The 57,671-nt window shown below is 59.1% G+C and carries 53 protein-coding genes (2 of these 53 running past the window's edge); 32 read left to right on the top strand and 21 right to left on the bottom strand.

All coding sequences use genetic code 11. The features are described 5' to 3' along the window. From KW849_RS01325 to KW849_RS01315, 3 genes are all read left to right on the top strand, one after another. Nucleotides 1–386, top strand: partial view of an ACT domain-containing protein gene (locus tag KW849_RS01325; protein ID WP_108215032.1) — the 3' portion only. 16 nt of this gene lie to the left of the window's left edge; the window shows 386 of its 402 coding nt (coding positions 17–402); its start codon lies off the left edge, out of view; the stop codon is at nt 384–386. A 6-nt stretch (nt 387–392) separates the two neighbouring features. Then, complete coding sequence (locus KW849_RS01320; protein WP_218426970.1) at nt 393–995, top strand: LysE/ArgO family amino acid transporter; 603 nt, start codon at nt 393–395, stop codon at nt 993–995. Between the two features lie 164 nt (nt 996–1,159). Then, the gene (locus tag KW849_RS01315) at nt 1,160–1,756 is read left to right on the top strand and encodes a superoxide dismutase (RefSeq protein WP_007986065.1); all 597 of its coding nucleotides are present in this window, start codon (nt 1,160–1,162) and stop codon (nt 1,754–1,756) included. A 113-nt stretch (nt 1,757–1,869) separates the two neighbouring features. On the opposite strand, the gene KW849_RS01310 is transcribed toward KW849_RS01315, so the two are convergent. Beyond that, a complete protein-coding gene (locus KW849_RS01310; RefSeq protein WP_218426968.1) occupies nt 1,870–2,136 on the bottom strand; it encodes a DUF6124 family protein in 267 nt (88 codons plus the stop codon). A 951-nt stretch (nt 2,137–3,087) separates the two neighbouring features. Here KW849_RS01310 and KW849_RS01305 point away from each other — a divergent pair. The 7 genes from KW849_RS01305 (at nt 3,088) to KW849_RS01275 (ending at nt 15,037) form a co-directional block, all read left to right on the top strand. Beyond that, complete coding sequence (locus KW849_RS01305; protein WP_218426966.1) at nt 3,088–5,139, top strand: bifunctional diguanylate cyclase/phosphodiesterase; 2,052 nt, start codon at nt 3,088–3,090, stop codon at nt 5,137–5,139. Between the two features lie 237 nt (nt 5,140–5,376). Further along, nucleotides 5,377–6,732 carry an imelysin family protein gene (locus KW849_RS01300; protein WP_218426964.1) on the top strand — a complete coding sequence of 452 codons (1,356 nt, stop codon included), beginning with the start codon at nt 5,377–5,379 and terminating at the stop codon, nt 6,730–6,732. 281 nt (nt 6,733–7,013) lie between these two features. Continuing rightward, nucleotides 7,014–8,441: a di-heme oxidoredictase family protein gene (locus KW849_RS01295; protein ID WP_218426962.1), complete on the top strand. Its 1,428-nt coding sequence runs from the start codon at nt 7,014–7,016 to the stop codon at nt 8,439–8,441. A gap of 27 nt (nt 8,442–8,468) precedes the next feature. Then, nucleotides 8,469–9,533 (top strand): imelysin family protein, encoded by a 1,065-nt coding sequence (locus tag KW849_RS01290; protein WP_218426960.1) that lies wholly within the window; start codon nt 8,469–8,471, stop codon nt 9,531–9,533. Between the two features lie 14 nt (nt 9,534–9,547). Next, nucleotides 9,548–10,648, top strand: coding sequence for a DUF1513 domain-containing protein (locus KW849_RS01285; protein ID WP_218426958.1), 1,101 nt, complete (start codon nt 9,548–9,550; stop codon nt 10,646–10,648). A gap of 200 nt (nt 10,649–10,848) precedes the next feature. Then, complete coding sequence (locus tag KW849_RS01280; protein WP_218426956.1) at nt 10,849–11,997, top strand: efflux RND transporter periplasmic adaptor subunit; 1,149 nt, start codon at nt 10,849–10,851, stop codon at nt 11,995–11,997. 13 nt (nt 11,998–12,010) lie between these two features. Beyond that, a complete protein-coding gene (locus tag KW849_RS01275) occupies nt 12,011–15,037 on the top strand; it encodes a multidrug efflux RND transporter permease subunit (protein ID WP_218426955.1) in 3,027 nt (1,008 codons plus the stop codon). A 93-nt stretch (nt 15,038–15,130) separates the two neighbouring features. Here KW849_RS01275 and KW849_RS31205 read toward each other — a convergent pair whose 3' ends face one another. The 5 genes from KW849_RS31205 to colR form a co-directional block, all read right to left on the bottom strand. Then, nucleotides 15,131–15,358, bottom strand: coding sequence for a hypothetical protein (locus tag KW849_RS31205; RefSeq protein ID WP_108215021.1), 228 nt, complete (start codon nt 15,356–15,358; stop codon nt 15,131–15,133). A gap of 2 nt (nt 15,359–15,360) precedes the next feature. Further along, nucleotides 15,361–16,074 carry a lipopolysaccharide kinase InaA family protein gene (locus KW849_RS01270; RefSeq protein WP_218426953.1) on the bottom strand — a complete coding sequence of 238 codons (714 nt, stop codon included), beginning with the start codon at nt 16,072–16,074 and terminating at the stop codon, nt 15,361–15,363. 4 nt (nt 16,075–16,078) lie between these two features. Next, nucleotides 16,079–16,747: a class I SAM-dependent methyltransferase gene (locus KW849_RS01265; protein ID WP_108215467.1), complete on the bottom strand. Its 669-nt coding sequence runs from the start codon at nt 16,745–16,747 to the stop codon at nt 16,079–16,081. Nucleotides 16,748–16,907: 160 nt separating this feature from the next. Beyond that, on the bottom strand, nt 16,908–18,176 hold the full coding sequence (locus tag KW849_RS01260) for a HAMP domain-containing sensor histidine kinase (protein ID WP_218426951.1): 1,269 nt from the start codon (nt 18,174–18,176) through the stop codon (nt 16,908–16,910). Further along, nucleotides 18,166–18,849, bottom strand: coding sequence for a two-component system response regulator ColR (gene colR / locus KW849_RS01255; protein ID WP_218426949.1), 684 nt, complete (start codon nt 18,847–18,849; stop codon nt 18,166–18,168). Before colR ends, KW849_RS01260 begins: the two co-directional genes overlap by 11 nt. 202 nt (nt 18,850–19,051) lie before the next feature. Between colR and KW849_RS01250 the strand changes: the two genes are divergently transcribed. Continuing rightward, on the top strand, nt 19,052–21,001 hold the full coding sequence (locus KW849_RS01250) for an LTA synthase family protein (protein ID WP_218426947.1): 1,950 nt from the start codon (nt 19,052–19,054) through the stop codon (nt 20,999–21,001). 54 nt (nt 21,002–21,055) lie between these two features. After that, nucleotides 21,056–21,799: a phosphatase PAP2 family protein gene (locus KW849_RS01245; RefSeq protein ID WP_218426945.1), complete on the top strand. Its 744-nt coding sequence runs from the start codon at nt 21,056–21,058 to the stop codon at nt 21,797–21,799. 194 nt (nt 21,800–21,993) lie between these two features. Here the strand turns inward: KW849_RS01245 and groL are convergent, their stop codons facing one another. The 4 genes from groL to KW849_RS01225 form a co-directional block, all read right to left on the bottom strand. Continuing rightward, entirely contained in the window at nt 21,994–23,640 is a 1,647-nt protein-coding gene (groL, locus tag KW849_RS01240) for a chaperonin GroEL (RefSeq protein WP_218426943.1), read from the bottom strand. A 49-nt stretch (nt 23,641–23,689) separates the two neighbouring features. Continuing rightward, nucleotides 23,690–23,983, bottom strand: a complete 294-nt coding sequence (locus KW849_RS01235; RefSeq protein WP_007985847.1) for a co-chaperone GroES — start codon at nt 23,981–23,983, stop codon at nt 23,690–23,692. 248 nt (nt 23,984–24,231) lie between these two features. Further along, nucleotides 24,232–24,708: an FxsA family protein gene (locus tag KW849_RS01230; protein WP_218426941.1), complete on the bottom strand. Its 477-nt coding sequence runs from the start codon at nt 24,706–24,708 to the stop codon at nt 24,232–24,234. A 66-nt stretch (nt 24,709–24,774) separates the two neighbouring features. Further along, on the bottom strand, nt 24,775–25,506 hold the full coding sequence (locus KW849_RS01225) for a HugZ family protein (protein WP_218426939.1): 732 nt from the start codon (nt 25,504–25,506) through the stop codon (nt 24,775–24,777). A 164-nt stretch (nt 25,507–25,670) separates the two neighbouring features. On the opposite strand from KW849_RS01225, the gene KW849_RS01220 reads away from it, so the two are divergent. Continuing rightward, complete coding sequence (locus tag KW849_RS01220; protein ID WP_218426937.1) at nt 25,671–26,429, top strand: SDR family oxidoreductase; 759 nt, start codon at nt 25,671–25,673, stop codon at nt 26,427–26,429. A 102-nt stretch (nt 26,430–26,531) separates the two neighbouring features. Here the strand turns inward: KW849_RS01220 and apbC are convergent, their stop codons facing one another. Further along, entirely contained in the window at nt 26,532–27,626 is a 1,095-nt protein-coding gene (gene apbC / locus KW849_RS01215; protein WP_218426935.1) for an iron-sulfur cluster carrier protein ApbC, read from the bottom strand. Nucleotides 27,627–27,871: 245 nt separating this feature from the next. On the opposite strand from apbC, the gene metG reads away from it, so the two are divergent. The 8 genes from metG to KW849_RS01175 all read left to right on the top strand — a co-directional run bounded on the left by metG (nt 27,872) and on the right by KW849_RS01175 (nt 34,847). Beyond that, nucleotides 27,872–29,923, top strand: coding sequence for a methionine--tRNA ligase (gene metG, locus KW849_RS01210; protein WP_218426933.1), 2,052 nt, complete (start codon nt 27,872–27,874; stop codon nt 29,921–29,923). 236 nt (nt 29,924–30,159) lie between these two features. Further along, entirely contained in the window at nt 30,160–30,729 is a 570-nt protein-coding gene (locus tag KW849_RS01205; protein WP_218426931.1) for an electron transport complex protein RnfA, read from the top strand. Continuing rightward, on the top strand, nt 30,726–31,739 hold the full coding sequence (rsxB, locus tag KW849_RS01200) for an electron transport complex subunit RsxB (protein WP_218426928.1): 1,014 nt from the start codon (nt 30,726–30,728) through the stop codon (nt 31,737–31,739). Before KW849_RS01205 ends, rsxB begins: the two co-directional genes overlap by 4 nt. After that, nucleotides 31,726–32,712, top strand: a complete 987-nt coding sequence (locus KW849_RS01195; protein ID WP_218426926.1) for an RnfABCDGE type electron transport complex subunit D — start codon at nt 31,726–31,728, stop codon at nt 32,710–32,712. Before rsxB ends, KW849_RS01195 begins: the two co-directional genes overlap by 14 nt. Next, nucleotides 32,709–33,320: an RnfABCDGE type electron transport complex subunit G gene (locus KW849_RS01190; protein WP_218426924.1), complete on the top strand. Its 612-nt coding sequence runs from the start codon at nt 32,709–32,711 to the stop codon at nt 33,318–33,320. The genes KW849_RS01195 and KW849_RS01190 overlap by 4 nt, the downstream gene beginning before the upstream one ends. Beyond that, nucleotides 33,313–33,897 (top strand): Rnf-Nqr domain containing protein, encoded by a 585-nt coding sequence (locus KW849_RS01185; protein WP_218426922.1) that lies wholly within the window; start codon nt 33,313–33,315, stop codon nt 33,895–33,897. The genes KW849_RS01190 and KW849_RS01185 overlap by 8 nt, the downstream gene beginning before the upstream one ends. A 25-nt stretch (nt 33,898–33,922) precedes the next feature. Then, complete coding sequence (gene nth, locus KW849_RS01180; RefSeq protein WP_108215006.1) at nt 33,923–34,561, top strand: endonuclease III; 639 nt, start codon at nt 33,923–33,925, stop codon at nt 34,559–34,561. A 106-nt stretch (nt 34,562–34,667) separates the two neighbouring features. Next, complete coding sequence (locus KW849_RS01175; protein ID WP_007972325.1) at nt 34,668–34,847, top strand: PA3496 family putative envelope integrity protein; 180 nt, start codon at nt 34,668–34,670, stop codon at nt 34,845–34,847. Between the two features lie 80 nt (nt 34,848–34,927). On the opposite strand, the gene KW849_RS01170 is transcribed toward KW849_RS01175, so the two are convergent. Further along, nucleotides 34,928–35,554 (bottom strand): response regulator transcription factor, encoded by a 627-nt coding sequence (locus KW849_RS01170; protein ID WP_008053528.1) that lies wholly within the window; start codon nt 35,552–35,554, stop codon nt 34,928–34,930. A gap of 479 nt (nt 35,555–36,033) precedes the next feature. Here KW849_RS01170 and KW849_RS01165 point away from each other — a divergent pair, with 479 nt between their 5' ends. Continuing rightward, nucleotides 36,034–36,744, top strand: coding sequence for a hypothetical protein (locus KW849_RS01165; RefSeq protein WP_218426920.1), 711 nt, complete (start codon nt 36,034–36,036; stop codon nt 36,742–36,744). Nucleotides 36,745–36,818: 74 nt separating this feature from the next. On the opposite strand, the gene KW849_RS01160 is transcribed toward KW849_RS01165, so the two are convergent. Together KW849_RS01160 and KW849_RS01155 are read right to left on the bottom strand one after the other, a co-directional pair. Next, nucleotides 36,819–38,036: an argininosuccinate synthase gene (locus KW849_RS01160; protein ID WP_218426918.1), complete on the bottom strand. Its 1,218-nt coding sequence runs from the start codon at nt 38,034–38,036 to the stop codon at nt 36,819–36,821. A gap of 129 nt (nt 38,037–38,165) precedes the next feature. After that, the gene (locus KW849_RS01155) at nt 38,166–39,071 is read right to left on the bottom strand and encodes an OmpA family protein (protein WP_218426916.1); all 906 of its coding nucleotides are present in this window, start codon (nt 39,069–39,071) and stop codon (nt 38,166–38,168) included. A gap of 159 nt (nt 39,072–39,230) precedes the next feature. On the opposite strand from KW849_RS01155, the gene pyrC reads away from it, so the two are divergent. Both pyrC and rnt read left to right on the top strand, forming a co-directional pair. Beyond that, complete coding sequence (gene pyrC / locus KW849_RS01150; RefSeq protein ID WP_218426914.1) at nt 39,231–40,277, top strand: dihydroorotase; 1,047 nt, start codon at nt 39,231–39,233, stop codon at nt 40,275–40,277. Then, nucleotides 40,274–40,951 (top strand): ribonuclease T, encoded by a 678-nt coding sequence (gene rnt, locus KW849_RS01145; RefSeq protein ID WP_218426912.1) that lies wholly within the window; start codon nt 40,274–40,276, stop codon nt 40,949–40,951. Before pyrC ends, rnt begins: the two co-directional genes overlap by 4 nt. A gap of 197 nt (nt 40,952–41,148) precedes the next feature. Here rnt and KW849_RS01140 read toward each other — a convergent pair whose 3' ends face one another. Then, nucleotides 41,149–41,751: a peroxiredoxin gene (locus KW849_RS01140; RefSeq protein ID WP_218426910.1), complete on the bottom strand. Its 603-nt coding sequence runs from the start codon at nt 41,749–41,751 to the stop codon at nt 41,149–41,151. A 311-nt stretch (nt 41,752–42,062) separates the two neighbouring features. Between KW849_RS01140 and KW849_RS01135 the strand changes: the two genes are divergently transcribed. After that, nucleotides 42,063–42,281 (top strand): bacterioferritin-associated ferredoxin, encoded by a 219-nt coding sequence (locus KW849_RS01135; protein WP_218426908.1) that lies wholly within the window; start codon nt 42,063–42,065, stop codon nt 42,279–42,281. A 198-nt stretch (nt 42,282–42,479) separates the two neighbouring features. Next, nucleotides 42,480–42,953 (top strand): bacterioferritin, encoded by a 474-nt coding sequence (bfr, locus tag KW849_RS01130; RefSeq protein WP_108215001.1) that lies wholly within the window; start codon nt 42,480–42,482, stop codon nt 42,951–42,953. Between the two features lie 209 nt (nt 42,954–43,162). Here bfr and grxD read toward each other — a convergent pair whose 3' ends face one another. Then, on the bottom strand, nt 43,163–43,504 hold the full coding sequence (grxD, locus tag KW849_RS01125) for a Grx4 family monothiol glutaredoxin (protein ID WP_064679482.1): 342 nt from the start codon (nt 43,502–43,504) through the stop codon (nt 43,163–43,165). 97 nt (nt 43,505–43,601) lie between these two features. Continuing rightward, the gene (locus tag KW849_RS01120) at nt 43,602–45,710 is read right to left on the bottom strand and encodes a molybdopterin oxidoreductase family protein (protein ID WP_218426906.1); all 2,109 of its coding nucleotides are present in this window, start codon (nt 45,708–45,710) and stop codon (nt 43,602–43,604) included. Between the two features lie 574 nt (nt 45,711–46,284). Here KW849_RS01120 and argF point away from each other — a divergent pair. Together argF and KW849_RS01110 are read left to right on the top strand one after the other, a co-directional pair. Continuing rightward, nucleotides 46,285–47,205: an ornithine carbamoyltransferase gene (argF, locus tag KW849_RS01115; RefSeq protein ID WP_218426903.1), complete on the top strand. Its 921-nt coding sequence runs from the start codon at nt 46,285–46,287 to the stop codon at nt 47,203–47,205. Then, nucleotides 47,202–48,311 (top strand): ABC transporter ATP-binding protein, encoded by a 1,110-nt coding sequence (locus KW849_RS01110; protein WP_218426901.1) that lies wholly within the window; start codon nt 47,202–47,204, stop codon nt 48,309–48,311. Before argF ends, KW849_RS01110 begins: the two co-directional genes overlap by 4 nt. Before the next feature lie 116 nt (nt 48,312–48,427). Here KW849_RS01110 and KW849_RS01105 read toward each other — a convergent pair whose 3' ends face one another. Then, complete coding sequence (locus tag KW849_RS01105; RefSeq protein WP_218426899.1) at nt 48,428–49,210, bottom strand: PhzF family phenazine biosynthesis protein; 783 nt, start codon at nt 49,208–49,210, stop codon at nt 48,428–48,430. 106 nt (nt 49,211–49,316) lie between these two features. Then, a complete protein-coding gene (gene ybaK, locus KW849_RS01100) occupies nt 49,317–49,787 on the bottom strand; it encodes a Cys-tRNA(Pro) deacylase (RefSeq protein WP_007971306.1) in 471 nt (156 codons plus the stop codon). 348 nt (nt 49,788–50,135) lie between these two features. Between ybaK and KW849_RS01095 the strand changes: the two genes are divergently transcribed. The 4 genes from KW849_RS01095 (at nt 50,136) to glpD (ending at nt 55,304) form a co-directional block, all read left to right on the top strand. Continuing rightward, nucleotides 50,136–50,987 (top strand): MIP/aquaporin family protein, encoded by an 852-nt coding sequence (locus KW849_RS01095; RefSeq protein ID WP_218426897.1) that lies wholly within the window; start codon nt 50,136–50,138, stop codon nt 50,985–50,987. Nucleotides 50,988–51,061: 74 nt separating this feature from the next. Beyond that, complete coding sequence (gene glpK / locus KW849_RS01090; protein ID WP_218426895.1) at nt 51,062–52,567, top strand: glycerol kinase GlpK; 1,506 nt, start codon at nt 51,062–51,064, stop codon at nt 52,565–52,567. Nucleotides 52,568–52,662: 95 nt separating this feature from the next. Next, nucleotides 52,663–53,418 (top strand): DeoR/GlpR family transcriptional regulator, encoded by a 756-nt coding sequence (locus tag KW849_RS01085; RefSeq protein WP_007971301.1) that lies wholly within the window; start codon nt 52,663–52,665, stop codon nt 53,416–53,418. Nucleotides 53,419–53,765: 347 nt separating this feature from the next. Further along, the gene (gene glpD / locus KW849_RS01080; RefSeq protein ID WP_218426893.1) at nt 53,766–55,304 is read left to right on the top strand and encodes a glycerol-3-phosphate dehydrogenase; all 1,539 of its coding nucleotides are present in this window, start codon (nt 53,766–53,768) and stop codon (nt 55,302–55,304) included. Between the two features lie 66 nt (nt 55,305–55,370). Here the strand turns inward: glpD and KW849_RS01075 are convergent, their stop codons facing one another. Beyond that, the gene (locus tag KW849_RS01075; RefSeq protein ID WP_218426891.1) at nt 55,371–56,477 is read right to left on the bottom strand and encodes an NADH:flavin oxidoreductase/NADH oxidase; all 1,107 of its coding nucleotides are present in this window, start codon (nt 56,475–56,477) and stop codon (nt 55,371–55,373) included. 380 nt (nt 56,478–56,857) lie between these two features. Next, a protein-coding gene (gene recJ, locus KW849_RS01070; protein WP_218426889.1) for a single-stranded-DNA-specific exonuclease RecJ crosses the window boundary here: on the bottom strand, nt 56,858–57,671 show its end. It continues 896 nt past the right edge of the window; 814 of the gene's 1,710 nt are visible here — the last part of the coding sequence; its start codon lies beyond the right edge, outside the window; the stop codon is at nt 56,858–56,860.

Raw genomic sequence — 57,671 nt, 5'->3', positions numbered from 1 at the left:
CATTGGCAACGCTGCTGCGCAGCATGAGCCCGCAACTCAACACCGGCGAATACGTGTTCTGCACCCTGCGTGACGGCAAGTTGCCCAAGGATCTGGAGATTGTCGGCAGCTTCCGCGAGCAGGAAGGCCTGACCGTGATTCTCGAACGTTCCCACGCCGAAAAAGCCGGATTCAGCTTCGACTACATCGCTGCCTGGATCACCTTGAACGTACATTCGGCCCTCGAAGCGGTCGGCCTGACCGCCGCGTTCGCCACGGCACTGGGCAAGGCCGGAATCAGCTGCAACGTGATTGCCGGCTACTACCACGACCATTTGTTTGTCGGCCAGGCCGACGCCGACCGTGCCCTGCAAGTACTGCGGGATCTGGCAGCCAACGCGGAGTAAAAAATCATGTGGCAAAGTTATGTGAACGGGCTACTCGTGGCCTTCGGTCTGATCATGGCGATCGGCACCCAGAATGCGTTTGTCCTGGCGCAAAGCCTGCGGCGAGAGCATCACCTGCCGGTAGCGGCGCTGTGCGTGGCATGCGATGCCCTGTTGGTGGCCGCCGGGGTATTTGGCCTGGCGACAGTGCTGGCGCAGAGCCCGACGTTGCTGGCTATAGCCCGCTGGGGCGGCGCAGCGTTCCTGTTGTGGTACGGCAGCCAGGCGCTGCGCCGGGCCTTTTCGAAGCAGAGTCTTGAGCAGGGCGAAGGCCAGACCGTACGCTCGCTGCGGGCGGTCATGCTCAGCGCGCTGGCGGTGACCTTGCTCAACCCGCACGTCTATCTGGACACCGTTTTGCTGATCGGCTCCCTGGGCGCCCAACAAACCGAGCCCGGCGCCTATGTCGTAGGTGCGGCCAGCGCCTCGCTGCTGTGGTTTTTCACCCTGGCGCTCGGCGCGGCATGGCTGGCACCGTGGCTCGCCCGACCCAGCACCTGGCGAATTCTCGACCTGTTGGTAGCGGTGATGATGTTTGCCGTAGCGCTGCAACTGATCGCGGCCATCTGATTGGCGGAACCTCTATTCCACACAGTTGTTGCGTGGTTATGCCGCCCCCCCGGTGCTATGATCCGACTCCCTGCGCCGCAAAGAGTACAAACTCCCCGGCGCTTGTCTGGCCGCCCGTGATCGGCCTTGCGCTCACCGCAACTGACCTGATTAGGAGAATCATTATGGCTTTCGAATTGCCGCCGCTGCCTTACGCACACGATGCCCTGCAGCCGCACATTTCCAAGGAAACCCTGGAATACCACCACGACAAGCACCACAACACCTACGTCGTGAACCTGAACAACCTGGTGCCAGGCACCGAGTTCGAAGGCAAGACCCTGGAAGAAATCGTCAAGACTTCCTCGGGCGGTATCTTCAACAACGCCGCTCAGGTCTGGAACCACACTTTCTACTGGAACTGCCTGGCGCCAAACGCCGGCGGTCAACCAACCGGCGCTCTGGCTGAAGCCATCAACGCGGCCTTCGGTTCGTTCGACAAGTTCAAGGAAGAGTTCAGCAAGACTTCCATCGGCACCTTCGGTTCCGGTTGGGGCTGGCTGGTGAAGAAGGCTGACGGTTCCCTGGCCCTGGCCAGCACCATCGGCGCCGGCAACCCGCTGACCAACGGCGACACCCCGTTGCTGACCTGCGACGTCTGGGAACACGCTTACTACATCGACTACCGCAACCTGCGTCCAAAGTACGTCGAAGCGTTCTGGAATCTGGTCAACTGGAAATTCGTGGCTGAGCAGTTCGAAGGCAAAACCTTCACCGCTTAAGCTCGACGCCAGTCAAGAAAACCCGGCTTTTTAGCCGGGTTTTTTATTGCCCGGGATTTTCAGCGTTCGGCAGGCTCGCGATGAACGATGACGCGGTCAACCTGACTGAATACCTATCCCTGCGGATCGACGTTATCCAACGCACGATTCACCGCCAGCTCCGCCAGCATGATGATCTGCGCAATGGCCAACGCCGTGTTGCGCTGAGGACCGGTCAGGAAGGTGGCGAAATCACTCGCCATGACGTTGGCCGAAGCCAATGACTCACAAGCATGGGCCAGCAGGGATTCGGTATCCATGTCCGGGGCGATCATGAACATGGTGTTGGGGGTGTAGGGTTTGGTGGTGTTGTTGGGGGGATCGGGGATTAACTTATCCACTGAAATATTCTTATGCGGTGGGTGCCGCCAATTGCCGTTCTCACACGGCAAAGAGGTGGCAGCTATGTGCGAGGTGAGAAAACCGGTCATAGGCCACCCGGCCAGACAAAAGTCTGCCCGCACACAGCCGCCATAACGCATTTACAAACAGCGGATAAGCTGGCGGCAATTATGCGGATACTGGCACTGGATGACTATGACTTGCCGGGTTCTCACACCCGATCGCTGAGTTTTCAGCGACAGTCAGAAGCTATTGAGTCCGCTTCCGACGGGCAACCTGAAAACTGCGTGGGAAACTTCTGGCGCTTTCCTACACCGCTACCCCGCAAAAACGTAACGCGGAGCGTCTCTGGCAGCATTCCCACGCGGGAGCGTGGGAACGATCAGCTTAGAGGCTTGGGAGATTGGTCGGCTGTCAGGCCGCCATCGCTGGCAAGCCAGCTCCTACAGGGATTGGGGACCTCTGCAAGAAATTGGTCGGCTGGCAGGCCTGGTTCTTCATGCGGACGCATTTCCCCGTTGGAGCTGGTAGGAGCTGTCGAGTGCAACGAGGCTGCGATCTTTTGGCCTTATTCCTGACCAACAAGATCAAAAGATCGCAGCCTTCGGCAGCTCCTACGCAGTGATACATCCGCGAAATCAGGTCGGCTATCTGGCCACCGGAGCGGGCAACCCAGGACAATTTCCCACGATGAAACAAGTCTTGCCCCCCTTGCCCCAACGCCGCGGACGACTAACATCAAACAAAAGGAAAATATCTCCACCCCGCCCCTCAAGTTGAAGGACTAGACAACCGACACAGTGCTAATAGGCTAACTCGTCAAGACAACTGCAAATCGGCCAGGCTGAAGGCAAAATCCCCCAAGGGTGATAGTCCCTTTGACTGCCATCACGGGATTGCCAATACTCATGGCAACTTGATGCTACCCGCACGGAACAAGGAATAACCCTTTGAAGCTGGAACTCAAGAACAGCTTGTCGGTGAAGTTGCTCCGGGTCGTGCTCCTGTCGGCATTGATCGTCGGCGTGGTCTTGAGCTGCGCCCAGATTGTGTTCGATGCCTATAAAACACGCCAGGCCGTCGCCAGCGATGCCCAGCGCATCCTCGACATGTTTCGCGACCCCTCGACCCAGGCGGTCTATAGCCTGGACCGGGAAATGGGCATGCAGGTCATCGAAGGCCTGTTTCAGGACGCCGCCGTGCGCCAGGCCTCCATCGGCCATCCCAACGAAGCTATGCTCGCGCAAAAAAACCGCGAGCTGCAGCACTCCCACAGTCGCTGGCTGACCGACCTGATTCTTGGCAAGGAACGCACCTTCACCACCCAACTGGTCGGTCGCGGGCCTTACAGCGAGTATTACGGCGATCTGAGCATCACCCTCGATACCGCCACTTACGGCCAGGGGTTCATTGTCAGCTCGGTGATCATCTTCATTTCCGGCGTACTGCGCGCGCTCGCCATGGGGCTGGTGTTGTATCTGGTCTATCACTGGCTGCTGACCAAGCCGCTGTCGCGGATCATCGAGCACCTCACGGAAATCAATCCGGATCGTCCCAGCGAACACAAGATTCCGCTGCTCAAGGGCCACGAGAAAAACGAACTGGGCATCTGGATCAACACCGCCAACCAGTTGCTCGAATCCATCGAACGCAATACCCATCTGCGTCACGAAGCCGAAAACAGCCTGTTGCGCATGTCCCAGTACGATTTCCTGACCGGACTGCCGAACCGGCAGCAATTGCAGCAGCAACTGGACAAGATCCTCATCGACGCCGGCAAACTGCAGCGCCGGGTCGCGGTGTTGTGTGTCGGCCTCGATGACTTCAAGGGCATCAACGAGCAGTTCAGCTACCAGACCGGCGACCAGTTGTTGCTGGCCCTGGCCGATCGCCTGCGCGGTCATAGCGGTCGCCTGGGTGCCCTCGCCCGTCTCGGTGGCGACCAGTTCGCCCTGGTCCAGGCCGATATCGAGCAACCCTACGAAGCCGCCGAGCTGGCACAAAGCATTCTCGATGATCTGGAAGCGGCGTTTGCTCTCGATCATCAGGAGATCCGCCTGCGCGCCACCATCGGCATCACCCTGTTCCCCGAGGACGGTGACAGCACCGAGAAGTTGCTGCAAAAGGCCGAGCAGACCATGACGCTGGCCAAGACCCGTTCGCGCAACCGCTATCAGTTCTATATCGCCAGCGTCGACACCGAAATGCGCCGTCGCCGCGAGCTGGAAAAAGACCTGCGCGACGCACTGGTCCGCAATCAGTTCTACCTCGTCTACCAGCCGCAGATCAGCTATCGCGATAACCGCGTGGTGGGCGTCGAAGCCCTGATTCGCTGGCAACACCCCGAGCACGGTATGGTACCGCCAGACCTGTTCATCCCGCTGGCCGAACAGAACGGCACCATCATTGCCATCGGCGAATGGGTGCTTGACCAGGCCTGCAAACAACTACGCGAGTGGCATGACCAGGGCTTCAGCGACCTGCGCATGGCGGTAAACCTGTCCACGGTTCAATTGCACCACGCCGAACTGCCACGGGTGGTCAACAACCTGCTGCAGATGTATCGCCTGCCACCACGCAGCCTGGAGCTGGAAGTCACGGAAACCGGTCTGATGGAAGACATCAGCACGGCGGCCCAGCACCTGCTCAGCCTGCGCCGGAGCGGCGCGCTGATCGCCATCGATGACTTTGGCACCGGCTATTCATCCTTGAGCTATCTGAAGAGCCTGCCGCTGGACAAGATCAAGATCGACAAGAGCTTCGTTCAGGACCTGCTCGATGACGACGACGATGCGACCATCGTTCGGGCCATCATCCAACTGGGCAAGAGCCTGGGCATGCAGGTGATTGCCGAAGGCGTGGAAACCGCCGAGCAAGAGGCCTACATCATCTCCGAAGGCTGCCACGAAGGTCAGGGCTATCACTACAGCAAACCGTTGCCGGCACGGGAGCTGGGCGCCTACCTGAAGCAAGCCCAACGCAGCAACGCCGCTATTTTGTAACCCCCTGTAGGAGCGAGCTTGCTCCGGGCGGCGATCCGACGATGAACCTGAGAGCAACACGCTCATTCAGAATGAACGCGTCATCGTTCACGTCCATCGCGAGCAAGCTCGCTCCTACAGTGAATAAGAAATATTTACAGGTACAACCCTTTACACATAATGCGAAAGATTTGCATTATGTCGCAGTTTTGCGTGCGCATCGCACCACTCCCCCCTTATCGAAGCAGGATGTTCGCCATGATTCGTATGCCTCTGGCTACCGCCAGTCTGTTGGCCATCGCTATTTCCCTCGCCGGTTGCGGCGAAGGTAAAGACCAAGAAAAAGCTGCCGCGCCTGCGCCAGCTGCCAGCACTGCGGCTGCCCCGGCTGCTCCAGCCGCTGCGCCTGCCGCTGCCGGTAAAGTCGACGAAGCCGCCGCCAAAGCCGTTGTCGCCCATTACGCCGACATCGTTTTCGCCGTTTACAGCGATGCCGAATCCACCGCGAAGACCCTGCAAACCGCCGTCGACGCCTTCCTCGCCAAGCCGAACGCCGACACCCTGAAAGCCGCCAAGGCAGCCTGGGTTGCCGCTCGCGTGCCTTACCTGCAGAGCGAAGTGTTCCGCTTTGGCAACACCATCGTTGATGACTGGGAAGGTCAACTGAACTCCTGGCCGCTGGACGAAGGCCTGATCGACTATGTCGACAAGTCCTACGAACACGCCTTGGGTAACCCGGGTGCCACTGCCAACATCATCGCCAACACTCAAGTGCAGATCGGCGAAGACAAGGTCGATGTCAAAGACATCACCCCGGAAAAACTCGCCAGCCTGAACGAGCTGGGCGGTTCCGAGGCCAACGTCGCCACCGGTTACCACGCCATCGAATTCCTGCTCTGGGGCCAGGACCTGAACGGCACCGGCCCTGGCGCCGGCAACCGTCCGGCTTCGGACTACCTGGAAGGCAAAGGCGCCACTGGCGGTCACAACGATCGTCGTCGTACTTACCTGAAGTCCGTGACTCAGCTGCTGGTCAGCGACCTGGAGGAAATGGTCGGTAACTGGAAGCCGAACGTGGCCGACAACTACCGCGCCACCCTGGAAGCGGAACCGGCTGAAACCGGCCTGCGCAAAATGCTGTTCGGCATGGGCAGCCTGTCCCTGGGCGAACTGGCGGGCGAACGCATGAAGGTTTCCCTGGAAGCCAACTCCCCGGAAGACGAACAGGATTGCTTCAGCGACAACACCCACAACTCGCACTTCTACGATGCCAAGGGCATTCGTAACGTGTACCTGGGCGAATACACCCGTGTCGACGGCACCAAAATGACCGGCGCCAGCCTGTCGTCCCTGGTGGCCAAGGCTGATCCGGCCGCTGACACCGCACTGAAAGACGACCTGGCTGCTACCGAAGCCAAGATCCAGATCATGGTCGACCACGCCAACAAGGGTGAGCACTACGACCAGTTGATCGCCGCCGGCAACACCGCGGGCAACCAGATCGTCCGCGACGCCATCGCATCGCTGGTCAAGCAGACCGGTTCGATCGAAGCCGCTGCAGGCAAACTGGGCATCAACGACCTGAACCCGGACAACGCTGATCACGAATTCTGATCAACGCTGGCTGAGTGAGTAATAAGGCGACCTTCGGGTCGCCTTTTTTGTCGGGCATAACACAAACAACTGTAGGAGCGAGCCTGCTCGCGATGGGGCCATGTCAGTCGACATCAGTTTTGGATGACACATTGCAATCGCGAGCAGGCTCGCTCCTACAGGGGGTTATGGGTAAGCCAAATTACCTGTCCCATATCAAGCAAACGATAATTCCTCTTATTCAAATTCCCATCCCCTGTTAGACTTTGCGCCCTTGTTTTGCTCGTCTTGCAGGATATCTGATGCCCCCGCTGCCTCTGCGCTTGTCCGCACTGTTTCTGGCCCTGGGCCTGAGTGCCTGCGATGACGCCCCGAAATTCACCCAGGCCGAACCCGGTGAAGCCCGCTCCGGTGGCAGTGCGACGGTGCGCAAGACCGATCAGAATGCGTTTTCCATGCCCTCGGCGAATCTTCCGCCGTCACGGCGCGTGGATTTCAGCGTCGGCAACAGTTTCTTCCGCAGCCCTTGGGTGATTGCCCCGTCGACGACGACCGCTCGCGATGGCCTCGGCCCACTGTTCAACACCAATGCCTGCCAGGGCTGCCACATCAAGGACGGCCGCGGCCATCCGCCGACTCCCGACGATGTGAACGCCGTGTCGATGCTGGTACGCCTTTCGATTTCCGACGCCCCGGCGTATGCCAAGGTCATCGAACAGCTCGGCGTGGTGCCGGAGCCCGTCTACGGCGGTCAACTCCAGGACATGGCCGTACCCGGCGTAGCCCCCGAAGGCAAAGTGCGGGTCGATTACACCGCCGTGCCGGTTCGCTTCAAGGACGGCACCGAAGTCGAATTGCGTAAACCAAGCCTGAACATCACCCAACTAGGCTACGGCCCGATGCACCCCGACACCCGTTTCTCGGCGCGTGTAGCGCCGCCGATGATTGGCCTGGGCCTGCTCGAAGCGATCCCCGAGGAGGCGATCCTGGCCAATGCCGAGGCGCAGGCCAAGGCGAACAACGGCATCAGCGGACGCCCGAACCAGGTGTGGAACGATGCCCAACAAAAGACAGTGTTGGGACGATTTGGCTGGAAAGCCGGACAACCAAACCTCAATCAACAAAATGTTCACGCGTTTTCGGGTGATATGGGGCTCACGACCAGCCTGAGACCCCTTGATGACTGCACGGACGCGCAAACGGCCTGCAAACAGGCTCCCAGTGGCAACGGCCCCAATGGCGAGCCGGAAGTCAGCGACAACATCCTGCGCCTGGTGCTGTTCTACAGCCGTAACCTCGCCGTACCGGCCCGTCGTGACGTCAACGCCCCTGAAGTACTGGCCGGCAAGACCCTGTTTTATCAGGCCGGTTGCCAGTCCTGTCACACACCGAAATACACCACCGCCGCCAACGCATCCGAACCTGAACTGGCCAATCAAGTGATTCGCCCATACAGCGATCTGTTGCTGCATGACATGGGCGACGGCCTGGCCGACAACCGTAGCGAATTCCAGGCCAGCGGCCGCCAATGGCGTACCCCGCCATTGTGGGGTATCGGCCTGACACAGGCGGTCAGCGGCCACACCCAGTTCCTGCACGATGGCCGCGCCCGCAACCTGCTCGAAGCCGTGCTCTGGCATGGCGGCGAGGCGACAGCGGCGCAGCAACAGGTTTTGTCTTTCAATGCCGAGCAACGCGCTGCGTTGCTGGCGTTCCTGAATTCCCTTTAACACGCATTCCACTCGCGGGAGCCCGACATGTTCCGTCCCAAATTGTTGTTCACCAGCCTTGTCGCACTCGCCCTCGGCGCCTGCTCGCCCCAGGACCCGCAAGCGGTCACGTCGGCGGCTATCGCCAAGTCGGTGATCCTGCCGACTTACACCCGCTGGGTTGAAGCCGACCGTCAATTGGCGGTCAGCGCCCTCGCCTACTGCGAAGGCAAGGAAACCCTGGAAACCGCTCGTGCCGATTTCCTGCACGCGCAAAAAGCCTGGGCCGAACTGCAACCGCTGCTGATCGGGCCATTAGCCGAAGGCAACCGTTCGTGGCAAGTGCAGTTCTGGCCGGACAAGAAAAACCTGGTCGGTCGTCAGGTCGAGCAATTGGTCACCGCCCAGCCGCAGATCGATGCCGCCGCACTGGCCAAGTCCAGCGTCGTGGTACAGGGGCTCTCGGCCTACGAGTACATTCTGTTCGACAGCAAGCCTGACGTGGCCAACGCGCAGCAGAAGGCCAAATACTGCCCGCTACTGGTCGCGATTGGCGAACGCCAGAAGCAACTGGCCGAAGAAATTCTACAATCGTGGAACAACACCGACGGCATGCTCGCGCAAATGAGCAAATTCCCGAACCAGCGCTATGCGGACTCCCATGAGGCGATCGCCGATCTGCTGCGCGTGCAAGTCACCGCCATCGACACCCTGAAGAAAAAACTCGGCACGCCAATGGGCCGTCAGACCAAAGGCGTGCCGCAACCGTTCCAGGCCGATGCATGGCGCAGCCAATCGTCCCTGACCAGCCTCCAAGCCAGCCTCGCGGCCGCCAAAACGGTCTGGGAAGGCGTGGATAACAAAGGCCTGCGCAGCCTGTTGCCGAGCGAGCAGAAACCGTTGGCCGACAAGATCGATGCCGCCTATGCCGCCTCGCTGAAACTGTTCGCCAGTAACCAGCGCTCGCTGACCGAAATGCTCGGTGACGACGCCGGCCGCCAGCAACTCAACGAGCTGTATGACAGCCTCAACGTCGTCCATCGCCTGCACGAGGCCGATCTGGCCAAGGCATTGGGCATCCAACTGGGCTTCAACGCCAACGACGGTGACTGATGAGGGCCAGTTCCATGCTGCGACGCCAGGTTCTGACATTAGGTAGTTTGCTGCTGGGCGCAGTGACGCTGGGCGGCTGGAAGCTGTTCAAGCAAAAGGACCAGAGTCCGTTGTTGCTGTCGGCACGGGACGATACCGATGGCCGGCATTACGCTGTCGGTTATCGGCTGGATGGCACCCAGGTGTTCGCCACCCGGGTCGGCCAGCGTTGCCACGACATCATCAACCACCCGACACTGTCGATTGCGCTGTTTGTCGCCCGTCGTCCAGGTACCGAGAGCTACCTGATCGACCTGCGCGACGGCGCGCTCCTGCAAACCGTGGTGTCACAGCCGAACCGGCACTTCTACGGACACGCGGTCATTCACCACAGCGGCAACTGGCTGTACGCCACCGAAAACGACACCAGCGATCCGGGCCGCGGCCTGCTCGGCGTGTATAAATTCGAAGGCGAACGGCTGGTGCACAGCGGTGAGATTTCCACCCACGGCCTCGGTCCCCATCAGGTGTCGTGGATGCCCAATGGCGAAACCCTGGTGGTGGCCAACGGCGGGATTCGCACCGAGGCCGAAAGCCGGGTGGAGATGAACCTCAACGCCATGGAACCGAGCCTGGTCCTGATGCAACGTGACGGCACCCTGCTGAGCAAGGAAACCCTCGCCCAGCAGATGAACAGCGTGCGCCATCTCGCCATCGCCAGCGACGGCACCATCGTCGCCAGCCAGCAGTTCATGGGCGCGGCCCATGAGCCGTCGCAGCTGTTGGCGATCAAGCGTCCCGGTCAGCCTTTCGTCGCGTTCCCGGTGCCCGAGCACCAGTTGCAGGCCATGGGGCACTACACCGCCAGCGTCGCGGTACACAGCGACTTGCGCCTGGTGGCGTTGACCGCACCGCGGGGCAACCGCTTTTTCATTTGGGACCTGGACAGCGGTGAAGTACGCCTGGATGCGCCACTGCCCGATTGTGCCGGGGTCGGCGCCGTGGCCGATGGTTTTGTCGTGACCTCGGGTCAGGGGCGCTGCCGCTACTACGACTGCCGCCAGACAAACCTTGTTGCAAAACCGCTGGAGCTACCCGCCGGGCTCTGGGACAACCATCTGCATCTGATGGCGTAATTCATTGAAAAGATCGCCGCCTCGGGCCGTGCCTGCATCGGGATGACGGACACCCCGCAGGCGTGGTCCAAGGCGACGAATCTTTTCAGGCTTTCACCCCTCTAATACATGACAACCTGTAAAAACGGCAGTCGGATTACCCTCTACACTCCCGGTAATGAGCTCCGTTGTTTCACCTGATTTTCTCCAAGGAACTGGATATGCTGCGTCGCCGCATGCTGACCATGTTGGGTGTCGTTCTACTGATTGTGCTGGTCCTGGCCGCGTACAAAGCCTTCTCGATCTACACGATGGTTCAAGGCCACTCTGCGCCCAGACCGGCCATCAGCGTTGCCGTGGCCACCGCCACCGAACGCCCATGGCAAGCCCGCCTGCCTAGCGTTGGCACGCTCAAGGCATTGCAAGGCGTGGACCTGAGCCTGGAGACCGATGGCACCGTCATCGATGTCCAGTTCGAGTCAGGGCAAAAGGTCAAGGCCGGTCAACCCATCGTCCGGCTCGACAGCGCCGTGGAAAGTGCCCTGCTCGAAACCGCCCTGGCCGACCTTGGGCTGGCCCAGCTGGACTACAACCGTGGCAGCCAACTGGTCGGCAGCCAGGCGATTTCCAAAGGTGAGTTCGACCGACTCTCGGCAGTCCTGAAAAAAAGCAGGGCCACGGTCAATCAGCTCAAGGCTGCCCTCGAGAAAAAACGCATCATCGCGCCGTTCAGCGGCACCATCGGCATTCGTCAGGTGGATGTCGGCGACTATGTGGCCAGCGGCACCATGATTGCCACCCTGCAAGACCTCAGTAGCCTGTATGTCGACTTTTTCGTGCCCGAGCAGTCGGTGCCGAAGATTGCTCTCGGCCAGCCAGTGCAGGTCATTGTCGCGGCGTATCCCACCCGGGAGTACCCCGGCACCATCAGTGCAATCAACCCCAAAGTCGAGAACAGCACCCGTAACGTGCAGGTCCGCGCCACCCTGGCCAACCCCGATGGCAAGTTGATGCCAGGCATGTTCGCCAGCCTCCAGGTGCTCCTGCCCGACCCGCAACCGCGCATCGTGGTACCGGAAAGCGCCATTACCTACACGCTCTACGGCAACTCGGTGTATGTGGCCGTACCAAAGAAGGCCGAAGATGGCAGCCCGTTAAAGGACGACAAGGGCCAGCCGGTGCTGATCGCCGAACGGCGTTTTGTCGAAACCGGCGAACACCGCGATGGGCAAGTGATGATCACCAAAGGTGTGCAGAGCGGCGAGAAAGTGGTGACCGCCGGCCAGCTGAAACTGGACAACGGCACACACATTGCCATCAGCGACGACAAGACCCTGGCCGAGCGGAACAGCCCGCCAAGCGCGGACTGATCAAGGAATCCCCATGGCTTTTACCGATCCGTTCATCCGCCGCCCGGTTCTCGCAACCGTGGTCAGCCTGCTGATTGTGCTGCTGGGTTTCCAGGCTTGGGGCAAGCTGCCCCTGCGCCAGTACCCGCAAATGGAAAACGCCCTGATCACGGTGACCACCGCCTACCCCGGGGCCAACGCCGAGACCATCCAGGGCTACATCACCCAACCGATGCAGCAAAGCCTGGCCAGCGCCGAGGGCATCGACTACATGACCTCGGTAAGTCGCCAGAACTTTTCGGTGATCTCGATCTACGCGCGCGTCGGCTCCAACAGCGACCGTCTGTTTACCGAACTGCTGGCCAAGGCCAACGAGGTCAAGAGCCAGCTGCCCCAGGACGCTGAAGACCCGGTGCTGAGCAAACAATCTGCCGATGCGTCAGTGCTGATGTACATGAGCTTTTTCAGCCAGGAATTGAGCAACCCGCAGATTACCGATTACCTGTCGCGGGTGATCCAGCCGAAACTCGCGACCTTGCCCGGCATGGCCGAAGCCGAGATCCTCGGCAACCAGGTCTTTGCCATGCGCCTGTGGCTGGACCCGGTGAAGCTCTCTGGTTTCGGCCTCAGCGCCAGCGATGTGACCAACGCGGTGCGCCAGTACAACTTCCTCTCAGCCGCCGGCGAGGTGAAAGGCGAATACGTGGTCACCAGCATCAACGCCAATACCGAACTCAAGTCCGCCGAAGCCTTCGGGGCGATTGCGCTCAAGGTCGATGGCGACAGCCGTGTGTTGCTGCGCGATGTGGCCCGTGTGGAAATGGGCGCGGAAAACTACGACACCATCAGTTCGTTTGGCGGCACCCCTTCGGTGTACATCGGCATCAAGGCGACACCCGGTGCCAACCCGCTGGAGGTGATCAAGGAAGTGCGCAAGATCATGCCGGACCTTGAGGCCCAGTTACCGCCGAACCTCAAGGGTGAAATCGCCTACGACGCCACCCTGTTCATCCAGGCCTCGATCGACGAAGTGGTGAAAACCCTGTTCGAAGCGGTGCTGATCGTGATCGTGGTGGTGTTCCTGTTCCTCGGCGCCCTGCGTTCGGTAGTGATCCCGGTGGTGACCATCCCTCTGTCGATGATCGGCGTCATGTTCTTCATGCAGATGATGGGGTACTCCATCAACCTGCTCACCCTGCTGGCAATGGTATTGGCCATCGGCTTGGTGGTGGACGACGCCATCGTGGTGGTGGAAAACATTCATCGCCACATCGAGGAAGGCAAGACACCGCTGGACGCCGCCATTGAGGGCGCCCGGGAAATCGCCATGCCGGTGGTCTCGATGACCATCACCCTGGCGGCGGTGTACGCACCGATCGGTTTCCTGACCGGCCTGACCGGTGCGCTGTTCAAGGAGTTCGCCCTGACCCTGGCCGGCGCGGTGGTGATCTCCGGTATCGTCGCCCTGACCCTGTCGCCGATGATGTGTGCGTACCTTCTGCGGCACGATGAGAACCCCAGTGGCCTGGCCCATCGCCTGGACATGATTTTCGAAAACCTCAAGCGCCGCTACCAGAGCCTGCTTCACGGCACCCTCAACACCCGGCCGGTGGTATTGGTGTTCGCTGTAATCGTGTTGTGCCTGATTCCGGTCTTTCTCAAATTCACCAAATCGGAACTGGCGCCGGATGAGGACCAGGGCGTCATTTTCATGATTGCCAACGCCCCGCAACCGACCAACCTTGACTACCTGAACGCCTACACCAACGAGTTCGTCTCGATCTTCAAGGCGTTTCCCGAGTACTACTCGTCATTTCAGATCAACGGTTTCAACGGCGTGCAATCGGGCATCGGCGGTTTCCTGCTCAAGCCATGGGGCGAGCGCAGTCGCACGCAAATGGCGATCCTGCCCAAGGTGCAGGCCAAACTGGAAAAGATCCCGGGGCTGCAGATTTTCGGCTTCAACCTGCCATCACTGCCGGGTACCGGCGAAGGCTTGCCGTTCCAGTTCGTCATCAACTCCGCCAACGATTACGAATTGCTGCTGCAGGTGGCCGAGCGGGTACAAAAACGTGCGAAGGAATCCGGCAAGTTTGCGTTTGTCCACGTTGACCTGGCTTTCGACAAGCCGGAAGTGGTGGTGGATATCGACCGTGCCAAGGCTGCACAGATGGGGGTTTCCATGCAGGATCTGGGGGGAACCCTGGCGACCCTGCTGGGTGAAGCCGAGATCAACCGATTCACCATTGAAGGTCGCAGCTATAAGGTCATTGCCCAGGTCGAGCGGCCGTTCCGCGACAATCCGGACTGGCTGAACAATTACTACGTGAAAAACGCCAAGGGCGAGCTGTTGGCATTGTCGACCCTGATCACCGTCTCCGACCGTGCTCGACCGCGACAACTGAACCAGTTCCAGCAACTCAACGCGGCCACCCTGTCCGGAGTACCGTTGGTGAGCATGGGGGAAGCCATCGACCTCGTGCGCCAGATCGCCCGGGAAGAGGCGCCCGCCGGCTTTGCCTTCGACTACGCCAGCGCATCGAGGCAGTACGTTCAGGAAGGCAGTGCCCTATGGGTCACCTTTGCTCTGGCACTGGCAATCATTTTCCTGGTACTGGCGGCCCAGTTCGAAAGCTTCCGCGACCCGCTGGTGATCCTGGTCACCGTGCCCCTGTCCATCTGCGGCGCATTGATTCCGCTGTTCCTGGGTTGGTCGAGCATAAACATCTACACCCAGGTCGGGTTGGTGACGTTGATCGGGCTGATCAGCAAGCACGGCATTCTGATCGTCCAGTTCGCCAACCAGCTACGCAAGGACAAGGGCCTGACGGCCAGGGAAGCGGTAGAGGAAGCGGCGGCCATCCGGCTGCGTCCGGTCTTGATGACCACCGCGGCAATGGTGTTCGGCATGGTGCCATTGATCATCGCCACCGGTGCCGGCGCGGTCAGCCGGTTCGACATCGGCACGGTCATCGCAACGGGCATGTCGATCGGCACGTTGTTCACCTTGTTTGTGTTGCCCTGCATCTACACGTTGCTGGCTAAACCGGATAAATCCTGATGCAGAAAAACCTGTGGGAGCGTTGAAACCTGGATTCGGACAATAAAAAAAGGCCTCGCATCAGCGAGGCCTTTCATTTGGGCTTCAATCGGTTCAATTTTGCGACCTCAATCCTTGAGAAAGTCCGAACATGAACAACAACAGATCATGATCGGGTCGAGTGGCCACGGGCGCCTTCGCAACCCGTGGTAATGGACAATGTTCTTCTGCGTTTATCGAGCTGAGAACCTGGGCGCGCGGTTGCTCCCAGGTTGCCATCGCGATTGATGCAACTGCCAAGGCTCCTACCAAAAACAAACCTCGTGCAATTTCGAGTTTCATCGCTATAAACCCTTGATAGCGCTGCCAAACGCCGTCTCATAAAAATAGACGAGCTTTTTCCAGTCTGCCGCGCTGAACGACGAGTGGCGACGCAACTGCTTCATGTCATGGACAGCTGCGCGATAGGCAGTCAAACGCCGTCGGCATTTCTCCAGATCGATCAGGGCCACTTCGACCTTGGCCGACTCGCCCTCACCGGTCACGCGAACGAATACGTGCTTGTCGTAAAGGCAACCGTGCTGCCAACGGCCCTTGTGCATGCGAGCCAGATTTTCAGCCAGGTCCTTGAGCACTCGGTCATTTATGGCATCACCATGACGCTCCCGACCGCCACCGGCATACCAGCGATCGATTTCCTCGTAGCCGTCCAGCGACCTGGTGACCAGCAAGGCACGCCACTTGTGTACAGGATCGCGTTGTGCGCCACAGAAAACGATTTGCGGAACCCGTACGCCAAGCTCGGTCATACCGATGAGCGCAGCATGCTCACGCATTACCGTAGGCCGCCCGAAGGGGTGCTGCAAGCTACGATGGATATGCCCGGTCTGACGCTTGACGTAGAGCAGTTGACCATCACTGCCCATCACCCGTTGAACACCGCTTTCCCCGCCGCGACGGACGTTGGGTTCTTCCACCCATTCACCGCGCTGATTCCAAAAGTAATCGAAGCGGTCCTGGGGAGCGACTTCCGTTTCTGCTGCATACTGCACTGCCATCCTGTTACCTCTTGCGTAATACGTAAACTCGCCACATCGCATAGAGCGGCAAAAAGTCCAGTTGTTCCTGGATGCGGAACCCCGCCTGCTCAAATTCCTTTTCTACGGTAGCGACCGGTAACACAAACCGGTTTTGGTAACCTTCCTGCCCACGGGTTTTCTCCGAACGCTTGCGTTTCCAGGCCTTGAAGTTGCCATCGACCCACAGCGAAAGGATCACGCTGTCACGGGAAACTCGCTCGAATTCGCGCAAAATGGCCATGCGATGCTCGGCTTCACCGATGTGGTGGAGCAAGCGCATGCAAAAAATGCTGTCGACGGAGTTATCCGGCAAAGCGATGTCGAATGCAGACGTGTGCAAGGGTTGTACCCGTTTCACCACGTCGGCAGGTTGCGCCCGGGTTGCGATCTTCAGCATGGACTCCGAGTTATCGGCACCGACGATCACGCGGTTGGATTTTTCCGCCAGCAAGGGCCAGAAACGCCCTGCACCGCACGGCAAATCGAGGACCAGGCCAGGCTCGCCAGCCAGGGCCAGCGCCTTGCGCGCCAGTTGTTCGTCACGCCAATGGGACAGTCGACGGCCGAGACCCTCCTGATGTTTGCGCAAATAGCGTTGCGCGTGCTGAGCGTCGTACTTTTCGGAAAAATCGAGTTTGACCGGGCCGTCCATCATCAGGTTTCCTGAACTTCTGATAGCAACTACCTTAGGTTTTGGGCTGTCGGCGACAGGTGATCCACTTGTGAAAAAATTGTCACGGGAAACCAAAAAATGTTACAGGACTTTACAGAACAGGTAGCGTTTGCTGAACGCCCGACTCAACTGATCAAATTCAGGACAACTCCACCTGAAAACGGCAGCCACTAGGTTCCATGGTTGTCAGGCTGACGCTCCAGCCCTGGTTTTCACAGATCCGCTGCACCAGTGAAAGCCCCAGGCCCAAGCCTTCCCCGCGTTTTTCGTCGCCCCGAACGAACGGTTCGAACATCGCCTCGCGTTTTTCCTCGGGAATGCCCACGCCACTGTCTTCGACCAGAAAGCCCGTAGCCGTCAGGGTCAGGCGGATGAAGCCCTGCTCGGTGTAATGCAAGGCATTGCGCAGCAAGTTACCCATCACCGCGTGCAAGAACGTCGCGTTGTAGCCCTTGGCCTCGGGGTTGCCCGGTTCGAAGATCAGCTTCAACCCCTTGCTTTCAATGGGCTCGCGCCACAGACCGAGCAAGCCATCGGCCACCTGGCTAAGGGACTGCTGCGGCGACATGCTGGCGTCTTCGCGTTGGGCACGGGCCAGCATCAGGAAGGTTTGCACCAGCTCACGCATTTCTTCGCACGCCCGGGCAATGCGCTCGACCTGAGCGCGGCCGCGCTGATCGATACCGGGGTTTTCCAGCAACAACTCGCAGGAACTGGCCAATACCATCAGGGGCGTACGCAATTCGTGGCTAACGTCGCTGGTGAACAACCGCTCGCGGGTCAAGGCCTGACGCAAGCGCCCGAGGGTGGCGTCGAAAGCCACTGCCAGTTCGCCAACTTCGTCAGCGGCATAGTCCGGAGCCAACGGAGGAGCCAAACCCAGCAGTTGATCACGATGGCGTACCTGGCGGGCCAACCGCACCACCGGCGCCATGACCTTGCGGGCCAGGACCCAGCCGAGAAATACCGCCAGCGCCAGGCTCAGCACGAAACCCACCAGCACCACGGCAAACAGCACCCGCTCACGCTCTTCGAAGTCGCTCTGGTCCTGCAACAGCACGTAACGTCGGCCGTCGACGATTTCGACCATGGCGTGGTACGACAGGTTTTCACGGAACACTTCATGGAAACCCGGCTCCAGGTGCCGCAAATCCTTGGGCAATCTGAAATCGCCTGGCCCGCTGCTGAAATAGAACAATTGGTCCGGTTCGGGACGATGGCGCCATTCCGTGACATTGTCCATCAGCAACAGGCGCTGCAAATCGCCACCCAGACCTGCCGAAATCAGTTTTTCTTCCACCAGGTGCACGGTCGCCACAATGCCCATGGCAAAGGCACCCGCCACCAGTGCGCTCATCAGCGCAAAGGCAATGATGATGCGTTGAGAAAGGCTCTGCTTAAACTCCATCACGCCCCTCGGCCAAGCGATACCCCACACCGTGCACGGTTTGCAGCAATGGCTTGGCGAACGGCTTGTCGATCACCTGGCGCAGTTGGTGGACATGGCTGCGCAGGCTGTCGCTGTCCGGGCAGTCGTCGCCCCAGAGCGCTTCTTCAAGAATTTCACGGCGCAATACATGCGGGCTTTTCTGCATCAACACGGCCAGCAGCTTCAGGCCGACCGGGTTGAGTTTCAGCAAGCGGCCTTCGCGAGTGACTTCCAGGGTGTCGAGGTCATAGCTCAGGTCGCCGACCTGCAAGGTCCGCCGTCCGCCGCCCTGGGTACGGCGCATGACCGCTTCGATACGCGCCGCCAGCTCAGACAGGGCGAACGGTTTGATCAGGTAGTCATCGGCGCCGGACTTGAAGCCTTGCAGACGGTCATCCAGTTGATCGCGGGCCGTGAGCATGATCACCGGCGTTTCGCGTCGGGCATCTTCGCGCAGGCGCTTGCACAGGGTGAAGCCATCGATGCCGGGCAACATGATATCGAGCACGATCAAATCATAATGCTCGGTGGCGGCCAGATGCAGACCCGAAAGACCATCCTGCGCGCAATCCACGGTATAGCCTTTGAGCCCCAGGTAATCGGCCAAGTTGGCCAGGATATCGCGGTTGTCTTCAACCAATAGAATTCGCATGGGTATCTCTCCGTCCACAGTAACGGCCGTCGTGGCCCGCGCAGCTTAAGGCCAAGTGTGGCCCACGGCTAGGGGAAGGCTGTGCATGGATCAATTCGCTCAACCAATAGGTATGATTGACAAGTTTTTCACTATCGATTCACACGCTGACTACAGCGGTCGATGAAAACTGTCACGCGATTGATAATAAGGAATATAAAAAATGGACTATTTGAAAACAGCCCCCATGCGCTTTTTGCTGCTGGTCACCGGCTCCTGGCTGGCAATATTTTTTCTGACTCGAACAGTCCTGCTTCTCACTCATCTGGATGAGGCCGGAAGTGGCTTCCTTCCGGTGTTCGGCATCGGCCTGCTGTACGACCTGGGTTTCATTGCCTACGCAGCACTGCCCATGGGCCTCTACCTGTTGCTATGTCCGCCGGCCCTGTGGCGCACGCGTGGCCATCGCTGGTTTCTTCAGGGGCTGCTGACTGTCAGTCTGTTCGCGATGTTATTCACTTCAGTCGCCGAGTGGCTATTCTGGGATGAATTCGGCGTGCGCTTCAACTTCATCGCCGTCGACTACCTGGTGTATTCCGACGAGGTACTGAACAACCTGCTTGAGTCGTACCCGATCGGCACGCTGCTGAGCATCCTCGCCGTGCTGGCCGTGGTCCTGAGTCTTGCATTGCGTAAAGCTTTCAATGCTGCGCTCGATGCGCCGTTGCCGCCGCTACGTGGCCGCTTGCTCAATGCACTCGGTTTATTGATCGTCGCCGGCCTGAGCATGCAGTTGCTCAGCCAGGACGCCCCGCGCGCTCAGGGCGGCAATGCCTATCAGAACGAACTGGCGAGCAACGGTCCATACCAGTTCTTCGCCGCCTTCCGTAACAACGAACTGGACTACCCGCAGTTCTACAGCACGCTGCCATCGGCCGTGGTTGCCCAACAGATTCGCGCCGAGCTGGCAGAACCCAATGCCCGCTTCGTGGGTGAGGACCCGCAGGACATTCGCCGGCAGATCGATAACCCGGGCACGCCACGCAAGCCCAACATCGTACTGGTCACCATTGAAAGCTTCAGCGCCAAGTACATGGGCAGCAACGGCGATACCCGCAATCTGACACCCAACCTCGATGCCCTGCGCAAGCAGAGTCTGTATTTCAATAATTTCTACGCCACCGGCACCCGCACCGATCGCGGCCTGGAAGCCATCACCCTGGCGATTCCGCCGACGCCCGGTCGCTCGATCGTCAAGCGCGTGGGGCGCGAAAGCGGCTTTGCCAGCCTTGGTCAGCAACTCAATGCCGTGGGCTACGACAGTGTGTTTGTCTACGGTGGCCGCGGTTACTTCGACAACATGAATGCGTTCTTCAGCGGCAATGGTTATCGCGTTGTAGACCAGAGCAGCGTCAAGGAGTCGGAGATTCACTTCAAGAATGCCTGGGGCATGGCAGACGAAGATCTCTACAACCAGACACTGAAACTGGCCGATGCCGACTATGCCAGGCAGCAGCCATTCCTGCTGCAACTGATGACGACGTCCAACCACCGCCCTTACACCTATCCGGACAACCGCATCGACATCAAGTCCGGCAACGGCCGTGACGGCGCGGTGAAATACACCGACTACGCCATCGGTCAGTTTCTCGATCAGGCGCGTCAAAAACCCTGGTTTGACAATACAATCTTCGTCTTTGTCGCCGACCACACCGCAGGCAGCGCCGGTAAGGAAGACCTGCCCATCGCCAACTATCAGATTCCGCTGTTCATCTATGCGCCCAAGTTGATCGAAGCTCGGGAAACTGCACAATTGGCCAGCCAGATCGATCTGGCGCCGACGTTGCTGGGCTTGCTCAATCTGGATTATGAGTCGACGTTCTTTGGCCGTAACCTGTTGCAGGACAACCCGCTGCCACCACGGGTAGTGATCGGTAACTACCAGCACCTGGGGTTGTTCGACGGCAAGGACCTGGCGATTTTGAGCCCTCGCCAGGGATTGCGTCGTCACGATGACGCACTGACCGAAAGCCGCGAGTCCCGGTCCAGCGCCGATGACCCGCTGATTACCCGCGCAATCACCTATTACCAAACCGCCAGTTATGGCTTCAAGCAACAGCTGCTTGGCTGGAAGGCGCCCAAGGAGGGTGCCGGCCAAGTCGGCGAACGTTAACCGAATCGCCCCGGGCTGATGCCCCGGGGTTTGTTCCTTTGTTCAGGATCCACCATGTCATCAACCGCTGTCCGCCCTGTCCCTCGCCCGCTCAACTTCCGGGTGTGCCTGGGGGTTCCCGCCGTTGCGGCGATCGTTCTTGTGTTGCTCGAACTGACCTCACTGGACATGGTCCTTGCCAAGCTGTTCTACGACCCGGTCGCGGGGGACTTCATCGGACGGCACAGTTACTTCCTGGAAAACATCCTGCATACCCGCGCCAAGCAGGTCGTCATTGCATTTTCGGTGTTCGCCGTCCTCGGCTACATCGCTTCGTTTTTCATGGCAAAACTCAAGCCGTACAAGCGCGAACTGGGTTGTCTGGTGCTGTCCCTGGGCCTGGCGACTTCCTTTGTCACCCCCATGAAAGCGGTGACCGCGGTGCAATGCCCCTGGAGCCTTGAGCAATTCGGCGGTCACGAGACGTACAGCGAACTGTTGAGCCATCGCCCGCACACCGAAAAACCGGGACGTTGCTGGCCCGGCGGCCATGCGGCCACCGGTTTCACCCTGTTTGCCCTGTTTTTCGTATTGCGTGACCGTCGCCCGCGCATGGCTCGCGCAGCGTTTGTCTTCGCCTTCGCCCTCGGCTCGGTGTTCTCCATCGGACGAATGATGCAGGGTGCGCACTTCTTCTCGCACAACGTGTGGACGGCGGTGTTCTGTTGGCTGATTTGTCTGGGGTCGTATTACTACGTTCTGTATCGACCGGCTTTGAGGACTGAACGCGGGACCACTGCAGAACCTGTAGCCGTCTGAAGCACAAATCAAATAATGTGGGAGCGAGCCTGCTCGCGAAGCAGCTCAACATTCAACGATGATGTTGACTGATACATTGCTTTCGCGAGCAGGCTCGCTCCCACAATAGATCGATGTGACCATCGGAATCCGGGCCATAAAAAACCCCGCCTGCTTTCGCAGGCGGGGTTTTTTCGTACAGGGGTAAGGCTGGCTTACATCATGCCGCCCATGCCGCCCATACCGCCCATGTCTGGCATACCGCCGCCAGCACCGCCGTCTTTCTTCGGCGCATCAGCAACAGCGGCTTCGGTGGTCAGGATCAGACCGCCGATCGACGATGCAGCTTGCAGCGCGGAACGGGTGACCTTGGTCGGATCCAGGATACCCATTTCGATCATGTCGCCGTATTCGCCAGTCGCAGCGTTGTAACCGAAGTTACCTTTGCCGTTCTTGACTTCGTTGACCACAACGCTTGGCTCGTCACCGCTGTTGGCAGCGATCTGACGCAGCGGTGCTTCGATGGCACGACGCAGAACAGCGATACCCACGTCCTGGTCGGCGTTGTCGCCTTTCAGGTCGAGGATTGCTTCCAGAGCGCGGATCAGCGCAACGCCACCGCCAGGTACCACGCCTTCTTCAACGGCTGCACGGGTTGCGTGCAGGGCGTCTTCAACGCGGGCTTTTTTCTCTTTCATTTCTACTTCCGAACCAGCGCCAACCTTGATCACTGCAACGCCGCCGGACAGCTTCGCCAGACGCTCTTGCAGTTTTTCACGGTCGTAGTCCGAGGAAGTTTCGGCAACCTGAGCACGGATCTGAGCAATGCGGGACTCGATGTCGCCTGCTACGCCAGCACCGTCAACGATGATGGTGTTTTCCTTGGAGATGGTCACGCGCTTGGCGCTGCCCAGGTTTTCCAGGGTGGCTGCTTCCAGGCTCAGGCCGATCTCTTCGGAGATAACGGTACCGCCGGTCAGAACGGCGATGTCCTGCAGCATGGCCTTGCGACGGTCGCCGAAGCCTGGAGCCTTGACGGCTGCGACTTTAACGATGCCACGCATGTTGTTCACGACCAGAGTCGCCAGGGCTTCGCCTTCAACGTCTTCGGAAACGATCAGCAGTGGACGGCCGGCTTTGGCAACAGCTTCCAGCACTGGCAGCATTTCGCGGATGTTCGAGATCTTTTTGTCGACCAGCAGAACCAGCGGGTTGTCCAGCTCGGCAACCATGGTTTCCGGCTTGTTGACGAAGTACGGGGACAGGTAGCCACGGTCGAACTGCATGCCTTCAACAACCGACAGTTCGTTTTCCAGGCCAGTGCCTTCTTCAACGGTGATCACGCCTTCTTTACCGACTTTTTCCATGGCTTCGGCAATGATGTCGCCGATGGAGTTGTCGGAGTTGGCCGAGATGGTACCAACCTGAGCGATGGCCTTGGTGTCAGCGCATGGCTTGGACAGGTTTTTCAGCTCTTTGACGATGGCGATGGTCGCCTTGTCGATGCCGCGCTTCAGATCCATCGGGTTCATGCCGGCAGCGACGGCTTTCAGGCCTTCGTTGACGATCGACTGAGCCAGAACGGTAGCGGTGGTAGTACCGTCACCAGCGTCATCGTTGGCACGGGAGGCAACGTCTTTGACCAGCTGCGCACCCATGTTTTCGAAACGGTCATCCAGTTCGATTTCTTTGGCGACCGAAACGCCGTCCTTGGTGATGGTCGGAGCGCCGAAGCTCTTCTCGATGATCACGTTACGGCCTTTCGGGCCCAGGGTCGCTTTTACCGCGTCAGCCAGGACGTTGACGCCTTTGAGCATTTTCTTGCGGGCGGAATCGCCAAACAGAACTTCTTTAGCAGCCATGATCGATATTCCTTAAATACTTTGTAGTAGCGGAAAATGAACGGGGGTATCAGCCTTCGATAACAGCGAGGATTTCGTTCTCGCTCATTACCAGCAGGTCTTCGCCGTCGACTTTCACAGTGTTGCTGCCGGAGTAAGGACCGAACACAACCTTGTCGCCCACTTTCACGGACAGTGCACGCACTTCACCGTTTTCCAGTACGCGGCCGGTGCCGACAGCGAGGATTTCGCCGCTGTTGGCTTTTTCAGCAGCCGAACCTGGCAGGACGATACCGCCAGCGGTTTTCTTTTCTTCTTCGCTGCGACGGATGACGACGCGGTCATGCAGAGGACGAAGCTTCATTGTCGATCTCTCCTAATTGTGGTTTTCATCGGCCGGTGTAGTCCCGGCGGGTTTAACAAAGGCCGGCAGTGCCGGTTGCGGTTCGTCAACGAACCGCGGAAGTCTGTCTGGCGTGTTCGCCAGAAACCTTGCGGTGACCGTTACATAAGGGCGCATAAGCTTATTACAAGGGTGGGGATCGAAAAAATTTCAGTTCGCTGCCCCCGCATACGAACACGGCACCCGAAGGTGCCGTGTCGATGTGCGTATTACTTGGTATCGCGGTGTTCGAACTCGCCTTCGATCACGTTGGGCTCACGGCCCAGCGGCTCGCGAGGCGCCGGGCCGCCACGGGCCTGGAGGTCGTCGGCGAACGCTCGCTGACGCATCGCCTGCTCTTCGGCGCGCTGGCGCATTTTATTGGCCAGCAGACGACGACTGAACGGCAGCAGCATGAACAGGCCGATCACATCGCTGATGAAACCGGGAAGAATCAGCAGGCCACCGGCCAATGCCAGCATCAGGCCTTCGAGCATGGTCTGGGCCGGCAGCTCGCCGCGGTTCAGGCTTTCACGGGCACGCAGGGCCGTGGCCAGGCCGGCGACGCGCAGCACGAACACACCGAACATCGAGCCGAGAATGATCAGCAGCAGGGCCGGGAAAAACCCGATCGACCCTGCCACCTTGACGAATACGAACAGCTCCAACACCGGGAACAGCAGAAAGAGCAACAAAAAAGGGCGCATCAAATGGTTCCTCAACGCAAGAATGCCTTGCCAGTTCACCTTAGATGACGTCGCCGTTTCGTGAATTCAAGCATCGGCCACTTCATTTTTCGGCCAATGCTCGGCGTGGGCCAGAGAAACCAAGGCCTCGCGAACTTGTGTCGGCGTATTACAAGGCGCTTGAAACGGCAACCAGTACAGGCTTTGACCGATACGCAGGTGCATGCCTTCGCTATCGATACCGGCCATTTGCGCCGGTACGTTTTTCGGCAGTCCGGCCAGCTCGACGTAATGGGCGATGGCCTTGGCGTGATCGGCGTTCATGTGCTCGACCATGCTCACTTCGGCCTTGCCGGCGAACGGGTTGGCCAGGGTCAGGTCGTTGACCCAATGAATCGCGCCAAAACCGCCGATGTAACGGTGGCGCACCGGCTTGAGCACCCAGAAGTCGAAATCGTGGGCCTTGTGATAGCCCTGCGACTCGGGGAAGTAGCGGTAGTAACGCTCGGAGGCGGCTTCGATGGCGGCTTCGTCTTCGAGCTGCTGTGCCTCAGCCAGGTAAGTCAGCCGACCAACGGCCTGGACATCTTCAGCCCCACGCTCGCCCACGAACAGCGAGCATTTCGGGTCTTTCTGCAAATTGTGAGTGTGCTGGGCGATGCGGCTGATCAGGATCAGCGGCCGGCCCAGTTCGTCCAGGCAGTACGGGACCACGGAGCCGAATGGAAAACCGGGCATCGATTTGGAGTGCGTCGAGAGCACCCCACGGTATTCCTTGAGGAGCAATTCTCGTGCATGCTTAGCCGCTTCAACGCTCAATTTATGACTCCTTAAATAGAATCCGTCATAAAAACGGACGAGCTGCTGGTGAAAGTCCCAGCACGCCATCGGGGCAGTTCTCATGTGCAGCCGGGCCACGTCAGGCGCAGATCGAGAGGCTCTCTACAAGGAAACCACTCAGATCTGCTACCGGGGGCATGCGAATGCAACTCACTGACAAAGTAATCATTATCACGGGCGGTTGCCAGGGTTTGGGCCGTTCCATGGCCGAGTATTTCGCAGGCCTTGGCGCGAAACTCGCGCTGGTCGACCTCAATCAGGAAAAACTCGACGATGCCGTCGCGGCCTGCAAGGCGCAAGGTGTCGAGGCCCGCGCCTACCTGTGCAACGTGGCCAACGAAGAGCAAGTGACCCATATGGTTGCCCAGGTCGCTGAAGACTTCGGCGCGATCCATGGTTTGATCAACAACGCCGGGATCCTGCGCGACGGCCTGTTGCTCAAGGTCAAGGATGGCGAAATGACCAAAATGAGCCTGGCCCAGTGGCAGGCGGTCATCGACGTCAACCTGACCGGCGTGTTCCTGTGCACCCGTGAAGTCGCGGCGAAAATGGTCGAGCTGAACAACAGCGGCGCGATCATCAATATCTCGTCGATTTCCCGCGCCGGCAACGTCGGTCAGACCAACTACTCGGCGGCCAAGGCCGGTGTCGCTGCGGCGACTGTGACCTGGGCCAAGGAACTGGCGCGCTACGGCATTCGCGTCGCCGGCATTGCACCGGGCTTCATCGAAACCGAAATGACTCTGGGCATGAAGCCTGATGCGCTGGAAAAAATGACCGCCGGGATCCCGCTCAAGCGTATGGGCAAGCCTGAGGAAATCGCCCATTCGGCGGCATACATCTTCGAGAACGACTATTACACCGGTCGGATTCTGGAGATGGATGGCGGGCTGCGGATCTAAAGCAAGATCAAAAGATCGCAACCTGCGGCAGCTCCTACATGGGATTGATGTTCACCCTGTAGGAGCTGCCGCAGGCTGCGATCTTTTAACAGGCGACCGGGATCAATCGTCGCTGACGCTGATGTTCGGCATCGCCGGCGTCAATGCTTCCTGCAATACGATCCGCGCACCGACATGGCGCGCCAGTTCCTGGTAGACCATGGCGATCTGGCTGTCTGGCTCGGCGATCACCGTTGGCTTGCCGCCATCGGCCTGCTCGCGGATGACCATCGACAGCGGCAACGAGGCCAGCAGTTCGACGCCATACTGGTTGGCCAGTTTCACGCCTCCGCCCTCACCGAACAGATGCTCGGCATGTCCGCAATTGGAGCAGATGTGCACGGCCATGTTTTCCACCACGCCCAGCACCGGAATGTTGACCTTGCGGAACATTTCCACACCCTTGCGCGCGTCCAGCAATGCCAGGTCCTGCGGGGTGGTAACGATGACCGCACCGGCCACAGGCACTTTCTGCGCCAGGGTCAGCTGGATGTCACCGGTGCCTGGCGGCATGTCGATGACCAGGTAGTCCAGGTCGCCCCACGCAGTCTGGGTCACCAATTGCAGCAAGGCGCCGGAGACCATCGGACCACGCCAGACCATCGGTGTGTTGTCATCGGTGAGGAAGGCCATGGACATGACCTCGACACCATGGGACTTGAGCGGCACGAACCACTTCTGGTCCTTGACCTCTGGACGGGTGCGCTCAGGGATGCCGAACATGATGCCTTGGCTCGGACCGTAGATGTCCGCATCGAGAATCCCGACCTTGGCGCCTTCGCGGGCCAGTGCCAACGCAAGGTTGGCCGCGGTGGTGGATTTACCCACGCCGCCCTTGCCGGACGCGACAGCCACCACGTTTTTAACGTTCGCCAGGCCCGGAATCTGTGCCTGGGCCTTGTGTGCGGCAATCACGCTGGTGATGTCGACCTTGGCACTGGCTACGCCATCCAGCCCCTGAATAGCCATTTCCAGCATTTGTGCCCAGCCACTCTTGAACAGGCCGGCGGCGTATCCCAATTCGAGCTGAACGCTGACGCGATCGCCCTGGATGTCGATGTTGCGCACGCACCCGGCGCTGACCGGGTCCTGGTTCAGGTATGGGTCGGTGTATTGGCGAAGGACGGCTTCCACCGCTGCGCGATTGACGGCGCTCATGGGCAACTCCGAAAACAGGACTGGAAAAAGATAACGGTATCGTACCTGTTCTGATCGTTTGGCGGGATGCTCAAAAGATCGCAGCCTTCGGCAGCTCCTACAGATGTACGCCGATTCCCTGTAGGAGCTGCCGCAGGCTGCGATCTTTTCTGTCCGCACATCCAATGAAACAGGCTCACAAGGTGAAAAATATGCGCCGGCGCTTTATAGTGGCCGACCTCCGTTTCATCAAGTAGCCGAGCCCCATGTCCGAGCCACGCAAGATCCTCGTCACCAGCGCCCTGCCCTATGCCAATGGTTCGATTCACCTCGGCCATATGCTGGAATACATCCAGACCGATATGTGGGTGCGCTTCCAGAAGCACCGCGGCAATCAATGCATCTATGTCTGCGCCGACGACGCCCACGGTTCGGCGATCATGCTGCGCGCGGAAAAGGAAGGCATCACCCCGGAACAACTGATCGCCAACGTCCAGGCTGAACACAGCGCCGACTTTGCCGACTTCCTGGTGGATTTCGATAACTTCCACTCCACTCACGCCGAAGAAAACCGTGAGCTGTCGAGCCAGATCTACCTGAAGCTGCGTGACGCCGGGCATATCGCCACGCGTTCGATCACCCAGTATTTCGACCCGGAAAAGAAAATGTTCCTGGCCGACCGCTTCATCAAGGGCACCTGCCCGAAATGCGGCACCGAAGACCAGTACGGCGACAACTGCGAAAAATGCGGCGCGACCTACGCACCGACCGACCTGAAGGATCCGAAGTCGGCGATCTCCGGCGCCACCCCGGTGCTCAAGGATTCCCAGCACTTCTTCTTCAAGCTGCCAGACTTCCAGCAAATGCTGCAAACCTGGACCCGCAGCGGCACCCTGCAGGACGCCGTGGCCAACAAAATCGCCGAATGGCTGGACGCCGGCCTGCAACAGTGGGACATCTCCCGCGATGCACCGTATTTCGGCTTTGAAATCCCCGACGAGCCGGGCAAGTACTTCTACGTGTGGCTGGATGCACCGATCGGCTACATGGCCAGCTTCAAGAACCTGTGCAACCGCACGCCGGAGCTGGACTTCGACGCGTTCTGGGGCAAGGACTCCACCGCCGAGCTGTACCACTTCATCGGCAAGGACATCGTCAACTTCCACGCCCTGTTCTGGCCAGCCATGCTCGAAGGCGCAGGCTACCGCAAGCCGACCGGGATCAACGTGCACGGCTACCTGACCGTCAACGGCCAGAAAATGTCCAAGTCCCGTGGCACCTTCATCAAGGCCCGCACTTACCTGGACCACCTGTCGCCGGAATACCTGCGCTATTACTACGCGGCCAAGCTGGGCCGTGGCGTCGACGACCTCGACCTGAACCTCGAAGACTTCGTGCAGAAGGTCAACTCCGACCTGGTGGGCAAGGTCGTCAACATCGCCAGCCGTTGCGCCGGCTTCATCAACAAGGGCAATGCCGGCGTGATGGTCGACACCAACGCCGCGCCTGAACTGACCGAAGCCTTCCTGGCCGCCGCGCCAGGCATTGCCGACGCCTATGAAGCCCGCGACTTCGCCCGCGCCATGCGCGAGATCATGGGCCTGGCCGACCGCGCCAACGCCTGGATCGCCGACAAGGCACCGTGGTCGCTGAACAAACAGGAAGGCAAGCAGGATGAAGTCCAGGCCATCTGCGCCACCGGCGTCAACCTGTTCCGCCAACTGGTGATTTTCCTCAAGCCTGTGCTGCCGCTGCTGGCCGCCGACGCCGAGGCGTTCCTGAACGTCGCGCCGCTGACCTGGAACGACCACGCGACCTTGCTCAGCAACCATCAGTTGAACGAGTTCAAGCCGCTGATGACCCGAATCGACCCGGTCAAGGTACAAGCCATGACCGACGCCTCGAAAGAAGACCTGACCGCCAGCCAGACCGACACCGGCGACGCCGCACCTGCCGGTAATGGCGAACTGGCCAAGGATCCGCTGTCGCCGGAAATCGAGTTCGACACCTTTGCCGCCGTCGACCTGCGAGTCGCCCTGATCGTCAAGGCAGAACACGTGGAAGGCGCCGACAAGCTGTTGCGCCTGACCCTGGACATCGGTGACGAGCAACGCAACGTGTTCTCCGGGATCAAGAGCGCCTACCCGGACCCGTCCAAGCTCAATGGTCGCCTGACCATGATGATCGCCAACCTCAAGCCACGGAAAATGAAGTTCGGCATTTCCGAAGGCATGGTGATGGCGGCGGGTCCTGGCGGTGAAGAAATCTACCTGCTCAGCCCTGACAGCGGCGCCAAGCCAGGTCAGCGCATCAAGTAAATTTCTGCGCTGAACCGATCCCACAGTCGTGCCTGGCGCGACTGTGGGATTTTCATGTCTGGCCCACCCTGCCGCCTTGCCGGATAATGCCTAAGCTTTTCAGACCATCTCTTGTAGGAGCGAGCTCGCGATGGTCGTTAACGATAAGGCGTGCCCACAGGTTGAACGTGGCGCTCTTGAGTCCATCGCGAGCAAGCTCGCTCCTACAAAAACTACCGTTCCTGCCGGCACCAACAATGACCGAGATCCTGCTTACGCTTATCAGCGCCGCCCTGATCAACAACCTCGTGTTGCACTGGCCGCTGGGCGTCGATCCGCTGCTGGGCAGCCAGCGCCGGCAGGTCCATGCCTTGGGCATTGCGACGACGTGCCTGATGCTGGTCGTGGGCATGCTCGGCTACGCGCTCTATCACTGGCTGCTGGTGCCGCTGCAATTGACGCCGTTGCGCCTGTTTGTGTTTCTGCCATTGAGCGTGCTGCTGATCAGCCCGTTGCTGAAGTTGCTGGCCCGGGTGTTTTCGACATTGCCGTTCGAGGACCTCTGGCCGTTGCTGCTGGGCAATGCTGGCGTGCTCGGCGTGGCCTTGCTCAACGCTCAGCAAGACAAGGGCTTCTTTCATGCCACAGCCTTGAGCCTGGGTGCAGGGCTGGGCTTCTGGCTGGTGTTGAGCCTGTTCACTGATTTGCGTGAACATACGGCCGACAACGATGTTCCCCTGCCCTTTCGCGGCCTGCCGATCGACCTGATTGGTGCCGGCCTGATCGCTGTGGCTTTTCTCGGATTCAGCGGGCTGATCAAAACATGAGTCTGATTCAACGCATCGACGCACTCTTGCCGCAAACCCAATGCGGCAAATGCGGCCACCCCGGATGCAAGCCGTACGCCGAAGGCATCGCCAGCGGTGAGCCGATCAACAAGTGCCCGCCCGGTGGCAAGGAAACCATCGCGGCCCTGGCCGAGTTGCTGAAGGTGCCGGTGCTGGAACTGGACACCACTCGCGGCTCGGCACCTGCGCAGATCGCCTATATCCGCGAGGCCGAGTGCATTGGTTGCACCAAGTGCATTCAGGCCTGTCCGGTCGATGCCATTGTCGGTGCGGCCAAACTGATGCACACGGTGATCATCGATGAGTGCACCGGTTGCGATCTTTGCGTGGCACCGTGCCCGGTGGACTGCATCGAAATGCGCCCGCTACCACTGGACACTGTATTGCCAGTTGTCGGGGGCCTGGCCCTCACACCGCAAGCGCGGCAGGCCCGCACCCTCAAGCGCGATCACGCACGGCGCCGCTTCGAACAACGCAACGCGCGCTTGCAGCGTGAGGAGCAACAGAAAATTGCCGAGCGCCAGGCAAGGCAGCGAGCCGCACAACCTGCCGAAGCGGCAGTCGACCCGGTGCAGGCCGCTCTCGAGCGTGTGCGCGCACAGAAAGCCGCCAATGCCGATGCCGCGCTGAAAAAGGCCAAGATCGATGTGGCGATGAGTCGGGCGCAACTGCACAAATCGCTGAAGGCCTTCGGACATCCGCCGACCTTCGAACAGCAATCGCAGTTGATCGTCCTGCAACAACAGTTCGAAGCCGCCGAGCAAAACCTGGTGCAACTGGAAAGCGTCGCACCACCTGCCCCCGCGCCGACGATCACCGCTGTGTCGTCAAATGATGCCGATCTGAAACGGGCCAAGATCCAGTTGGCCATGCGCCGTGCCGAACTGAAGAAGGCTCAGGCCAGTGAAGCACCGGCAGAACAAATCGAAGCCCTGGAACGCGCACTCGGCGAAGCCGAACGCCTGGTGGACGCCCATGCCAGCCCTTGAAGCAGTTGATGATCGCCTGCAACAGGCGATGAAACTGGTGCTTCTGGCCACGCTGCCGGGAATGCTGGCGGCGTTCTGGCTTTACGGCTGGGGCGTGTTGATCAATCTGGTTCTGGCAGCCGCTGCTGCACTGGTCGCTGAGGCCACCGTCGTGCAATGGCGCAAGCGGCCGCTGCGACCAACCCTGAGTGACGGCAGTGCGTTGGTCAGTGCCACCTTGCTGGCTCTGGCGCTGCCGCCTTACTGCCCATGGTGGCTGACCCTCAGTGCTGCCGCTTTTGCCATGGTGTTTGGCAAGCACTTGTATGGCGGCGTCGGCTCGAATCCCTTCAACCCGGCGATGCTCGGTTTTGCTCTGGTGCTGGTGACCTTCCCCCAACCAATGACCCATTGGCCCTCGCCCCATGGCATGGGTCTGCTGAGTGGCTTGCAGCAAGTGTTCGGTGTCGGCCAGGCGCCGGATGCATGGGTGCAGGCCACGGCACTGGACAGTCTGCGGATCAACAAAAGCCTGACCATGGATGAACTGTTTGCCGGCAACCCGGCATTCGGCCACTTCGGCGGCCGGGGAGTGGAATGGATGAGCCTGGCGTTTCTGGCAGGTGGATTGTTTCTCCTGCAACGGCGGGTGATCAGTTGGCACGCCCCGGTCGGCATGCTGGCCAGCCTGTTCATCATCAGCCTGCTGTGCTGGAACGGGTCGGGCTCCGACTCCCATGGTTCACCGCTGTTTCATCTGCTTAGCGGCGCGACCATGCTGGGGGCGTTCTTCATCATCACCGAACCGGTATCCGGCGCCAGAAGCCCTGGCGCGCGACTGCTGTTCGGCGCTGGCGTCGGACTGCTGACTTATCTGATTCGTACCTGGGGTGGCTATCCGGACGGCATCGCCTTTGCCGTGTTGTTGATGAACCTGTGCGTGCCAGCGCTGGAGCGGTTGGTAGTGGCCAGGCAACTGCCGGAGGCGCCATGAGCCGGTCATCAAGCATCACGCTTCTAGTGCTTCTGGCCGCGACGGGCCTTGGCGTGACGTACTTCCTGCAGCTCAGCAGTGCGCCGCGAATTGCTGCCGAACAGCGAACGATCGACAGCCGAAACCTGCTGGACCTGATCGCGTCAGGCAGCTACGACAATCAACCACTCGAACACCCCATCAGGGTCGAATCAACCGCCCTGGCCAACAGCACCTTGCTGGGCGGTTATCTGGCGACCCGGGCCGATCAACCCGTCGCGGTGCTGCTGCGCAGTCAAACCCTTGGCTACGCCGGTGCCATCGACCTGATGATTGCTGTCAATGCCAATGGCAGGTTGCTGGGCGTCAAAACCCTCAAACAGTCGGAAACCCCAGGCCTGGGTGCGCGGATCGCCGACTGGCCCAATGCCTGGCTTCAGGTTTTTTCCGGCAAGTCTCGAACAGAACCGGGCGACAGTGGCTGGGCGTTGAAAAAGGATCAGGGACAGTTCGATCAGATCGCAGGCGCGACTATCACCTCAAGGGCGGTGATCAATGCCGTCCACGATGCGTTGCGCTACTTCGATGAACACCGGCAACAACTGCTCGGAAACCCTGCCCATGGATAACTCATCAACCCTGCGCAACGCCTTGATGCTGACGCCGCTGATCGGCGCTACCGAGTCGCTGATGGCCGCACTTGGCCTGTGCCTGATGTTCATGGTGGTGACCCAGTTGTTCAGCCTGGCCATGGGCGCCCTGCGATCCCGACTGGTCCCCGCGACCCGCTTGCTGGCCAGCATCCTGTTGGCGGCCACGCTCACCAGTTGTGCGGAACTCATGGCACAGGCCTGGTCGCTGCAATGGCAGCAGCATTTGGGGTTTTATGGCGCTTTGATCGCCTTGCAATGCGTCGTACTGGAACACACGGGATTCTTTCAAAACAGCTGGCACACACGCCTGCGACTCAATGGACAGTTTGTCGTGCTGATGATCGCACTGGGCCTGCTGCGTGAACTCATTGGCGACGCAACCGTGGGAAACCATCTATCGTGGCTGATCGGCGCAACACAAGCTGACTGGCAAGGTTGGCTACTGATGGCCGATGGCGGTCTGCGCCTGGCCACATTGGTCCCTGGCGGGTTCATTCTGCTCGGACTGCTGATCGCCGCCTGGCAGGCCTGGCGACCCAGGCCCACACATTGATCGTCTTCGAGGAAGCGCACTGCCCATGAATGCCGCAAAACGTCTGGAAATTTTCCGCAGGCTGCACGAGGACAACCCGGAACCAAAAACCGAACTGGCCTATTCCTCACCGTTCGAATTGCTGATTGCCGTGATTCTCTCGGCGCAGTCGACCGATGTCGGCGTCAACAAGGCCACAGCCAAGCTGTTCCCGGTCGCCAATACCCCGGCAGCGATCCATGCCCTGGGTGTCGAAGGACTGTCGGAGTACATCAAGACCATCGGTCTGTACAACAGCAAGGCAAAAAACGTGATCGAAACCTGCCGTCTGCTGATCGAGCGCCACGCCGGTGAAGTGCCGCAAACCCGTGAAGAGCTGGAAGCACTGCCCGGCGTCGGCCGCAAGACCGCCAATGTGGTACTCAATACGGCATTCCGTCAGCTGACCATGGCCGTCGACACGCACATTTTCAGGGTCAGCAACCGGACGGGCATTGCTCCCGGCAAGAATGTGATTGAAGTCGAGAAAAAACTGATGAAATTCGTGCCCCGGGAGTACCTGCTCGACTCCCATCACTGGCTGATCCTTCACGGCCGCTATGTTTGCCTGGCCCGCAAGCCCCGATGCGGGAGCTGCCGGATCGAGGACTTGTGCGAATACAAGCATAAAACCTCCGACGATTGAGGCGCTATTAGGTTTTTTGATTTGTCGATTGAAAAAATCTTTTTTACCCGCCGGGAGATTGTCGCTATAAGGAGCGCCAAAGGCCTTCTTAGCCTGGAGCAACTAAATGAGTACTGGCAAAGAGCAATTGGACGTAGAAGACGATTTCACCACCGCCGAAACCGATGACGCTGAGCCGGTGGTTGAAGTAGCGAAAACTAATCTGAGCAAACGCCGCACCATCGACAACCTGCTGGAGGAGCGCCGACTGCAAAAGCAATTGGCCGATTACGATTTTGACTTATGACACCTGAAAGCCTCCCGAAACGGAGGCTTTTTTTTAAGTGCCATACTCTGGCAGACGCCCCTTGTCGCACAGTTACGTCATCACACCAGACCATTGCGTTGTGCCAACTCGATCAAATCGACCAGAGACCTCGCATTCAGTTTGAGCAACAGACGGGTCTTGTAAGTACTGACTGTTTTGTTGCTGAGAAACATTCCATCGGCAATCTCTTTATTGGTCTTTCCTCGGGCCAACTGTTGCAGGACCATCATTTCCCGCCCCGACAATCGATCAACCATATCGGCCTCACTGGCGTTCCCCAAACTGCAACGCACGGTATGCAAGGCTTGATTAGGAAAGTAACTGTAGCCTGACAACACGGCCTTTATCGCACTGAGCAACTCCGTCAGGTCTTGTTGTTTGCAGACATAACCCGCCGCCCCGGACTGCATGCAACGCATCGAAAAATGCCCCGGCGCCTGGGAAGTCAGAATCAGAACTTTCATCGGCATTGAGGTCGAAGACAAACGTGCGATGACTTCCAATCCGTCCAGCTTCGGAATCCCGATATCCAGAATGACAATATCCGGCATAAGTTCGCGGGCCAGTTGCAGTGCATCCACACCATTATCGGTTTCTGCAATAACTTCGTAGCCATGACGTTCCATTAGCATACGTACCGCAAGACGAATGACGGGGTGATCATCCACGATCAGCACTTTATTCATGGGCAAGTCCAATTTTCGCTGTTCGAATTTTTAGAGCCCGCACAATAGCCTAGTCGTTTCACCCATGGCATGTCGCCCCTTCCGGACACCCACACCAAGAGACATCCCCTACAAACAACACGGATTTCTCCTACAAAAATCCCTCGAACGGAATGAGTTGAAAACTGTGTCAGCGTCAGTCTGTCGCACTTTCCAGCAGCTGCCTCTATCGATTTACGACCAAAATTTTCCGAGAGCCGGCCTGAACAGTCACGCCCTGACAAACATAAGCCTCTACTCCTTCGTTAAAACGTAACTGATGTTTTCGCACTCAACATTCACACCAGAAATATCACACACCAGCCATCCAATTACTCTTACAGCAAATAATATTTTTTGAGCAATCATTAAAACACCACCAACACTTAGAAACCGAAAAACACACAACAACCACTACATCAAGCCACTTTCATAAACCATTCGAGAAAAGACAACAGAGCATGAATACAGAACATGATAAAAAACGAATTAACAATCCGATGACAATTATCGCGATATTCGCAGCACTCTCTGAAACTTCGGCAGCCGTTTCTCTACCCTTCCTTGACCAAGAGGAAAGAGAACTCTATGTCTGGTTTCTGATCAGCTTTCCGTTTTATTTACTTTTGCTTTTTTTCGCGACACTCAATTTCAACTACAGATCACTGTATGCGCCTTCCGACTTTGAAAAGGGCAAACACTTCATGAAAGTCATGGATGATGCCGGGCGGCCGGAAAAAAAGGCGGCCGGGAAGTCCTCTGGGAGTTCCGCTCTGGAAACGTCAATGAATGACCGGCAGTCAGCCCGGACGCCCTGCGGCGCACAGGACCCGCCAACGGAGATTGGCCTGCAATCTACCGTATTTGTTCAGCATCAGCTTCAGTTACCGGAGTTTATAAAAGACCTGTACATCGTGGATGCGCGCTGGATGAGCAAGGAGGTCGAGTTTGGAGCGCTGCTGGAAAAAATCCAGAGGCCACGGGAAAAGACGGCGTACGTGATTCTGTTTGTCACGTGTGCCGTTTCGGAGGCTTTACTGAAAGCCAGCGCGCTTAAATATTCAAAGCAGACCAGCAAGCGCTGTGTCGCCTTTTACGTTGCCTACAATCTGGATTCGCACAGGTTGTCGGTCATTGATCAAGCCGGACAACCAGCAGACAACAACACGTAGAACAGGACAGACCATTTTCAGGTGCCTGACCTCGTCCTGGACGAGATCAGGCATCCATCACGATCTCAAAGGTCTCAGAACAGCTTCCGGCCTTTGTTCGCTGCAATGCGCATGCGCAGGGCGTTGAGCTTGATGAAGCCCGCTGCATCCGCCTGGTTGTACGCGCCGCCATCTTCTTCGAAGGTCGCGATGTTGGCATCGAACAACGATTCGTCAGACTTGCGACCCGTAACGATCACATTGCCCTTGTACAGCTTCAGGCGAACAACACCGTTCACGTGGGCCTGGGACGCATCGATCATTTGTTGCAGCATCAGACGCTCAGGGCTCCACCAGTAACCGGTGTAGATCAGGCTGGCATATTTCGGCATCAGCTCGTCCTTGAGGTGAGCCACTTCGCGGTCCAGGGTGATCGATTCGATCGCACGGTGAGCGCGCAGCATGATGGTGCCGCCAGGGGTTTCGTAGCAGCCACGGGACTTCATGCCCACATAACGGTTCTCGACGATGTCGAGACGACCGATACCGTGTTCACCACCGATACGGTTCAGGGTCGCCAGCACGGTGGCCGGTGTCATTTCGACGCTGTCCAGCGCGACGATGTCGCCGTTGCGGTAGGTCAGTTCCAGGTACTGCGGCTTGTCTGGAGCGTTCTCCGGGGAGACGGTCCATTTCCACATGTCTTCTTCGTGCTCGGTCCAGGTGTCTTCCAGCACGCCGCCTTCATAGGAGATGTGCAGCAGATTGGCATCCATCGAGTACGGGGATTTCTTCTTGCCGTGACGCTCGATCGGAATCGCGTGCTTCGCGGCGTAATCCATCAGCTTTTCACGGGACAGCAGGTCCCATTCGCGCCACGGAGCGATCACTTTCACGCCAGGCTTCAAGGCGTACGCGCCCAATTCGAAACGAACCTGGTCGTTGCCCTTGCCGGTGGCGCCATGGGAAATGGCGTCAGCGCCGGTTTCGTTGGCGATTTCGATCAGGCGCTTGGCGATCAGCGGACGAGCGATGGAAGTACCCAGCAGGTACTCGCCTTCGTAAACGGTGTTGGCGCGGAACATCGGGAAAACGAAATCGCGCACGAACTCTTCGCGCAAGTCGTCGATGTAGATCTCTTTGACGCCCATGGCCTGAGCCTTGGCGCGTGCAGGTTCGACCTCTTCGCCCTGACCCAGGTCAGCGGTGAAGGTCACCACTTCACAGTTATAAGTATCCTGCAGCCACTTGAGGATCACCGAAGTGTCCAGGCCGCCGGAATACGCCAGAACGACCTTGTTTACGTCCGCCATGCCATCACTCCACGGGGTTCTACGGAAAGCCGGGAAGTCTACCGCTCATACAGAATAATTTACAGTGGCGCGACAGCTTATGACGACGAAGCGACAGATTATGTCGAGAGGGCGACGATGACCGAAAAGTCAGGAGGTTGCCGAAGTGGCCGCTTTCGTCGCCTGTGGGGCGACTTGTTCCACTGGTGCTCCGCGCTCCAGGCGTACCGCTACCCGACGGTTCTTCGCGCGGTTGGCATTGTTGGTATTAGGCGCCAGCGGATAACGCTCGCCATGGAAACGCACGGTGATTTGCGACTCCTGGATGCCGTTGGTCTTGAAGAACTCCATCACTGCCAGGGCCCGGCGCCGCGACAGGTCGCGGTTGGTCAGGCGGTTGCCGCTGTTGTCGGAGTGACCGTCGAGCTCGATGTGATTGACCGTCGGATCGGCCTTCATGTACTCCAGCATCACCTGCAGCCTGGCCTTCGCGGCGCTGTCGAGTTCGATTCCGCCGCCAGGGAAACCGATTTCGGATTGCTTCACCTGCTCGAAGTTCTGCGGCAACAGTTTGGCCACGCAGCTTTGGTAATCGGCAAACGCCTTGGTGAACCTGACCGGCAGCAAGCGCACTTCCGACACCCGGCCATCCCCCCCGGAATGGCGAACCACCGGGCTTCGACCGTCCATCAGGCCACTGATCAGACGCCCGGCCTGAACCTTTGAGCTGTTGAACAATACGTTGCCACTGCCGATCCTCACCGTGCCCAGGTTGATGTCGTCACGCCCCGGTTGCCACGGTGCGGCAGCGGCCAGCAGCGTCGCCGAGCCACCGCCAATCATCGGGTTGTAGGCTTTCAGACGAAACGTCGCCTGCTCGCCGGCACGACGCACGAACTCGCCCGAACCGAAGTCGGTAATCGGCTGAGCCAGGCGACATTCGAACTTGTCGCCTTCGACCGTCCACTCAATGCTCTCCAGACGGGTCTGGAAAGTGAGCGCCATCGCGGGAAGGCTGGCAAACACACTGAGCAAGGCTAAATAACGCTGGCGCACGGGAGGCTCCACTGGCTTCTACAACAAAAAGACCGACACACACATGTTTACGGCATACCTGTTGGATATCGGAAGCTTCCTGCAAAACTTGATAGCGAGTGCCTGCAAGAGTCTTTTCCGGTAGCATTCCCTTCAGTTTGACCCGCCTGGAATCCCCTCATGTCCGACCGCCTGACCCTGCTGCGTCCCGACGACTGGCACATTCATCTTCGCGATGGTGCCGTGTTGACCAATACCGTCGCGGATGTCGCGCGCACCTTTGGCCGCGCCATCATCATGCCCAACCTGGTTCCACCGGTGCGCAACGCGGCCGAAGCCGACGGCTATCGCCAGCGGATTCTCGCTGCCCGCCCGGCCGGCAGCCTGTTCGAGCCACTGATGGTCCTGTACCTGACCGACCGCACCCAGCCTGAAGAAATTCGCGAGGCCAAGGCCAGTGGATTCGTGCACGCCGCCAAGCTGTATCCGGCTGGCGCGACCACCAACTCGGACTCTGGCGTCACCAGCATCGACAAGATCTTCCCTGCACTCGAGGCCATGGCCGAAGTCGGGATGCCCTTGTTAGTTCATGGCGAAGTCACCCGTGGCGATGTCGACGTTTTCGATCGCGAAAAAATCTTCATCGATGAGCACATGCGTCGTGTGGTCGAGCGTTTCCCGACCCTCAAAGTGGTCTTCGAACACATCACCACCGCCGACGCCGTGCAGTTCGTCAACTCGGCTTCGGCCAACGTTGGCGCAACCATCACCGCGCATCACCTGCTGTACAACCGCAATCACATGCTGGTGGGCGGGATTCGGCCGCACTTCTATTGCCTGCCGATCCTCAAGCGCAATACCCACCAGGAAGCCCTGCTCGACGCCGCCACCAGCGGCAGTGAGAAATTCTTCCTCGGCACCGACTCGGCCCCCCACGCCCAGCACGCCAAGGAAGCGGCCTGCGGCTGCGCCGGTTGCTACACCGCCTATGCGGCCATCGAGATGTATGCCGAAGCCTTCGAACAGCGCAATGCGCTGGACAAGCTCGAGGCCTTCGCCAGCCTCTACGGCCCTCGGTTCTATGGTCTGCCGGCCAACACCGATCACATCACCCTGGTCCGCGAAGAATGGACCGCCCCGACCAGCCTGCCATTTGGCGAGCTGACCGTTATCCCGCTGCGCGCCGGTGAAAAACTGCGCTGGCGCCTGCTGGAGGAACACGCGTGAGTGAAGTCCATTTCGACGACGAACTGGAAGGCAACGGCGGCGGAGGTGGCCCTCGTCATCCAATGGCGGCCAGGTTCCGTGGTTACCTGCCGGTTGTCGTCGACGTAGAAACCGGTGGCTTCAATTCGGCCACCGATGCCCTTCTGGAGATCGCCGCGACCACCATCGCCATGGATGAAAAGGGTTTTGTTTACCCGGATCACACCTACTTCTTCCGCGTCGAGCCGTTCGAAGGCGCGAACATCGAAGCGGCGGCCCTGGAGTTCACCGGGATCAAGCTCGATCACCCGCTGCGCATGGCGGTGAGTGAAGAGTCGGCCCTGAACGATATTTTCCGTGGTGTGCGCAAGGCGCTGAAGGCCAACGGCTGCAAACGGGCGATTTTGGTTGGGCACAACAGCAGCTTCGACCTGGGCTTCCTGAACGCCGCAGTTGCGCGCCTGGACATGAAGCGCAATCCGTTCCACCCGTTCTCCAGTTTCGATACCGCGACGCTCGCTGGCCTGGCCTACGGTCAAACCGTGCTGGCCAAGGCTTGTCAGGCAGCGGACATCGATTTCGATGGCCGCGAGGCTCACTCGGCCCGTTACGACACCGAGAAGACCGCTGAGCTGTTCTGCGGCATCGTCAATCGCTGGAAACAGATGGGTGGCTGGGAAGATTTTGACGATTGATGCTGTTGGCTCTTTGTGGGAGCGAGCCTGCTCGCGATGGACTAGAGAACACTGCGGGGTGTCAGGCTCCCAGCGTCATCGTTAACGACCATCGCGAGCAGGCTCGCTCCTACAGTGAGCAAAAATCCAGCCCATAAAAAAACCGGCCTCGAAGGCCGGTTTTTTTGTACCTGCTTTTTATAGCTGGAGCGTGCGCCTTACAGAGCGGCAGCGTGCTCGGTCAGGTAAGCCGCAACGCCTTCTGGCGAAGCGTTCATGCCTTTGTCGCCTTTTTTCCAGTTGGCAGGGCAGACTTCGCCGTGCTCTTCGTGGAACTGCAGAGCGTCGACCAGACGCAGCAGCTCTTCCATGTTACGGCCCAGCGGCAGGTCGTTGATGATCTGCGAACGGACAACGCCTTTGTCGTCGATCAGGAACGCGCCACGCAAAGCCACGCCGTCAGCGGACTGAACGTCATAGGCTTTCATGATTTCCTGCTTGATGTCGGCAGCCATGGTGTAGCGAACTTCGCCGATACCGCCATTGTTGACCGGGGTGTTGCGCCATGCGTTGTGGGTGAAGTGCGAGTCGATCGACACAGCGACCACTTCAACGTTACGCGCCTTGAACTCGGACATGCGGTTGTCCAGAGCGATCAGCTCGGACGGGCATACGAAGGTGAAGTCCAGTGGGTAGAAGAACACCAGGCCGTATTTGCCTTTGATCGCCGAAGACAGGGTGAAGCTGTCAACGATCTCGCCATTGCCGAGTACGGCCGGTACGGTGAAGTCAGGGGCTTGTTTGCCTACGAGTACGCTCATTGGATATCTCCTGGTGTAATAGCGTGAGAAACAGGGTTCGAATCAGCCTGCCACCCTGAGGCGACAGCCCTGTGACACGATCCCCGGTCGCAAAAGACCGTCCATCATACACCGCGTGTTTGAGCTGGCTTAGCTGTTTTTTCCCGGTACGATGAAATCCTCATCGGTTTCATATCACCGATTTGCCAGGCAGACCGTTCGTCAGCCATACCCATTTATGACAAAAAGTGCTCTGAAACCACTTTGACAATCATTCTCGTTAACATTAAGATCCATCGCAATTGAGTCACAATCAGCGACGGACCCTCCTTATGTATGTTTGCCTCTGCACTGGCGTCACCGACGGTCAAATCCGCGATGCGATCTATGAAGGATGCTGCAGCTACAAGGAAGTCCGTGTGGCTACCGGCGTTGCCAGTCAATGCGGCAAATGTGCCTGCCTCGCCAAGGAAGTGGTCCGCGAGACCCTGACCAAACTGCAAACGGCCCAGGCTGCAATTCCTTTTCCAGTAGAATTTACCGCGGCTTAACTATCGAATTTCAAAGAACCGGACATATGTCCGGTTTTTTTATGCCTCAAAATCAACTAGTTATGCTCTAGACGCGGAACACAAACATTCTTATTCCGATTAATTTTCATTTAAGTTTCAATAACTTAGGTTTGACACCCTTAAATACGCGGCTCAAACTCTGCTGTATTGACAGCTAATAAAGGGCAGGACCCCATCATGAAAGGCGACGTTACAGTCATCCAGCATCTCAACAAGATCCTCGCCAATGAGCTGGTCGCGATCAATCAATACTTCCTGCATGCGCGCATGTATGAAGATTGGGGCCTGAACAAGCTCGGCAAGCACGAGTACCACGAATCCATCGACGAAATGAAGCACGCGGACAAGCTGATCAAGCGAATCCTGTTCCTTGAAGGCCTGCCGAACGTCCAGGACCTGGGCAAGCTGCACATCGGTGAGCACACCAAGGAAATGCTGGAGTGCGACCTGCGTATCGAACGCATCGGTCACGCGGATCTCAAAGTGGCTATCGCTCATTGCGAAACAGTCGGCGACTTCGGTAGCCGTGAGCTGCTTGAAGATATCCTCGAGTCCGAAGAAGAACATATCGACTGGCTGGAAACCCAGTTGGGCCTGATCGATAAAATCGGACTCGAGAACTATCTGCAATCGCAGATGGGCGAAGAGTAAGAGCTGCCGCAGGCTGCGATCCTGGGGATTGCAGCGGCAACTTTGCAGTAACTATCCAGACACAATAAAAAGCCCCGCCCTCTTTCGAGTGGCGGGGCTTTTTATTGCCTCCTGTAGGAGCTGGCTTGCCAGCGAAGAACGATGACGCGGTTCAGCGATATACCGCGTCATCGCTCTTCGCGAGCAAGCTTGCTCCTACGGGGACCGAGTCAGGCTTCGGACTTGTTGGCAGCAGCGGCTTCGACGGCAGCCTTGATGGTGGCTTGCAGCGAACCGTCAGCCGCCATTTCAGTCATGATGTCGCTGCCGCCGACCAGCTCACCACCGACCCACAGTTGCGGGAAGGTTGGCCAGTTGGCGTATTTTGGCAGGTTGGCGCGGATTTCCGGGTTCTGCAGGATGTCCACGTACGCAAACTTTTCGCCACACGCCATCACGGCCTGCGCGGCTTTCGCGGAGAAGCCGCACTGCGGGGCATTCGGCGAGCCTTTCATGTAAAGCAGAATGGTGTTGTTGGCAATCTGCTCTTTAATCGTTTCGATGATATCCATGGAGCACCTCGGCTGAACTTTCCGACTCATGGGTCGGCACGGTGGCGCATTGTAACGGAAAGCCGAGCGCCCTGCTCGGTCTCTCCGTCAGTCTGATTCAAGCCGCCGCAACTGTCACTGGCACGCCATTGAGCGCGGCATTTCCCGACAGTTCGTCAAGCTGGCGTTCGTCGGTCAGGTCGTTGGCGCTTGAGCCCGGCTGACTGCTGGCAATCGACATTTGCACGCCCGGCCGCGCGTGGCCCCAGCCGTGAGGGAGGCTGACCACGCCTTTCATCATGTCCAGACTGCCAAGCACTTCGACCTCGATTACCCCCACCCGCGAGCTGACCCGCACACGCTGTCCGTCGCTGAGACCGCGACTGGCCAGGTCATCCGGATGCATCAGTAACTGATGACGCGGCTTGCCCTTCACCAACCGATGATAATTATGCATCCATGAGTTGTTGCTGCGCACATGCCGGCGGCCAATCATCAACAACTCGTCGGCGGCCGGTGCCTTCAAGGCTGCAAAGCGCGCCAGGTCAGCGAGAATCGCGGCCGGTGCGGCCTGGATGCGTTGATTGGCAGTCTTCAGGCGTGGTGTCAGGTTAGGCTTGAGCGCGCCCAGATCAACGCCATGGGGATGATCGAACAAAGTCGCCAGCGACAGTTTGTGCTCTGAATTGTCGCCGTACATCCCCATGCGCAGGCCGCGATCGATCATGTGTGCGGGGGCGATGGTGGGCTTCAACTCTTTGCCGGTCCTGGCGGCAAATGCCTTGGCCAGCCCGACGAAAATCTCCCAGTCGTGCAATGCACCTTCGGGCTTGGCGAGGATGGCGCGATTGAAACGACTGACGTTGCGCACCGCAAACAAGTTGAATGTGGTGTCGTAATGGTCGTTTTCCAGCGCCGATGTGGACGGCAGGATCAAGTCGGCGTAACGCGTGGTTTCATTGATGTACAGGTCGATACTGACCATGAATTCCAGCCCGTCCAGTGCCTGCTCGAGCTTTCGGCCATTGGGCGTGGACAGCACCGGATTGCCCGCCACGGTGATCAGCGCCCGCACCTGCCCTTTCCCCTCGGTGAGCATCTCCTCGGCCAGCGCCGACACTGGCAGTTCTCCGGCGTATTCCGGGCGCCCGGAAACCCGGCTCTGCCACAGATTGAAATGCCCGCCCGAGGTCGACGCCACCAGATCCACTGCTGGCTCAGTGCACAAGGCACCACCTACGCGATCGAGATTGCCGGTGACCAGATTGATCAACTGTACCACCCAGTGGCACAGCGTACCGAAGGCCTGGGTCGAAACGCCCATGCGGCCATAGCAGACTGCACTCGGTGCCGCGGCGAAGTCCCGCGCCAATTGGCGGATCTGTTCGGCCGATACGGCGCACAACGGGCTCATGGCTTCGGCGGTGAACGGCGCGACGGCCTCCCGCACGTCCTCCAGACCGTCTACCGGCAGATGGCTGTCGCGGGTCAGACCTTCTACGAACAAGGTGCTGAGCAGCCCGAACAACAGCGCGGCATCACCGCCCGGGCGCACGAACAGATGCTGATCGGCAATCGCCGCCGTTTCACTGCGACGAGGGTCGACCACCACCACTTTGCCACCCCGGGCCTGTATCGCCTTCAAGCGTTTTTCCACATCCGGCACGGTCATGATGCTGCCGTTCGAAGCCAGTGGGTTGCCGCCCAGGATCAGCATGAAATCGGTGTGATCGATGTCCGGAATAGGCAGCAACAACCCGTGGCCGTACATCAAATGACTGGTCAGGTGATGGGGTAATTGATCGACCGAGGTGGCGGAAAACCGGTTACGGGTTTTCAGCAGGCCGAGGAAGTAGTTGCTGTGGGTCATCAGCCCGTAATTGTGCACGCTCGGGTTGCCCTGATAGACCGCCACTGCGTTTTGCCCGTGACGCTCCTGAATGGCGGCGAGGCGTTCGGCGACCAGATTGAATGCCGCTTCCCACTCGATGGGCTGCCACTCATTGCCCACTCGTTGCATCGGCCGATGCAGGCGATCCGGATCGTTCTGGATGTCTTGCAGCGCCACGGCCTTGGGGCAGATGTGCCCACGGCTGAACGTGTCCTGGGGGTCGCCCTTGATCGATGTGATCTGGACGTTACCGCCTTCGGCCTCGGTGGTTTCGATGGTCAGACCACAGATGGCTTCGCACAAATGGCACGCACGGTGATGGAGAGTCTTGGTCATGGCCAGTCTCTGTTTTGTTATGGGCGGGCAACGATGGCCGCGGAAACAAAACTATGGCGCCAGACCCGCCGCCACGCCAGCGACGTGCGTCTTGTGAATCGGTGGATATCAGGCCAGCCGATGGCCACCGCAGTTCAGGTCGAAGGCAGCCTGGGCGGCGCCTGCAACTGGAGCTCCTGAAAGGTTTCAATTGGCCCGTGAGGGACATGCACGCCACCCACCTCGCCGATCAGGCTCCCGTGTTCGTCGAGCCCGGTGCTGATCAATGACAAGTCAGAAACCGACTGTCAGCGCACCGTTGCCGCCCCGCCTGATTGCCAAGCCCCGAGGGGCCAGTGTACAAATGAGGCGCTGCTATCAGGAAACAGGCTTCAAAAGCGCTACCTCGGTGAACCCGTAGCACCTCTGAAACTCCCTAAAAACTGTAGCCCTATTGGTAAGACGCGACATTTAATTATAAGATCGCGCCTTCCCCTATTTCGTCGCCCCGTGCGGCTTACGCCGCAGGTCTCGCCCGCTGTTCCGTTAAACAAGGCTTTGAGCATCTGCGGTTTGTAGCAAAAGGTAGTCAATGATGAGCGCAAGGCACTTTCTCTCCCTGATGGATTGCACGCCCGAAGAGCTGGTCAGCGTGATCCGTCGAGGCGTTGAGCTCAAGGACCTGCGTAACCGCGGCGTACTGTTCGAGCCTCTGAAAAACCGCGTCCTGGGGATGATTTTCGAGAAATCCTCGACCCGCACCCGGATCTCCTTCGAGGCGGGCATGATCCAGCTCGGCGGCCAGGCGATCTTCCTGTCGCCACGTGACACCCAATTGGGCCGTGGCGAGCCGATCGGCGACTGCGCCATCGTCATGTCGAGCATGCTCGACGCAGTGATGATCCGTACCTTTGCCCACAGCAACCTGACCGAATTCGCCGCCAACTCCCGCGTACCGGTAATCAACGGCCTGTCCGATGACCTGCATCCGTGCCAGTTGCTGGCGGACATGCAGACCTTCCTCGAACACCGCGGCTCCATCCAGGGCAAGACCGTGGCCTGGATCGGCGACGGCAACAACATGTGCAACAGTTATATAGAAGCGGCGATCCAGTTCGACTTCCAGTTGCGCGTGGCCTGCCCGGAAGGCTACGAGCCCAACCCTGAATTCGTGGCCAAGGCCGGCGATCGGGTCACCATCGTTCGCGACCCGAAAGAAGCCGTGCGCGGTGCACACCTGGTGAGCACCGACGTCTGGACCTCCATGGGTCAGGAAGAAGAAACCGCCAAGCGTCTGAAGCTGTTCGCACCGTACCAGGTCAACCGCGCCCTGCTTGACCTGGCTGCTGAAGACGTACTGTTCATGCATTGCCTGCCGGCGCACCGCGGCGAAGAAATCAGCGTCGACCTGCTCGACGACAAACGTTCGGTGGCCTGGGATCAAGCCGAAAACCGCCTGCACGCGCAAAAGGCCTTGCTCGAGTTTCTCGTCGAACCGGCGTATCACCACGCATGAGCCATCCATTACTGCTTAACCTGCGCAACCTCGCCTGCGGCTATCAGGACCAGCGTGTAGTACAGAACCTGAACCTGCATCTGAACGCTGGTGACATCGGTTGCCTGCTCGGCTCTTCGGGCTGCGGCAAGACCACCACACTACGGGCGATTGCCGGCTTTGAACCGGTACATGAAGGCGAAATCCAGCTGGCGGGCGAAACCATCTCCAGCGCCGGCTTCACCCTCGCGCCGGAGAAACGTCGCATTGGCATGGTGTTCCAGGACTACGCGCTGTTTCCGCATTTGAGCGTGGCCGACAACATCGCCTTTGGCATTCGCAAGCATCCGCAAAAGGATCGCGTGACCGAAGAACTGCTGGAACTGGTCAACCTGAAGAACCTCGGCAAGCGCTTCCCCCACGAACTTTCAGGTGGCCAGCAGCAACGTGTCGCCCTGGCCCGCGCACTGGCACCGGATCCGCAATTGCTGTTGCTCGACGAGCCGTTCTCCAACCTCGATGGTGAATTGCGCCGCAAGCTCAGCCACGAAGTACGCGACATCCTCAAGGCCCGAGGCACCAGCGCGATTCTGGTGACTCACGACCAGGAAGAAGCCTTCGCAGTCAGTGACCACGTTGGCGTGTTCAAGGAAGGTCGCCTGGAACAGTGGGATACGCCCTACAACCTGTATCACGAACCGCTGACACCCTTCGTGGCGAGTTTCATCGGCCAGGGCTATTTCATTCGCGGTCAGTTGAGCAGCCCGGAGTCGGTGCAAACCGAGCTCGGCGAATTGCGCGGCAACCGGGCCTACACCTGGCCGGTAGGCGGTGCCGTGGACGTGCTGCTGCGCCCGGACGACATCGTCTACGCGCCGGACAGCGCGCTGAAGGCGCGAATCGCCGGCAAGACGTTCCTGGGTGCGTCGACCCTGTATCGTTTGCAGCTGCCGACAGGCGCACAGCTGGAATCAATCTTCCCGAGCCATGTCGATTGCCAGGTTGGTGCGGATGTGGGTATTCGTGTCGCGGCTGAACACCTGGTGCTGTTCCAGGCGTCCGGCAGCACGGCGGCGCAGATTCCTGCTGTTGAATCAGGTGTCCGGCGTTACAGCACGGCTAATTGATACACACGAAACAATTGTGGGAGCGAGCCTGCTCGCGAAGGCGGTGTGTCAGCCAATGATGATGTTGACTGACAGTCCGCCTTCGCGAGCAGGCTCGCTCCCACACTGGATTTGCGTTAGCCCAACATCAGCGTTCCACTCGCCACGAGCGTCGCATTCCCGCCGATCTTCACTCGATCGCCTTCCAGTCGACAGAACAATTCCCCACCCCGCGCCGAACGCTGAAAAGCCGTCAGGCTCGACTTGCCCAAACGCTTTGACCAGTACGGAATCAGAAGGCAATGGGTCGATCCGGTTACCGGGTCTTCATTGATGCCGATTGCCGGGGCGAAGTAGCGGGAAACGAAATCGTGCTGGCTGCCACGCGCCGTCACGATGGCGCCCAACCATGGCAGTTTCGCCAGGGCCACCATGTCCGGCTTGCAGTCGAGCACGGCTTGCTCTGACTCCAGCACCACAAACAGTTCATTCGAACCCAGTACCTCGACAGGCTTCACGCCCAGTGCACGCTCGATATCCGGGATCAGGTTCACCGGCGACGCAGTGATCGCCGGAAAATCCAGCCACAGGCGCCCACCCTCTCGGGTCACGCTCAACGGGCCGGATTTGCAGGTGAAGTCCAGTCGCTCGACGGGCTCTTTATAGATCTCAAACAACACATAGGCACTGGCCAACGTCGCGTGACCGCACAATGGCACCTCGGTGGTCGGCGTGAACCAGCGGATATGCCAGCCCTGCCCTTCGCGCACGATAAATGCCGTTTCGGCGAGGTTGTGCTCGGCGGCAATCTTCTGCATCAATTCATCGGCGAGCCAGGTATCGAGCCGATAGACCATCGCCGGGTTACCACTGAACGGCTGATTGCTGAACGCGTCGACCTGATGAAACTCAAGCTGCATAACCTTCTCCCTTGGTTTGTCCGCTGAGCATGCAGCGCCGGCCGAACCAGCGCCAGTGACAGAGCGGGTTGATTTTCACCATACAGCGCTGCACTTGCTTCGATGCTCACGCCCGACCGATATCGGCAAACTTCGCCTGGGTGTGTTCGGCCAACACCGCCGGTGCCAGTTCAACTTCCAGCCCACGTCGACCCGCACTGACAAAAATGCTGGCGAAGGGCTGGGCCGAATTATCAATGAAGGTACGCAAACGCTTTTTCTGCCCCAGCGGACTAATCCCGCCCAACAGATAGCCAGTAGAGCGCTGCGCTGCCGCCGGGTCGGCCATTTCGACCTTTTTCACGCCCGCGGCGTGGGCCAGCCCTTTCAAGTCCAGGCTGCCGACAACCGGCACCACGGCCACCAGCAACTCGCCCTTTTCGCTGGCCGCCAGCAGGGTCTTGAACACCTGCGCCGGATCGAGCCCGAGCTTTTCCGCCGCTTCCAGCCCGTAGGAGGCAGCCTTCGGGTCATGTTCGTAACTGTGTACGCGATGTTCGGCCCGAACCTTTTTCAACAAATCCAATGCGGGGGTCATGACAGCTCCAGACTGGGCGACAGAAGAAAAATACTGCGCCCGATTCTAGGACATTGATCGTTAAAAGGCTCTACGGCAGCACATCCACGACGCCATTGCCCGGCCACCCCATTCCCCAATGGCTTGTTCATTCATGCAATGAATGTTTTTTTTATGACCGGCGGTTCACTTTCGACCTTTGACATCAGCGTTTCTTGTCTATATTTTTTCGTTTCTGAAAGTGCACGAAACGTCCTACCGCTGCACCCAGCACTAAACCGCGACCAGGATGGGGATCCTGCCTCGGCGAAAAACGCGCTCCGACCATGATGGAAAAAAGCGCCAGACAACAAAAAAAATGAGGTTTCAATGACAATTGCTTTACAACAACCGTCGCTCTCGAGCCAATGCATGGCCGAGTTTCTGGGTACGGCGCTGCTGATATTTTTTGGTACAGGCTGTGTTGCCGCGCTCAAGGTCGCGGGTGCCAGTTTTGGCTTGTGGGAAATCAGCATTATCTGGGGCGTCGGTGTCAGCATGGCGATCTACCTCACCGCCGGAGTTTCCGGAGCTCATCTGAACCCTGCCGTCAGCATTGCCCTGAGCATTTTCGCGGACTTCGAAAAACGTAAATTGCCTTTCTACGTACTCGCCCAGGTGGCGGGTGCCTTCTGTGGCGCGTTGTTGGTCTACACCCTCTACAGCAATCTATTTTTCGAATTCGAACAAACGCACCACATGGTTCGCGGCACTCAAGCCAGCCTCGAATTGGCCTCTGTGTTCTCCACCTTCCCGAATCCTGTGCTGACCACCGCCCAGGCATTTCTGGTCGAGGTGATCATTACGGCCATCCTGATGGGCGTGATCATGTCCCTGACCGACGACAACAATGGCCTGCCAAAAGGCCCGCTGGCACCACTGCTGATCGGCCTGCTGATTGCGGTGATCGGCAGCTCGATGGGACCGCTGACCGGTTTTGCCATGAACCCTGCGCGGGACTTCGGCCCTAAACTGATGACTTTCTTCGCTGGCTGGGGTGAAATTTCCTTCACCGGCGGACGCGATATTCCGTATTTCCTGATTCCTGTTTTTGCACCGATTGTCGGTGCCTGCCTCGGCGCCGCCGCCTATCGCGGGCTGATTGCCCGCCATCTGCACGGCGCTGTACCTGCTACAAAGGATGCAACAACTGCCATTGACGGCAAACCCAGAACTTCTTGATACCGTTGGCGCGTGCCCCTGCCCGTTGATCACGCGCCAGACCTCACTCCCTTATTTCGTCCAAGGCAATCGACATGACCGACACACAGAATAAGAACTACATCATTGCCCTCGATCAGGGTACGACCAGCTCCCGCGCGATCATTTTCGACCGTGACGCGAACGTGGTCTGCACCGCCCAACGGGAGTTCGCACAGCACTACCCGCAAGCCGGTTGGGTCGAGCATGACCCGATGGAGATCTTCGCCACCCAAAGCGCCGTGATGGTCGAGGCCCTGGCACAAGCCGGCCTGCACCACGACCAGGTAGCAGCCATCGGCATCACCAACCAGCGCGAAACCACCGTGGTCTGGGACAAGAACACCGGCCGCCCGATCTACAACGCAATCGTCTGGCAATGCCGACGCAGCACAGAGATCTGCCAGCAACTCAAGCGCGATGGCCACGAGCAATACATCAGCGACACCACCGGCCTGGTCACCGACCCGTACTTCTCCGGCACCAAGCTCAAGTGGATCCTCGACAACGTCGAAGGCAGCCGCGAACGCGCACGCAACGGTGACCTGCTGTTCGGCACCGTCGACAGCTGGTTGATCTGGAAATTTACCGGCGGCAAGGTGCATGTCACCGACTACACCAACGCTTCGCGCACCATGCTCTTCAACATCCACACCCTGGAGTGGGACGCGAAGATGCTGGAAGTCCTCGACATCCCGCGTGAGATGCTCCCGCAAGTCAAATCGTCGTCCGAGATCTACGGCCACACCAAAAGCGGCATCGCCATCGGCGGCATCGCTGGCGACCAGCAGGCCGCCCTATTCGGCCAGATGTGTGTCGAGCCAGGCCAGGCGAAAAACACCTACGGCACTGGCTGCTTCCTGTTGATGAACACTGGCGACAAAGCCGTGAAATCCCGACACGGCATGCTGACCACCATCGCCTGCGGCCCGCGTGGCGAAGTGGCCTATGCCCTGGAAGGTGCGGTGTTCAACGGCGGCTCCACCGTGCAATGGCTGCGTGACGAACTGAAGATCATCAACGACGCCCACGACACCGAATACTTCGCCAACAAGGTCAAGGACAGTAACGGCGTGTACCTGGTGCCGGCCTTTACCGGTCTTGGCGCCCCCTACTGGGACCCGTACGCCCGTGGCGCCTTGTTCGGCCTGACCCGCGGCGTGCGCGTGGACCACATCATTCGCGCCGCGCTGGAATCGATTGCCTACCAGACCCGCGACGTGCTGGACGCCATGCAGCAAGACTCTGGGGAGCGTCTGAAAGCTCTGCGCGTGGACGGCGGCGCAGTGGCCAACAATTTCCTCATGCAGTTCCAGGCCGACATCCTCGGCACCCAGGTCGAGCGTCCGCAAATGCGCGAAACCACGGCGCTGGGCGCTGCTTACCTGGCCGGTCTGGCGTGTGGCTTCTGGGGCAGCCTGGAAGAGTTGCGTGGCAAGGCTGTGATCGAGCGCCGATTCGAGCCGACGCTGGACGAAGCCGCGAAGGAAAAACTCTACGCCGGTTGGAAAAAAGCGGTCAGTCGCACCCGCGATTGGGCGGCTGAAGACGAGGCTGAATAAGCTAACTCCAGTCCCCGTATCTGTATGTAACTGGTAGGGAGCGGATTCCTGCGGCATCATGGGCAAATTTTGCACGGCAGCCCAAAGGACGCCCCATGAATCTGCCTCCCCGTCAGCAGCAAATCCTCGAACTGGTCCGCGAACGTGGCTATGTCAGTATCGAGGAAATGGCCACGTTGTTCGTAGTTACCCCGCAGACCATCCGCCGCGACATCAATCAGCTCGCGGAAGCCAACTTGTTGCGTCGCTACCACGGTGGCGCCGCCTATGATTCCAGTGTCGAAAACACCGCCTACGCCATGCGCGCCGATCAGATGCGCGACGAAAAACAGCGTATCGGCGAAGCCATTGCCGCACAGATTCCCGACCATGCTTCGTTGTTCATCAACATCGGCACGACCACCGAATCCATTGCCCGGGCACTGCTCAACCACAGTCACCTGAAAATCATCACCAACAACCTGCATGTGGCTTCGATGCTCAGCGCCAAGGACGACTTCGACGTGCTGCTGACCGGTGGCAATGTACGGCGTGACGGCGGCGTGGTCGGTCAGGCCAGTGTCGACTTCATCAACCAGTTCAAGGTCGATTTCGCCCTGGTCGGCATCAGTGGTATCGATGAGGACGGCAGCCTGCTGGACTTCGATTATCAGGAAGTGCGGGTATCCCAGGCGATCATCGCCAATGCCCGACAAGTGATCCTCGCGGCCGACTCCAGCAAGTTCGGGCGCAACGCCATGATTCGCCTGGGGCCGATCAGCCTCGTCGATTGCCTGGTCACCGATCAGCAGCCTTCCCCGGCGCTGGCGCAACTGCTGAACCAGCACAAGGTTCGGCTGGAAGTCGTTTAACCTCTCGAAAGCGACGCTTTCCTGTGGCGAGGGAGCTTGTCGGATCGCCGCACCGTCCCGTTCGACGGCGAAGCCGTCGCAACCCCGACTGGCTCAATACACCTGACTGAACCTGGTTGACAGGTTTCAGGGCTGCTTCGCAGCCCAGCGGGAGCAAGCTCCCTCGCCACAAAAGCACTCCCAACATATATTCAAATGTTCGTAAATTTTCCTTTAACGGCCCTTCGATGAGTATTTTCAATCGAAGCTGACTGGTCGTGCATGTCTTTATGGGCTAGTATTTTCGAAAGTGAACATTAATGTTCGAATTCAAATACAGAACATCAAAGAATTCCGAGGCCGAGCCGATGCCCAATTCCACCTTGTCCATGCCCCCTCTCGCCGAGGTCTACGATATCGCCGTCATCGGTGGCGGGATCAATGGCGTGGGAATTGCCGCGGATGCCGCCGGTCGCGGTCTCTCGGTGTTCCTTTGCGAAAAGGATGACCTGGCCAGCCATACCTCGTCGGCCAGCAGCAAGCTGATTCACGGCGGCTTGCGCTACCTCGAACATTACGAATTCCGTCTGGTGCGTGAAGCCCTGGCCGAACGTGAAGTGCTGTTGGCCAAGGCTCCGCACATCGTCAAGCAAATGCGTTTCGTGCTGCCACACCGCCCGCACCTGCGCCCGGCGTGGATGATTCGTGCCGGCCTGTTCCTCTATGACAACCTGGGCAAGCGCGAGCAACTGCAAGGTTCGAAAAGCCTGAAGTTCGGCCCCGACAGCGCGCTCAAAAGCGAGATCACCAAGGGCTTCGAATACTCCGATTGCTGGGTCGACGACGCGCGCCTGGTGGTGTTGAACGCCATGGCCGCCCGGGAAAAAGGCGCCCACGTTCACACCCAGACCCGCTGTGTCAGCGCTCGCCGTACCAAGGGCCTGTGGCACCTGCATCTGGAGCGCGCCAATGGCAGCCTGTTTTCGATCCGCGCCAAAGCATTGGTGAACGCTGCCGGGCCATGGGTCGCCAGGTTCATTCGCGATGACCTGAAGATGGAATCGCCTTACGGCATCCGCCTGATCCAGGGCAGCCACCTGATCGTGCCGAAACTGTACGAAGGAGAGCACGCGCACATCCTGCAGAACGAAGATCAGCGCATCGTGTTCACCATTCCGTACCTGAATCACTTCACCCTGATCGGCACCACTGACCGCGAGTACACCGGCGATCCGGCGAAGGTGGCAATTACCGACGGCGAAACCGATTACCTGTTGAACGTGGTCAACGCCCATTTCAAAAAGCAAATCAGCCGCGACGACATCCTGCACAGCTATTCCGGCGTGCGCCCACTGTGCAACGACGAATCTGACAACCCGTCGGCCGTGACCCGCGACTACACCCTGGCGCTGTCTGGCACTGGCGAAGAAGCTCCGTTGCTGTCGGTGTTCGGCGGCAAGCTCACCACCTATCGCAAACTGGCCGAGTCGGCACTGGCGCAACTGGCACCGTACTTCAAGCACATCAAGCCAAGCTGGACCGCCAGCGCCACGCTGCCGGGCGGTGAAGACATGACCACCCCGCAAGCCTTGAGCTCGCGTATCCGCGACCAATTCGACTGGGTACCGAGCGAGATCGCGCGCCGATGGGCCACCACCTACGGCAGCCGCACCTGGCGCATGCTCGAAGGCGTACAGGACCTCAGAGATATGGGCGAGCACATCGGCGGCGGTCTCTACACCCGTGAAGTCGACTATCTGTGCAGCGAAGAATGGGCCACCAGCGCCCACGACATCCTCTGGCGTCGCAGCAAGCTCGGCTTGTTCACGACGGCGGCCGAGCAGGAAAAGCTCAAGGACTACCTGAACAAGGTCGAACAGAACCGCAGCAAGATCGAAGCCGCCTGATCGATCGCGGCACAAACAAAAGCCCCTGAATCTCGCGATTCAGGGGCTTTTTCGTATCGATAGATTTCAGTCACGCAAATCCGATTCGTGAATCGGCTGCTCACGGTGAGTCGCCCGCTGATACTGCGCCGGCCACACGGCCTTGTGCCCGCCCAGATCGTCATCTGCATGCAGCGCCCAGTAGGGATCGCGCAACAACTCACGAGCGAGGAAGATGATGTCCGCCTGACAGGTGCGCAGGATGTGCTCGGCCTGTGCCGGCTCGGTGATCATGCCAACCGTGCCGGTGGCCATGCCCGACTCCTTGCGCACACGTTCGGCGAAGCGGGTCTGGTAACCAGGGCCTGTGGGAATTTCGGCATTCACCGCTGTCCCGCCCGACGAGACGTCGATCAGGTCCACCCCCTGGGCTTTGAGGCGACGGGCGAGCTCCACGGTTTCATCGGGGTTCCAGCCATCCTCCACCCAGTCGGTGGCCGATACCCGGACAAACACCGGAAATTCTTCAGGCCACACCGCACGCACCGCTTCGGTGACCTGCAACACCAGCCGAATGCGATTTTCGAATGAACCGCCATATTGATCGCGCCGCTGATTGCTCAACGGTGACAAGAACTGATGCAGCAGGTAACCATGGGCGGCGTGCACTTCTACCACCTTGAAACCGGCCTTTAGCGAGCGCTTTGCCGCGTCGACAAAGGCCTGGATGACCTTGGCGATCTCGCCGTCATCGAGTTGTCTGGGTTGGGTGTGCTGTGGGTCGAATGCAATCGGTGAAGGTCCGACCGGCACCCAGCCGCCCTCGTCGGGTTTGACGCTGCCATGCTTGCCAAGCCATGGCCGATAGGTACTGGCCTTGCGCCCGGCATGGGCCAGTTGAATGCCGGCAACGGCGCCCTGGGCGTTGATGAAGCGGGTGATGCGTTGCAGGGGTTCGATCTGCTCGTCATTCCACAGACCGAGGTCCTGAGCGGTGATACGCCCGTCGGCGGTGACCGCCGTGGCTTCGGTAAACACCAGCCCGGCCCCGCCGACAGCACGGCTGCCGAGGTGGACCAGGTGCCAGTCATTGGCCAGGCCAGCGGTGCTGGAGTACTGGCACATCGGCGATACCGCGATGCGGTTGGGCAGGGTCAATTGGCGAAGGGTAAAGGGTTCAAGCAGCAGACTCATGGGGCACCTCTCGAATCAGTGGGCAGGCTCCAGGTTCTGTTTGAATAGTCGACGAGTGACAGGAAAAAGCTACAGCACCCGCCCCCGCGGGCAAAAAATTCGACAAGACGTCACAAGGCTAAAATCAAGCAGTGTTTAGAGCCTAGTCGACAACCGGGGATGAGGGAGGGTTCAAGAATCGAAACACTTCAATCGCAGGTTAATCGAGGGCCTGTGGCGAGGGGGCTTGTCGGATCGCCGCACCGCCCCGTTCGGCTGCGCAGCAGCCGCAAAGTGATTCGGCACGGTTTACCTTGCGGGGTTCGATAGCAGATTTGGGGCCGCTCCGCAGCCCAACGGGGGCAAGCCCCCTCGCCACAAAAGCAATACAGTGATCCGACTTATCGCGGTTCGATGTGGGCAATCATCAGCTGGACCGTCTCGTTGCCACGAAACTCGTTGAGGTCGAGCTTGTAGGCCAGTTCCACCCACTTGATGGTCGGATTCGGCCAGATGTCGCGGTCGATCCCGAAGGCAATGCCGTCGAGTTTCACCGAACCACATTCACTTTTCAGTACGACTTTAAGGTGCCGTTCGCCCACAACCCGCTGCTCGACCAACTGGAACACCCCATGAAACAACGGTTCCGGGAAGTGCTGCCCCCAAGGACCGGCATGCCGCAGGGCACGGGCCAGTTCCAGGTGGAACTCTTCCACCGCCAGGGTGCCGTCCGACAACAGGCGGCCAGTCAGGTCTTCTTCACGCAGTTGCCGGCGCACTTCAGCGTCAAAGGCTTCGGCGAACAAGGGGAAATTCGCTTCCGGCAGCGTCAGGCCGGCCGCCATCGCGTGGCCGCCGTACTTGGTGATCAGATTCGGATGCTGCGCCGCCACCACGCTCAAGGCGTCGCGGATGTGAAAGCCCTGGACCGAACGCCCCGAGCCCTTGAGCAGGCCGTCTCCGGCATCGGCAAAGGCGATGGTCGGGCGGAAATAGCGCTCTTTCATCCGTGATGCGAGGATACCGATGACGCCCTGATGCCACTCGGGATCGAACAGGCACAAACCGAACGGCATCGATTCCACCGGCAGATCCTTGAGCTGCGCCAGCGCTTCGCGCTGCATGCCCTGCTCGATGGATTTGCGATCCTGGTTCATGCCGTCCAATTGAGCAGCCATCTCACGGGCCAGACCTGCTTCTTCGGTCAGCAGGCAT

It is taken from the genome of Pseudomonas sp. PDM26, assembly GCF_019219185.1.
GTDB lineage: Bacteria > Pseudomonadota > Gammaproteobacteria > Pseudomonadales > Pseudomonadaceae > Aquipseudomonas.
This window is presented reverse-complemented; position numbering and strand designations above follow the sequence as displayed.

Excerpts from the sequence above, each read along its gene's own strand:
- KW849_RS01320 (WP_218426970.1), top strand. The coding sequence starts at position 393 with ATGTGGCAAAGTTATGTGAACGGGCTACTCGTGGCCTTCGGTCTGATC.
- KW849_RS01315 (WP_007986065.1), top strand. The coding sequence starts at position 1,160 with ATGGCTTTCGAATTGCCGCCGCTGCCTTACGCACACGATGCCCTGCAG.
- KW849_RS01300 (WP_218426964.1), top strand. The coding sequence starts at position 5,377 with ATGATTCGTATGCCTCTGGCTACCGCCAGTCTGTTGGCCATCGCTATT.
- KW849_RS01295 (WP_218426962.1), top strand. The coding sequence starts at position 7,014 with ATGCCCCCGCTGCCTCTGCGCTTGTCCGCACTGTTTCTGGCCCTGGGC.
- KW849_RS01290 (WP_218426960.1), top strand. The coding sequence starts at position 8,469 with ATGTTCCGTCCCAAATTGTTGTTCACCAGCCTTGTCGCACTCGCCCTC.
- KW849_RS01285 (WP_218426958.1), top strand. The coding sequence starts at position 9,548 with ATGCTGCGACGCCAGGTTCTGACATTAGGTAGTTTGCTGCTGGGCGCA.
- KW849_RS01280 (WP_218426956.1), top strand. The coding sequence starts at position 10,849 with ATGCTGCGTCGCCGCATGCTGACCATGTTGGGTGTCGTTCTACTGATT.
- KW849_RS01275 (WP_218426955.1), top strand. The coding sequence starts at position 12,011 with ATGGCTTTTACCGATCCGTTCATCCGCCGCCCGGTTCTCGCAACCGTG.
- KW849_RS31205 (WP_108215021.1), bottom strand. The coding sequence starts at position 15,358 with ATGAAACTCGAAATTGCACGAGGTTTGTTTTTGGTAGGAGCCTTGGCA.
- KW849_RS01270 (WP_218426953.1), bottom strand. The coding sequence starts at position 16,074 with ATGGCAGTGCAGTATGCAGCAGAAACGGAAGTCGCTCCCCAGGACCGC.
- KW849_RS01265 (WP_108215467.1), bottom strand. The coding sequence starts at position 16,747 with ATGGACGGCCCGGTCAAACTCGATTTTTCCGAAAAGTACGACGCTCAG.
- KW849_RS01260 (WP_218426951.1), bottom strand. The coding sequence starts at position 18,176 with ATGGAGTTTAAGCAGAGCCTTTCTCAACGCATCATCATTGCCTTTGCG.
- colR (WP_218426949.1), bottom strand. The coding sequence starts at position 18,849 with ATGCGAATTCTATTGGTTGAAGACAACCGCGATATCCTGGCCAACTTG.
- KW849_RS01250 (WP_218426947.1), top strand. The coding sequence starts at position 19,052 with ATGGACTATTTGAAAACAGCCCCCATGCGCTTTTTGCTGCTGGTCACC.
- KW849_RS01245 (WP_218426945.1), top strand. The coding sequence starts at position 21,056 with ATGTCATCAACCGCTGTCCGCCCTGTCCCTCGCCCGCTCAACTTCCGG.
- groL (WP_218426943.1), bottom strand. The coding sequence starts at position 23,640 with ATGGCTGCTAAAGAAGTTCTGTTTGGCGATTCCGCCCGCAAGAAAATG.
- KW849_RS01235 (WP_007985847.1), bottom strand. The coding sequence starts at position 23,983 with ATGAAGCTTCGTCCTCTGCATGACCGCGTCGTCATCCGTCGCAGCGAA.
- KW849_RS01230 (WP_218426941.1), bottom strand. The coding sequence starts at position 24,708 with ATGCGCCCTTTTTTGTTGCTCTTTCTGCTGTTCCCGGTGTTGGAGCTG.
- KW849_RS01220 (WP_218426937.1), top strand. The coding sequence starts at position 25,671 with ATGCAACTCACTGACAAAGTAATCATTATCACGGGCGGTTGCCAGGGT.
- apbC (WP_218426935.1), bottom strand. The coding sequence starts at position 27,626 with ATGAGCGCCGTCAATCGCGCAGCGGTGGAAGCCGTCCTTCGCCAATAC.
- metG (WP_218426933.1), top strand. The coding sequence starts at position 27,872 with ATGTCCGAGCCACGCAAGATCCTCGTCACCAGCGCCCTGCCCTATGCC.
- KW849_RS01205 (WP_218426931.1), top strand. The coding sequence starts at position 30,160 with ATGACCGAGATCCTGCTTACGCTTATCAGCGCCGCCCTGATCAACAAC.
- rsxB (WP_218426928.1), top strand. The coding sequence starts at position 30,726 with ATGAGTCTGATTCAACGCATCGACGCACTCTTGCCGCAAACCCAATGC.
- KW849_RS01195 (WP_218426926.1), top strand. The coding sequence starts at position 31,726 with ATGCCAGCCCTTGAAGCAGTTGATGATCGCCTGCAACAGGCGATGAAA.
- KW849_RS01190 (WP_218426924.1), top strand. The coding sequence starts at position 32,709 with ATGAGCCGGTCATCAAGCATCACGCTTCTAGTGCTTCTGGCCGCGACG.
- KW849_RS01185 (WP_218426922.1), top strand. The coding sequence starts at position 33,313 with ATGGATAACTCATCAACCCTGCGCAACGCCTTGATGCTGACGCCGCTG.
- nth (WP_108215006.1), top strand. The coding sequence starts at position 33,923 with ATGAATGCCGCAAAACGTCTGGAAATTTTCCGCAGGCTGCACGAGGAC.
- KW849_RS01175 (WP_007972325.1), top strand. The coding sequence starts at position 34,668 with ATGAGTACTGGCAAAGAGCAATTGGACGTAGAAGACGATTTCACCACC.
- KW849_RS01170 (WP_008053528.1), bottom strand. The coding sequence starts at position 35,554 with ATGAATAAAGTGCTGATCGTGGATGATCACCCCGTCATTCGTCTTGCG.
- KW849_RS01165 (WP_218426920.1), top strand. The coding sequence starts at position 36,034 with ATGAATACAGAACATGATAAAAAACGAATTAACAATCCGATGACAATT.
- KW849_RS01160 (WP_218426918.1), bottom strand. The coding sequence starts at position 38,036 with ATGGCGGACGTAAACAAGGTCGTTCTGGCGTATTCCGGCGGCCTGGAC.
- pyrC (WP_218426914.1), top strand. The coding sequence starts at position 39,231 with ATGTCCGACCGCCTGACCCTGCTGCGTCCCGACGACTGGCACATTCAT.
- KW849_RS01140 (WP_218426910.1), bottom strand. The coding sequence starts at position 41,751 with ATGAGCGTACTCGTAGGCAAACAAGCCCCTGACTTCACCGTACCGGCC.
- KW849_RS01135 (WP_218426908.1), top strand. The coding sequence starts at position 42,063 with ATGTATGTTTGCCTCTGCACTGGCGTCACCGACGGTCAAATCCGCGAT.
- bfr (WP_108215001.1), top strand. The coding sequence starts at position 42,480 with ATGAAAGGCGACGTTACAGTCATCCAGCATCTCAACAAGATCCTCGCC.
- grxD (WP_064679482.1), bottom strand. The coding sequence starts at position 43,504 with ATGGATATCATCGAAACGATTAAAGAGCAGATTGCCAACAACACCATT.
- KW849_RS01120 (WP_218426906.1), bottom strand. The coding sequence starts at position 45,710 with ATGACCAAGACTCTCCATCACCGTGCGTGCCATTTGTGCGAAGCCATC.
- argF (WP_218426903.1), top strand. The coding sequence starts at position 46,285 with ATGAGCGCAAGGCACTTTCTCTCCCTGATGGATTGCACGCCCGAAGAG.
- KW849_RS01110 (WP_218426901.1), top strand. The coding sequence starts at position 47,202 with ATGAGCCATCCATTACTGCTTAACCTGCGCAACCTCGCCTGCGGCTAT.
- KW849_RS01105 (WP_218426899.1), bottom strand. The coding sequence starts at position 49,210 with ATGCAGCTTGAGTTTCATCAGGTCGACGCGTTCAGCAATCAGCCGTTC.
- ybaK (WP_007971306.1), bottom strand. The coding sequence starts at position 49,787 with ATGACCCCCGCATTGGATTTGTTGAAAAAGGTTCGGGCCGAACATCGC.
- KW849_RS01095 (WP_218426897.1), top strand. The coding sequence starts at position 50,136 with ATGACAATTGCTTTACAACAACCGTCGCTCTCGAGCCAATGCATGGCC.
- glpK (WP_218426895.1), top strand. The coding sequence starts at position 51,062 with ATGACCGACACACAGAATAAGAACTACATCATTGCCCTCGATCAGGGT.
- KW849_RS01085 (WP_007971301.1), top strand. The coding sequence starts at position 52,663 with ATGAATCTGCCTCCCCGTCAGCAGCAAATCCTCGAACTGGTCCGCGAA.
- glpD (WP_218426893.1), top strand. The coding sequence starts at position 53,766 with ATGCCCAATTCCACCTTGTCCATGCCCCCTCTCGCCGAGGTCTACGAT.
- KW849_RS01075 (WP_218426891.1), bottom strand. The coding sequence starts at position 56,477 with ATGAGTCTGCTGCTTGAACCCTTTACCCTTCGCCAATTGACCCTGCCC.